Below are 57,671 nucleotides of genomic sequence, written 5' to 3'. Positions count from 1 at the left end.
CACCTTGAATCAGAACAGGGACAACTGGCTATGATAGTTAAAAACAGTTCTGAATTTATTGGTATAATTAATCTGGATTACCAACTAGTATTTCTCAATCATGCTGGTAAGAACATCATCGGTTTTCATGGTCAAAATTCTTTAAAAAAAGAAAATTTCTGGGATTATATTCATCCAGATGACCGCTATTTATTTGAATCCAAGATTTTGCCCACTGTCCTCAAAATAGGTGAGTGGGAAGGAGAAATCAGGCTGCGCCACTTACAAACAGGAGCAGTGATTTATACCTATGCTTATTTTTTCTTAATCCCAGATGAAAAAACCAGACAATCAACTGCTGTAGCATCTGTAATCAGGGATATCACCCCACTCAAGCAAGCCCAAAAGAATATTATTCAAACTTTAGCCAAGGAAAAAGCCATTAGCGAAATGCGATCGCATTTGATCACCATGGCAGCCCATGAAATTCGTACACCTCTAGCCATTATATCCTCATCTACAGGGATTTTGCAAGATTTTGGCGATCGCCTAAATACAGAAAAAACACAAGCACACCTCCAGACCATCCAACAAACCGTTCAGCGGGTGACTCAACTGCTCGATGACTTAATGCTGATTAACCGCGCTGAAGCTCAAAAGATGGAATTTCAACCAGAACCAGCGGATATCATCGCTTTTTGTCGTCGTCTCACAGAAGAAATACAAACCACCACCAGCAAACATAAAATAGATTTCTGTTGTAGTGTAGACCAGCAAATGTCAGACGGTTCTTTGATGGTTGAGTTTGACGAGAAACTGTTACGACACATTCTCAGCAATCTGCTGACCAATGCGATTAAATACTGTCCTGAGCACAATTTAGTTAAATTGAGTTTAACCCAAGAAAATCAGCAACTGATATTTAAAATCAGTGATAGAGGGATTGGTATCCCTGATGCAGATCAAGCTAAGTTATTTACATCTTTTCATCGCGGGTCTAACGTCGGTAAAATTGCTGGTACAGGTTTGGGTTTGTCCATAGTTAAGAAATGTGTAGACTTGCACAAAGGCACAATTTCCCTAGATAGTCAAGTAGGCAAGGGGACAACATTTACCGTCAGTATCCCTGTTTTTTCAGGTCAACTTAAAAATTGCGCCTGAAATAACTGAGCTGTTTAACCTCCACCTCACCAGATTTAACCACCGCATCCCAATGGGTAACCTCACCGTGTCGCCAAAACTGCAAATCTACACGGGAGTTACCAATTTCCACCTGCTGAAGTTCAATTTCTGGTAACCATGGTGGCAAATGTGGGTCAACATAAAGCAACTGATGGGGAGCATCAGCTTGTAAACCCAGTATAGCTTGGATGAGATGAAAAACCGATGCAGCAGCCCAGCCTTGAGGTACATTAGCCTCAATGTAAGGAACTGGAAAAGCTCCTGGTTGACGCTGAGTACCAGCAAATAGTTCTGGGAGGCGATAGCTAGCAAAATACTTGGACGCATCAAAGATACCGTGAGCAATTTGGGCGACCTCCTTAGTAAAACCATAGCGCTTAAACCCCATAGCGATGATGCCATTATCATGAGGCCAAATTGAACCTAAATGATAGGAATAAGGATTATAAGCTGCATTTTTCGTACTTAAAGTGCGAATACCCCAACCACTCCACATATCTGGTTGCATCAACCGCTTCACCACACGGGCCGCACGTTCAGGACTGGCGATACCACTCCATAAACAGTGACCAGCATTGGAAGTGAGCGATCGCACAGGTTGCTTATCTGGGTCTAGAGCAAAAACATAACAGTCTAAATCTTCACTCCAGAAATGCTCCTCAAAGCGTACCTGTAATTGACTAGCTTTAGTGCGTAATTCGTGAGCAAAACTTCCTTCACCCAGGACATCAAACACCTCCGCCATCCGCATCCAAGCATCAAACACATAACCTTGTAACTCACATAATGCTTTTGGTGCCTTTACCTGGCTTCCATCGGGATAAACCACCGCTTGAGCAGAATCTTTCCAACCTTGATTTTCAATTCCCCCGGGTGATTGCATTTGGTACTCTTGAAACCCATCACCATCTAAGTCCCCATAATTATCAATCCACTCCAGACAACGCAGCACTATATCCCGGTTATTCTGCAATAATGAATTATCTCCCAACCACTTCCAGGTTTCATGTAAAGTAATCAGAAATAAAGATGTAGCATCAGCAGTACCGTAATAGGGTGTATGGGGGATTTTAGCAAAATATGCTAATTCACCTTGGCGGATTTCATGGAGAATTTTACCTGGTTGAGCATCCCGCCATTCATCTAACTCAGTAGCTTGTAACTCCCCCAATTTTTGCAGCGTTCCCCGAGCAAAACCGGGATGAACAATCATATTTTGCAAACTGATAATCAAGCTGTCACGGCCAAACAGCGCCACAAACTTAGGTACACCTGCTGCTGGTAGCCAAATATCAGGGCCAGAATCGTAATCATATAATCGTAGTGAACCTAAATCTTCAATTGACTGGCGATACAATCGCACTACATCCTCATTCCCGCAGACAATAGCAGTTACTGAGTCCCGCCATTGACAGTGCAGCCTTTCAATTTCTGTATTTATGCTCTTGGATTCTACCATCTCTTGATAACAGAAATCAACCGCTTCACGCACCCGCTCATGATCAATCAGATTATATTTACAGCAAGTGTGCCAAGTCTGACTCGGTTCTAGTGATATCTCAAAGGTAATGCGACCGTTTGCATAGTAAGGTCGGGAGGTAAAGTTACAAGGTTTGTATATCAAACAACGGGAAAATGAGCCATTTGTATATCTGGTTTCTAGTTGATGTTCTTTTTCACACCATTTAGTTTCAATATGTCCCCGACGCACATATTCCTGTGATTCTACCTCGAAAATATCGGCAAAGTCTGAAGCTAAGGCAATTTCTAGATTAAATGTCACAGGGTGGCATGCATTATTAGTAATATCCAGATCCTCATGAATTCCTTCTTCTACCGTGCGGCTAATAATTAAGGATAAATCACCCTGGGTAACTTTTCCCTGTCTGCAAGTAAATTCAGGATTAATCAGATAAACCCGCGCTGCATAATATGTTGTGGTGGCCGAAGTTAGGCGAATCCAGGGATGACCATCAATGTAACAGCTATAGTTACTTAAAAACCTCGTGTCGTCTGCAAAAATTCCCAGATGACTATGGGGGTTGATTTCTCCACCCAGGTCAGTGGACATGAAGGTACTACCATGATTAATCATCAGAATTGGTGGACCAACAGTTACTCGCATAATTTATTTACTCCTTAATTAGTACCTTGAACGGCTGGGATGACCTGTTTACCAAATACTTCGATGAAATTCCGCTGTTGACGGTTAACGTTGTGGAGATAAATTTCACTAAAACCCAGTTCAATATCTTTGCGCAACCATTCAATGTGTTGTTGTGGGTCTGCTGATATGCGGATGTATTTATACATATCTTCTGGTTTGACAAACTCCGCCATGTCCTCAAATTGCTGGGGATGACGCAAGTCTGCTGATACAGGACTTGAGAAAATATTAGTCCGCCATTGCTCAAAAGCTCCCTCTAAAGCTGTGCTTTCCTCCTGTGCGTAAGAAAGCTGTACTTTGAGATACATGGGCTTACCTTCCCCACCACCCCGGCGGAATGCTTCTACCACTTGCTGTAACATTTGCTCAGGGTGAGAAATAGTGATCAGTCCATCTACCCAACTTCCTAACCATTCCGCAGTTGCTGGGGTGATGGCCGCACCAATAATCAATGGTGGTGTTGCTGGTCTAGTATAAAGTTTGGCCTGTTCTACATTTACTAAACCGTAGTGGGTGATGGTTTCCCCACTCCATAGGGCGCGGATCACCTGCGCGCACTCTTTCAAACGCATATTACGGACGGTTTTCGCCGGCCAAAAGTCCCCTGTAATCTGTTCGTTTAATGCTTGTCCGCTCCCTAATCCTAACCAGAAACGTTGGGGAAACATTTCACTCAGGGTCGCCGCTGCTTGAGCAATAATCGCCGGGTGATAGCGCTGTCCGGGTGCGCAAACTACACCAAAATTTAAGGGTGTAACCTGCATTGCTGCACCTAACCAAGACCAAGCATAACCGCTTTCTCCTTGGCGATCGCTCCACGGATGAAAGTGATCTGAACAAGACACACCACTGAATCCAGCTTGATGAGCGACTTTTACATATTCTAAAAGAGCGCTCGGTTTAAACTGCTCATGAGAGGCGTGATAGCCAAAAAATGCCATAGCCTTAACTCCAGTTTTATTACTCAAGTCTTCAGACAAATAAATTAATTTCAGGAAAATTATTACCTAGGAAATTTTATTTTATCTATGGAATTCATTGACTCATCAAAAGCAAAAAGACAAAAACTCTTGAACTACAAAATTAGCCTAGACTATTTACAACAAATGTTGCATATTGTCAATCATCCAATCATTAAAGACCTTTTTAATAGACAAAATTACCCAGATAGATGTACCCTAATAAAGGCTAATTCTTCAGAATTAGCCCAGATTATTTAACTACTAAAAGTGTGAATTATGGGAAAATTTCAACGCCAAAAAATCTATCTATTAGTCTATATTTTGATCAAAATATGAACCCTGAGAAAGGTGCTGACATTTCTCCTAGTTCTTAATTCCTATTCAAGGGCGCAAGAATAGCTGAGTTATATAGTAGGTGTTGTTAACTCGCCAAACTCCTACCCCAGTTTCTGTAAAAACCGGACGGAGAATATTCTCACGATGTCCGGGACTTTGCATCCAACCATCAACAGCTACTTCTGCAGGTTCGGGAATATTCGTAGTTTGGAAAATATTTTCACCCACCACCGAGTAGATGATACCACCAGCTTTAACTCTATCTTCTAGGGTGCTACCATCAATACCGGTATGACTGAAAAAGTTATTTTCTGCCATTTGTTGGCTGTAATTACGAGCCACCTGTGCTAGTTTTTCATTATGCTCTAAAGGCGGGAGTTGTTGATCTTCACGCCTCTGATTAATGAGTTGTGTAACTAAAATCTCTATTTGGTCATTTGTATCAGACTGGGCTACTTGTGGTAACTGTGGTAAATTAGCTGATGGCATCTCCACCTCAGGTAACGGTGGTAAATACTCAATTACCTGTTTACACCCAGTTAAAAGCAGCGTCATTGCTGTTCCTATAACCCAGAAAACCTGAAATAATTGATTTTTCATCAGCAGTCCGATTTGATTGGTCAGTAGCGGCAATTTATGCGGTAGAGATCACGGATTATGGAAAATATGAAAATAGGCCAATTACTGGGATTTTTGGTACTGGTGATCTCACTTTATATACTCTGGGAAATTCGCCAGTTATTGTTACTTTTATTTACAGCCATTGTCCTAGCAACAGCCATTAGCCAACTAGTGCGGCGCTTTCAAAGGTCGGGGATGCAGCGCATTTGGGCTGTATGGCTGAGTATAGTGATTGTCTTCGCTTTATTGGTTGGTTTTTTCCTGGTCATTGTGCCACCTTTTATCTCCCAGTTTCAGGAATTAGTACAGTTATTTCCTAGTGGAATAGCTCGCATTCAACAGATGAGCAATTGGTTAGAAGGTACAATCATTGGCCCCTATGTGACGAGATTACCAGATATTAATAATTTAATTCAACAACTACAGCCATTAACTGAAAATCTGATCAGACAAGCGATCGCGTTTTTCTCTACTGGAGTGACTGCCGTCTTACAATTTCTACTAGTCATAGTTCTAACTTTGATGCTGTTAGCTAATCCTCAACCCTATCGTAACATATTTGTACGCTGTTTTCCGTCATTTTACCGCCATCGCGTCCAACAAATTTTGACCTTATGCGGTGAAGGCTTGGGAAACTGGACAATTGGCGCTTTAATTGAAATGGTATTTATTGCCTTTTTAAGCGGGTTAGGACTGCTAATTTTACAAGTACCCTTAGCACTGGCTCATGCGGTACTTGCTGGGTTACTCAATTTTATTCCCAATATTGGACCGACTTTAAGCGTAATTTTACCCATGACTATCGCCTTTCTTGATACACCCTGGAAGGCGATCGCTGTTTTAATTCTATACGTGGTTATTCAGAACATAGAAAGCTATTGGTTAACACCCACAGTCATGGCCAAACAGGTAGCGCTCTTACCTGCTTTTACCCTCACAGCACAAATCTTTTTCGCCAGCTTCTTCGGTGCTTTGGGATTAATCATGGCGCTACCCTTGGCGGTAGTTGCGAAAACCTGGATAGAAGAACTGGTATTTAAGGATATTTTAGATAAGTGGCAAAAAACCAGTGGATAAATATATAACCTTTTCTTAGCCCTTACCATTTTCCCAGACATCTGTCAGCATCGGGGCTAGTTCCGTATTTAACCGACCAGCGCGGACAAACTCCGCATAAGTATCAGCCTCAATAGCCAAGAGTTCATCCCGGAACTGTTCAGTAATAAAACTACCAAGATGAGGATACTCCAGCTGTAACTGGTCAATTTTACCTTGTAGATTTTTCATCTCACCTTGAATTAGCGTCTCCTGGTAACGGTAAAACTCAGGGTTAATACCCGGACGGTGGTCTTTTTCCAGGCGTTGCAAAACCCTTTCTAAAGCTACATAACGAGTAGCGAGTTCTGAATATTGCTCACGTAGAGGCGCATCACCCAACAGATTTAACTTTTGCAGCAAAGGTTTAATGGTCAACCCTTGAACCAGTAGAGTAAATAAAACCACTCCAAACACCGTCGCAATAATTTTTTCTCGCTCCGGTAGTCCTATCGGTACACTTAAAGCTAAAGCAATAGCAACAGAACCACGTACCCCACCCCACCATAAAACCGTTTGTTCAGGTAAGGGGATTTGATATTGAGTAATTACAGCACTCAAATTGCTGAGAAGATAAATACTAATAGCCCGCATTAAAATCATAGTTGCGATTGTAATGGCGATGATTTGCAGGTTTTCCCCCAAAATACTAAAGCGAATTTGGTCGCCAATCAACAAGAAAACTATAGAATTCACAAAAAATGCTAAAAAAGCCCAAAATTCCGAAACAATAACCCTAGTGCGGGGGTTCATACCTATACGAGAGCCAAAGTTACCTAAAATTAACCCTGTGGTCACAACTCCAATCACACCGGAACCGCCTAACTCCTCCACAATCAGGTAAGTACCGTAAGCAGAAACCAGAGTTAAAGACTGTTCCACCATGGGTAAATCAAAGCGTTGGGTAAGATAAGAAATAGCAAAGCCAATTAATCCCCCCACTGCTACGCCAGTCCCAATTACTACCCCCAGCTGTAATAAAATCGGCTGGATACCCAATTGAGCATTTCCCAAGGACAGGGCCAGCAAAAAACCAAAGGCTACCACCGCCATGCCATCATTAAATAGGCTTTCCCCTTCCATCATCGTGGTGAGACTTTTACCCACCCCCAACTCCCGGAATAAAGCGGTTACAGAAACCGGGTCAGTGGCGGATAAACTAGCGCCAATCAGTAAGGCTGTGGTTAGGGATATCCCCCCCAGTTGATTTAGTCCCACTGCTACACCTGCAATGGAGATTACCACCCCTAAAACTGCATATAGGCAAATTGTCACCAAATTCCGCTTTAACTCCGGCCAGCGCAAATTCCACGCGGCTTCAAATAATAGGGGCGGTAGAAAAATGAATAAAATTAACTCAGGGGAAAGGGTGACTAGACGGACATCCACAAAGGCTAACCCTAAGCCGACAATCACCAGGAGTAAAGTATATGGTATATGACGAAACCAACCAACTACCTGTGGTAAGGTGGCTACTCCCAAAGATACGGAAAGCACTAACAGAAACTGTTTGAGGTTGGTTGTGATGATTTCTTCACCAATTGCTGTTTCTATGAGCATAAGTGGGAATTAGTAGTATTTTATATAGCAATCCTAAACGATTCATGAACAATTTCTGTTCCCTGTTCCCTGTTCGGTGTGTTCCCTTTCCTCACTGATAATTTCTCAAGTCAAATAGGATGACTATATTGAGCGAGCAAGGTCAAAATACCAGTGAATGTTACGGAATTAGTCAAAGTTTCAATTATTCTTCTGTTGGTGGCTACCTGAAAGTGTCCTATGTCACCGGTTTACGGAATTGTTACCCCGTCGCATTGCTTTAAATGATTGTCTCATATTAAATTTATGTTTACCAATTTTTGTGTTTTAAGTCGCAATTAATACTCATATTAGCCGCCTACGTAGTTATGGCGGAAAAAGCTGCGCTGAAGCAATTTTACGCGATCGCTGCAACAGGTAATTTCTCTGGGGTATTTAGACTGGATAAATTGCCAAAGTCCCGAGCATCTGAGTATGATTTTAATCACTCAGCGCCCAGGACTATCAACTTTGCAGCGACTTCCCCAACTAGGGGTCATCTATTATACTGGATATCTGGAAAAATCGGCGAATTATTTTTTGGGCGAAATCAGCATCATCATATTTCTACCTTCTTTTTTCGGTGCTTGCTGTAGTTCACCCAGTGGCTCTAAATCTTTGGCCATGCGCTTAAGCAAATCTTCTGCTAAATCACTGTGTTGAATTTCTCGACCCCGGAACATTACAGTCGCTTTTACTTTATCTCCATCTTTGAGAAAGCGCTCTGCTTGCTTCACACGTACATTATAGTCGTGTTCTTCAATTTTATAGCGCATCTTTACTTCTTTAACATCTGCTGTGTGCTGTTTTTTCCGGGCTTCCCGTGCCTTCTTCTCCTGCTCAAACTTGTACTTCCCATAATCCATGATTCGACAAACCGGTGGGTCAGCCTTATCACTGATCAATACTAAATCTAGCTCTTTTTCTTCAGCCAGTTTTAGTGCTTCTTGTGGAGGCATAATTCCTAATTGGGCGCCATCAGTGTCAATGACTCGAATCTTGGGGAACCGGATGCGTTCATTGATTTGGGGTAGATCGCGAGTTCGTTTTTTCTCAATCACAGGCATTATGATTATGGAAGCTCTTTTGTAGTTAAGATGTGGTTTGGTCTTGGTTTACTTGGTTTGGTTTGCTCTGCCTTAGCAGCACAATTGCTCAATTTAATTCAGAAATTGAATCTGAGTCTGTTTTTCTAGGATAACTAATTCATCAATTGATCGTCATCATCCTTATCTATTTTACCCATTTTGGGATACTTTCTAGAGCGATCGCTTTATGTCAATATATTAACCCCAGTCTTAAGATAATATTACATTTTTTTGTACCAATATGCACACCTATGTTTTTGTAGGTGTGGATATCTTCACCCCCCCCGAACAGGCATCTTGTGGTAGGCTTATGCTTAATAGTCTAAGATTTAACACGCCCATTCTCCGGGCGGAAAATTTAATCGTAACGAGTAACTCATGAACATATCATCTTCTCTATTTGGCTCCCTATTCTCCGGAGTAGAAGAATTAATCGAAGCAACAGTTGATACTGCATCCGACCAAGTCAAGGTTAGCCAAGATGTTAAGGTCTCCAGCGTCTTAGGACAATTGACCGATACCAGCTTGATATCTTCTATTTTAAACCTAGATGTGGACGCGATCGCCTCCCTGAAAAAACAGACTGGCAATCAAGACAATCCATAGAACTCTATAAAATATACATTACCAATCCCGGTGTATTCGCAACACCGGGATTGTGTTGTTTCACGAAGAATTATACTGGCGATCGCCTCTGGCTTTTGGCGGCTTGTCAAATGCACCTAGTCTGGTGCTATAGATGGGTAAGATTGTTCTTTTTATGGGTAATTAGTGATTCAGTTTTTTTTTAAACGCAAAGGGGCGCAAAGGGAAGCGCAAAGGGGCGCAAAGATAAAAATAAGTTTATGTCTGCGTTGGGTTGGGATTTATGTCTGCGTTGGTTGGCTTTTTTTCTCTCCCCCGGTTGGAGCGTCTCCTAGTCAACTGGAACTTACTCCTTTAAGTCTGGAGTTGTTACAAGAACGATTGCGAACACCGGTCATCCGTGAGGGGAGTCTGACTGTGGATTTACGGCAGATGGTGATTGATTTGCGACCGGAAAATGGCAGGTTTCGGGATGATTTTTACCAGTTGCTGCGCAAGGAGTTACAAAGGTCGGGGACTAAGCCTTTGGGTTTGGATTTGAGTGGTTCTCTAATTCAGGGGAGTTTTTTGGGTAGGGATTTGGGTTTGAGAACTCCTCTTTATGCTGCGCCTGTTTATGCTCCTATTTTGACCCGTGGTGAACAGGAACAATTGCAAAGTTTACGCTCTGTTTGTTTGCAGTCTTTGGGAATAGCTTTACCTAGTTCTCCTGACTGTCGCGCACTTTTGGGAGGTGGCGGAACTGCTAGTGAAATCAATATTTTTCGTGGTTCTTTAAATCTGGTGGGAACCCGTTTTAATGGGGAGGTGCAATTCTCTCATACTTTCTTTTTTCAGCCGGTGAATGCTCAGAATGCTATTTTTATCCAGTCTAGTAACTGGGAAGAAACTAGATTTAGCCGCTCTGTGGGGTTCAGTGGTGCTAGTTTTCGCCAAGGAATTAATTTTAAAGGTAGTGCGTTTTTTGAGCAGGTGAATTTTCAAAGGGCGCAATTCCAGGATCGGGCTGATTTCCAAAATAGCACTTTCTCGGAGTCTACTAAGTTCAATGACGCTAGTTTTAAGCAGTCAGCTAAGTTTAGTCGCTCTCAATGGTTGGGAAATGTTGATTTTTCCGGTGTGCGTTTTGCTGGTACTGTACACTTTGGTCAGGCTGATTTTCATCAGTATGTTTTTTTTACGGAAACTATTTTTGAGCAAGCTGTAATTTTTCGCGCAGCTATTTTTAATCATGCTGTGAATTTACGTGGTGCTAGTATTTTGAATCAGGCGGATTTTAGTGATGCGCGGTTTGCTCAGGAGGCTTTTTTAAATGTCCCTGGTCTGACTTTTAATTCTAATCAAGGTAAAATTTTAGGGAATCCTGGGGAAATTGGCCAAAGGTTCCGGGTTCCTAGTTCCCTGGGTAATCAGAATGTTTTGCGCAATTTGGGCCAGAATTTCCGTCAGCAGCAGCAAATCGCTGACGCTAATCAGTTGGAGTATACAAAACAAAAACTACGTTTGCGGGAGTTAACCCATCGGTTGGTTGATAGGAATATTAATACTGCTAGTCGCCAAAGTTTGCTTGATTTGGGTTTTAGTGCAACTCAGGCAGAGGCGATCGCCCGTCGTCGTATAATTCAACCATTCCGTAATCGTGGTGATCTGTTAAGTTTAGCAGATATCGATTTAGATACTTATCACCTTAGCGATCGCTTGGTGATTGCTCAACCCCTTTCCCCCGGTGCGTGGTTCCTACAAGCAGTCAGATGGTCGGCTTTGAGTCTATTACTGCTCCTGAGTGGCTATGGTACCAGTTTTTGGTTAGTCTTTGGTGTCGGCGGTGTGGCGATCGCTTTTTTTGGCTGGTTATTCTGGCTCATAGACCGCTGTCGTCGCTTACATCCTGTCCCCATTATTCCCACCTATTACGAAACCATCTCTATATGTGCTGGTTTTAGCTTGTTAACACTGTTGAGTTTATTAGCTATTTTCCGCAATGCTGAATACCCTTGGCTAACTCTAGGTTGTCTGGTAATTATTATTGTCCCTCTACCAGTAGCTTTAATTTTCCGCCTTTACCAACAAGGTCGTTATCACGATTTAATGGATGTTTCCTATTTTACAGAAGATGGTACTTTTCGCCAGTTACGATTATTAATTGGTCGATTACCTGTTATACCCAGAAATCAGACATTCCGCGAAAGATATATGCATTTATTATGGAATCGTCGGTGGAACTGGCTAAATTACTATGACTTTAGTTTGAATAACTTAGTTAGGTTAGGTTTTAACGATATTCGCCTGCGGGATGAACATTTACCAGGTATTATCGCCACCCTGGCTTGGTATCAGTGGAGTTTGGGCTTACTATATCTTACCCTGGTTTTATGGACTCTTTCCCGCACTATTCCCGGATTAAACTTACTCATTTATTTGAAGTAATAGCTCTAATTAAAAACTCTAATTAAAAAAATTAATCAGATGTGGAATTTTTTTTAACCGTATTCGCCCTTAGGCTTTCCCTCCAGGTAGAGGCGCGAAGGTAAAATGGGGCTTTGCGGAATCATAATATAAAATGCCAAAATGACCTTCTTTTTTCTTTGCACCTTTGCGCCTGACTAGCAGCCAAAGTCTGCCTTGGGGGGCGAAAATAATTTATACTTTCACTCAGTACCGCCTAAGATTGTAGTTATATCTGCGTTATGATTCTTGATGCTAGGGGCGAATATTATATAGCAATCCTAAATGATTCATGAACAATTTCTGTTCCCTGTTCCCTGTTCCCTGTTCCCTTTCCTCACTGATAATTTCTCAAATCAAATAGGATGACTATAGATATAACTTTTCAATGAAAGTTATCTTGATATCTATCTAAATGATTATCTACAGAAACTAATAATTACTTCTATCTTTTCTATAGTTACACATTTAAATTAATAAAAATAAGTCAACTCAGATTACTAGTCTTTATTAATTTTTTATAGTATTATTGTAATTAAATCAGTACCTATTGAAAAAGGTAAAAACATGGTTATTAATGACTTAGATTATTGTGAAACAACAGAAGACAGCATTATTGGTGGGTTAGATGCTATTACAGATATTCAAACATATGTCGCCCCGGGATATGCGGAAATAACCACAGCAGCTTCCGCAGTTGGAGATGAGTCCAACACTTTTACCCAAGCTCAAAGTATTGTAGATGATACTGGTCGGACAAGAATTAGTAAGGCTATGGGAGAAGCTTTCGCCACAGCTAGGGATAAGAACGGGTTTATGTTGTCCTACCAAAAAAACATAGCGATTTTAATCAGACATAATTCCTAAAAATATCTAGATTGGTAAGCTTTTAACTCCAAAGAAACTTTTTACAGCGCTTTTCATCTGAGTTAGGTACAAAAGGGCGCGATGCCCACCCCACAAGATTTATGATATTAACGTGTGTACTTTATTCACTTGAAAAGTGCTGTAACTGTCTATTTTTGATTTTTTTATTGGCAATTTTTGGTAGTACCCCACTCTGTGGGGTACTACTTGTTAAAAGACTTTATATGGAAAATCCCACGCATCATAAGCATGGGATAACTAGCATTTATCTGAAAAATTATCTCTGTTTCTACTTGATTTTTTTCACCGCACTAATCTAACTTGAGCCGATGTTGCAGAACTACTAGAACTGCTACCAGCAGAAACTTTTACCGCAGTGGTTTGAACAACTTCACTTTCACTATTGGGCGATGCTGAAACCACACTTTTGGCCTCACCAATAATCTGTCCATCCGGTGAGACTAGACGTTTGACTATAACTTGATAACGAGGCATAATCTGATTATCTACTCTCAGTAAATAAATGAGTAAAGACCACAGAAGCAGAAGAGGTGCAAACTAACTTCCATATTTATTGGTAATTCGTTAATTGCTCCTGCTTCTGCGGTCAAATTCTGTCAAAGAAATAATCTATATCTTTGATAATTTGGACTTAGTACTTCTTCTTAGGTCCTCTGAGAGCTGCTGCGGTTGAACGGGAAGCAGCATCAGAAGAAACACCTTCATGTACTTCTGCAAAAGTGATAGTTTCAGCATCGGTGTTGTGACCATATGCTTGAGCTACTGCTTGAGCATCAGCAAAGTTACCGTGAATATCAACTTGTACGTCAAGTCTCTTATGAATATCAACATTTACTTTACTGTCGATTTTCTCCAACTTCTTGTTGTTGATGTAGAAACCGCCACCACCAACAACAGCAGAACCGTCAACAGCTTCTAAAATATTTAAGTCAGAAATAATCATGAGCCTTTCCTAGAATTTTTTCGCTGGGTTTAGAATTGTTTTGTATAACCAAGTTCCGCTTGGCTATATTTAAAATATAGCTAACATTTTCCATAAAAAGAATAGCTTTTTATTTTATTTTTGCTAAAAATAATTCATTTAATTATTAATTGTAACTCAATTGATAGCTATAAGCAACTCTTGCCTATATGCTAATTTGATTGTGGAATAAACACTCATATAATCCCGCTATTTTTACTCTACAAATCAAATATATAGACTTATTTATGAATAGCATTGATAATGCAATTATTGGGTTTTAAACTGTCTGTGATATCCATTGAAATAGGAACATTAAATCAATCAATAAAAAATCGCTGGAATGCTTTTTAAACAATTCCAGCGAGCTTCTCACTACCTGATTTCAATTGGAGAAATACAGGGAAACTAACTAAATTCGGTTGTAAGTATTCTCATATATAGCATCAACGTAATAATCGCTGAGAGCCACTGAGAACATGAATGGATTCTGTTAGTCTTTAGTTAAGGCGATAACTAAGCCTAAGAGTAATACTTAGAATTAGGTTCGCACTTTGTGATATATACTCTAGGCTGTTCCTTTTTACCCTTTTCATCACATTTTTCATAACATACTGTCTCACATGGATCATAAGACTTGGGTGGTTCATAAGATTTGGGCTTTTTATCATACTTGGTTGGCTGATATTTGGGCTTTTTACCATATTCATCCTTGTAGCCACAACCGCCAATCACATTTTCTGCATTAACTGTTTCTAAGATATTTAAATCGGAAATAATCATGGATATTCTCCCAGGATTTCTTGTTTAATAACTAACCGATTTCTTGTCTTCGGTTATGTTTCTAATATAGCGGATTAACCAGATAATGCAATAAGTCATGCAATGCTATTTCATGAACTAAATTGATGTTATTGTTCCTATTAATTAACTATTCACCGCCATGGTTAACGCATAACCCCGACTTCTATAATCATCTGTTCTCAAGTCAGAAGATTGTGGCAGAAGTCGGGGATATTTAGGGAATTTAAATGATAGGACATTACCCGCTCTTCTTGCTAAGGAGCGGGGCTGGGGGTAAGATAAATCAAATATTTTACCAATGAAAAATTAAGGATATTTCAGATTTACAATCAGCAACGCCCATAAATTAAGACTGCTTGAGTAATTCTTTGTGAGGCTGTAAGCTCTGGGAATCCAGATGAGTAATTATTTGCATACACTCCAGTTGTTGCTTTAACCAACCATTGAATAATTCTGTAATAATTTTTTCGCGTAACTGCTCATCTAATTGGGGTTGACTAATTTCTTCTACCCAAATTAAATACACCCCTTTTGCAGTCCCAATGGGCTTAATCACCTGTGGTGGAGTTGCAGCAAATACAGATGCAGCAATCTCCGGGCGAAAATCTTTGCGGTGTCGCCTTCCTTGGTATCCATAAGTGCTGCGAAGCTCTGGCTCTGAGATATATAGGCGAGCAATTTCTGGAAAGCTGATTTCCCCCTCTTCCAGCGCATAAAACATTTCTAACGCCAAGTCTTTATCATCAAAAATGATTTCATAGGTAATGGCCACTACATAATCTAGTTGGTGTTGATAAAAGAACTGTTCAACTTGAGAACTAAATAAATGATCTGCTACCTTCTGAGCCAGAATTTTGTTATATACTGATTCTTCAAACTCATTCACAGAAAGATGGTGTTTCTTTAGCCATGTCAATGTATCTTTAGCTTTGACAAGCTTATTTGCTAAACGGAGATTATCCCCTTGTTGCTGAACTTCTTCCGGTGTCACAGTGATTTGTGCTTTTTGAGCAACCTCCTGAATGATTTTTTGAGAGGCGATCGCCTCTACCAGACCAGGAACTTGAGACGATAATTTGAGTCTGTGAATAATATCTGCGGTGGAAATATTGAGAATTTGAGGCATGACACAATCCCCGAAGTAAACTATTAAAGCTCTAAACCATTTTTGTGTAACTTCTTGAACGGATCTAAAACAAAATCAATCACCCGGCGCTGACGTATAATAACTTCAGCATTTGCTGTTTGACCCGGCGTTAATGGAATACGTTCTCCGTCCCTTTCAATATAGTTCTGTTCTAAAGTGATTTCTAACTCATAGGTTTCTATATTTCCTGCGGCAGTTTGAGTCATTTTAGAATTGGGAGAAATCCGAGAAACTTGACCTTGGATGATGCCATATTCCTGGAATGAATAGGCATCAAACTTGATTTTGACTGGCATTCCCACATTTAAGAAGCCACTATCTTGGACTGGCATATGAGCTTTGAGAATGATGGCAGTATTTTCAGGCGCAATGTCGGCAATTCTCTGACCAACTTGTACTACCTCCCCTGGCTTAGAAACTGGTAACTCAAAAATTACCCCATCCACAGGCGATCGCACCACTCGTTGCTGCATTTGTAGATTCAACGACTTAATTTTGCTGTTAGTTTGAGTAATTTCCAATTGTAAATTTGCAACTTGGGTTTCTAGGTCTTTAAGTTGTTCTTGATATTTCAGCACAGCCAACTTACCAGTTTGTAGTAAACTTTGATAGCTGTTTTCTTCCCCTTGCAGTTGATGTTTTGCTTGCTCGATATCAGACTGTAACTGATTCATCGTCGCCTCATAGCGACTCATTTCTTCAGTCAAGCGTAATTGTGCCTGTTTAACATCAGATTCCGCCCTGGTATAAATGCGTCGGCTTTCCTGTTCTTCTTTTTTAACTTGGTCAACTTGATTGAGGGGAACCGCCCCATCGTTCAAAAGTTGCTCAAAACGCTGGACTTGCCGAGCATCTATACTCAAACGCTCATAAGCTGACTGTTCCTCCTTTTGAGCAGTTTGAACCTGCTGCTTTACCTGACCGAGTAATGCTTGTTTTTCTAACTTTTGCAGGTTATAAATACTTTGTTTGTAACCAAGGTTTTGTTTTGCCTGGTTAACTTGGGACATTTTCTCTAAGGCTTGAAACTGATTTTGTTGTTTCTGAATACTTAGTGTTAACTGCAGTTGATTTCTCAGCACGTCAAACTGCGCTTCTTGGTTTAACAGTGCTGAGAGTTTAGCCTCAGCTTGCTGAAGTTCAGTCTGCAAAATCTCAGAGTCAAGTTCTAATAACACTTGTCCCACCGTTACAGTATCACCTTCTGTCACCTTAACAGCTGTGACATTCCCCACGGATTGGGAGTCTAATTTTTGTGTTGCACCTTGAGGCTCTATACGTCCTCTGGCGCTACCAGTTTCATCTACTTTCGAGAGAGTCGCCCAGGGTAAAGCTAAAGCGCCAAAACCCACCAATACATACAACACACCACGAGTCCACACCTTTGGTAAGGCATCTAGTAACTCCTCAGTACCATAATATAAATCCTGAGTATTACCTTCTGGAATCGGCTCGTGAGATTGAGTGGTTTCTTCTTGGGGTTGAATATAAAGTTTATAGTCATCCTCTTCTTGTTTCAGAAGTGCAGATGAAGAATTGGGAGAAGTGTAAGGCATAGTTTCATAGGAAATTGGGAATTGGGAACTAACTAATGTCTAATGACTCCGCACCTTTTGTATAGTCCAATGCAAAAACCAGATCAACTTAAACTACTTGAGCTAGTTGTTGTTGATTGAGATAGTAGTAATGTCCTTTTTTGGCAATTAATTGATCATGACTACCGCTTTCTACTAACACACCACGGTCTAAAACCAAAATTAAATCTGCATTGCGGACTGTGGACAGGCGATGAGCAATAATCACACTGGTACGCCCTTTGAGTATGGTTTTGAGGTTATTCTGAATAATCCGCTCTGATTCCGAGTCTAGGTGACTGGTGGCTTCATCAAAGAGTAATAACCGGGGGTTACCAAGTAAAGCCCGAGCAATAGCTAGGCGTTGGCGTTGTCCACCGGAAAGCATTCCGCCACTTTCACCAATTTGGGATTCATAGCCCATTGGTAACTTCTGAATAAATTCATCCGCGCCAGCTAATTGTGCCGCTGCGATAATCTCTTCTAAGGTCGCTTCTGGGTGAGCAATACTAATGTTTTCTCGAATCGTACCACCAAATAAAAAGGTATCTTGGTCTACTACACCTATTTGAGAACGGAGCGATCGCATTCCAATATTAGTAATATCACATCCGTCAATCAGAATCTTGCCATCTGTAGGTGGATATAAACCCAAAATTAACTTGCTGAGTGTAGTTTTTCCCGAACCACTGCGCCCCACCAAAGCCACCATTTGCTCTGGCTGAATTTCAAAGTTAATATTTTCTAGGACGTTAGTCTGACTTTCGGCATGGTAACGAAAGGCAACATTCTCAAAGCAAATATGCCCGCGCAGTATCCCTAAAGGCCGGCGGTTTTGAGTTTGCAAGTCCTCTTCTGGTTGTGCATCTAAAACATCGTTAATCCGTTCTGTAGAAATGATAATTTCCTGCAATTCATTCCACAGCATTGATAGCCTTTGAAAAGGACTCAAAACATTACCCACTAACATATTGAAAGCTACTAATTGCCCCATAGTTAGTTCCCCTTGAATAACTTGCCAAGCACCAAACCACATCAAGGAAGCATTCACAAAGGTTTGAATAACGCCACTCATAATTTGCAAGCGGTTACCAACCACTTGAGCATTAAAGCCTTTTTTCACCAAATCATGCAGCAACTCTTCCCAACGCCAGCGTACTGTCTGTTCAATGGCTAGGGATCGCACTGTACGAATACCTGTGAGAGATTCTATAAGATAACTATTTTCTTTGGCTCCCGCATTGAACACTTCTCTGGAAATACGACGCAAAATACTTGTGCTAGCCAGTGCTAAAATGAAAAATGGCGGTACTGTCAATAGTACGAAGACAGTCATACTCCAGCTATACCAGAACATGATGCTTAGATAGATCACTAGTGTCAGCATATCCAGGATGATTGAGAGAGTCTCACCCGTGAGGAAGCGCTGGATTTTTTGGTTTTCTTGAATCCGAGAAATAATATCCCCCACATAACGGGACTCGAAATAAGCCAGGGGTAAGCGGAAGGTATGTTTAATAAAACCTACAACTAGCGAGATGCTCACCCGATTGGCTGTATGGTCTAAAAGATATTGTCGGACTGCATTCATGGCAATACTAAACAAACCAAATACAATCATCCCCACACCCACGGCGTTTAAGGTGGGAATGCTGCGCTGCACCAACACTCTATCTAGTAATAACTGGGTGAATACCGGCGTTACTAGTCCAAATATTTGCATCAGCACACTGGCTATGAACACTTCTACCAGTACCCAAGAGTGAGGTTTAACTAACTCAAAGAACTTCCAGAAGCCCGGGTTTTCATCCTTGGTTTTTTGCAGCAGTTCTGTAGGTTGCAGTAATAACGCATAACCAGTCCAACCAGCGTTAAATTGGCTTCTGGTCAGGGTGCGTTGACCAATGGCAGGGTCACCAACAATTACCTCACTTTTGGTGATTTTATAAACAACTATAAAGTGATTACCTTCCCAATGGGCGATCGCCGGTAAAGATTGTTCGGCAAATTTAGCAAAGGTGGCTTTGACCGGACGAGTGGCAAAACCCAGGTTTTCCCCTACTGCTGCTAAAGCCCGTAAAGATGCACCACTGCGGTTGACATTGGTCATATTCCGCAAGCGATTCACACTCAACTGTTTACCCCAATATTTACCAATCATTACTAAGCAAGCACAGCCACAATCGGAGGCGCTTTGTTGGGCATAGAAGGGATACCGTTGACTCAGCTGTTGCCACCAATGCCCTATTTTCACTTTGGGGCTGGGAAAGTAAGGCAGTGTTTGATTTGGTTTTTTCTGTGACTGTTTTTCTCTGTGGGGAAAGGGAATCACCTTGGCTGTTGGGGATGAGGTCCCTTGCCATTGTGTCTTAACAGTGGTTTCTACTTCACGGTCACTGACAAAGGAAGCTAATTCTGGACAGTGTTCTAGTGCTTTTTCCCACTGTGAACTTTTGAGGATATAAGCAATGGTTGGTTGGATGGCTTGCCATGTACCTTGATTCGGTTGAGTCGAGATTTGCCCTGGTACTAAGGAGTTTCCCTCGGATTCCAGCAGTTGACCTTTATACAACAGCCACAACTGGGAATCTGGAAATTGTGTATTTACACAGCCAATATCTAGGTTGTGTCGCTCAAACACTGTTAAGGCTTTGAGCATGGCCTGAAATTGCCCCGGTTGTGTGGGAAATTCTCCGTTTTGCCGACACCTCATCAGTAAATCCCACATTTGGGCACGACAGAACAGGCGATCGCGCATCTGAGGATATTTGTCTATCAACTCTTGCAATACCTCTTGTCTGACATACCCCAGTTGTAGGTTTTGTGAGCTTCTGGCGGTGTAATGACTCAAGTTTTCCTCTGGAAACAAGGTTATTTCACCAAATGAACATGAGGCTGACAGGGTGGTAATTAAATTATCAGCACTATCTGATAGTCTGACTTTACCGCCCAGAATGATGTAAATACCAGGGTTCATTTCTGCGGATTGCCAAAACTGCTGTGCTACTGGCGGTTCCACAAGTTCCATAGATGCCCAGCACCTTTGCAGTTCTGGTTTTGTCAGCTTCTCTCCTAAAGTATCAGTGAGTTTTTCACCTAGATGTTGTGGCGAAAATACTGTTGTCATTATCTAACCTCCAAAACGGCATTAGTCTCAATGACTAATAAAAACTCGGTGAATAGTAAATGCCTGATTTAGGGTTAAACATTATTTACTGTTTGTGATTTGGCATAGGAATATCAAATATTTTCTCTGTCAGGATTTCCCCATTAAAAATATCCTCGTTTTTTTGTGGGATAGGTATCCTTACATTGCCCATATTCCTGGATGCCCAAGGCTACACAATGGATGATTTATTTATCAATAATCTCTAATTACAACCAGAATATTAGTAGGTAGATAAAAATAAATGCAAGTCTTTTATGGAAGCTGTAATCCTGTGAATATGAGAAATAAGTACTAAAATTACCACTACCAGCAATTAGTAAATTTAAAGTTTAATCTTCCCTACTTAATTCCTTGATCAAATGAGTATCTCATCCCTGTATCAGCCTAAAAAATTAACCTCAGTAATGTTTATTATCATGTTTTTTAGCAACCTTATTTATGATCACTACTGCAGTTAACCATCAACTTTGTACCAGTTTTTTAGTCTTCTTGTCATGCCATTATGGCATATTTTTAGCATATACATTTATTTTTATTTCTCTAAAAAATTTTATGTTTTTAATAATATATAGCAATCCTAAATGATTAATGAACAATTTCTGTTCCCTGTTCCCTGTTCCCTGTTCCCTTTCCTCACTGATAATTTCTCAAGTCAAATAGGATGACTATATTCCGATATAATTCTAGGCAATATGTTAGTAAAGTCCAGTATTTTCAATGCCATAACTATGTGAATATTATCAGACAAATACCCGACTGCTCAGAGGATGTCTGATAAGTCGGGGATCTACTGATGACATCAAACTTAATAGAAATGTTTGCTGGTAGTCAGAACTCAAGTCCCGACTAGCAACTGGCGCGGGTAAAATCAAACCTTAACTTCCAAAGACTTCAGCAACTCAGTATTGACACCAGACTCACGAGTCAGGGAAATTTTACCAGTGCGGGCGATTTCCCTCAGACCAAATTTTTGTAATACTTGGACGATGGCCACCATTTTCCCAGGGTCTCCCACAACTTCGAGAGTTAAAGAATCCTCAGCGACATCTACCACTCGCGCCCGAAAAATATGAGCTAATTCCACTACTTCTGCACGGTTGCTGCTAGTAGCATTCACCTTCAGAAGCATTAACTCTCTCTCTACACAAGGAGTTTCGGTGATGTCTTGTACTTTGAGGACGTTCACTAACTTATACAGTTGCTTGGTGAGTTGCTCAATTACGCGATCGTCTCCAGGTACAGTCATCGTAATCCGAGAAACTCCTCCTTGCTCTGCTGGACCAACGGCGAGGCTTTCTATATTAAAGCCACGACGCGCGAATAAACTGGAGATACGGGAAAGAACACCCGACTCATCTTCTACCAAAACTGAAAGGGTATGTTTCATATTCCGCAAAACAGGCTCAGGCAATCATTTTGCTCACCGTTCTATCTTTTTTGACATTCTCCGGGCTGAAGCCGCGGAGATTCTTGGTTCATAGAACCCCATATCTTCAATTGTCAAGGTATGGCTGACCCCACGCTACGCCATCAGATTGCCATTAGGCAGTTGGGTTTTTATACAGGTTGTTTACCTTTCGGTGTTAATATTAATATATCACAAGTTCCAGTGGCGTAAACGCTTTAAACAGCCTTCTCCCAAGGGGAGACGCTGGGCGAACATCCCCTGCCTGACGTAGGAAATACGGCGCAATGCGCCTCTTCCTCACGGTTTTTCGGCATTTTCGTTAGGGCAAAACAGTAAATATCTTTTCAACGAGAGATGTAGATTATTGTCATGCTTTGATGATGGGAATAGAGTATTTAATCAACAATGGGAGAAAACCGCTTATGGGTTGGTTGAAAAGAATTTTTGGATTAGAGAAACCCCAAAACGCACGAGTAAATCCTCCTTCGCAGCAAGTACAGCCAAGTCCTTCTACTACCACATCAATTCCCCCAGAACGTTTAGGCTTGAATGGAGAATACGACCAGAGTGGTTTAGCCAAGCGTGTTGCATTGGCCTTTGATGAAGATTCCCAACTGGGGGATATTGATACTCTCTGGGTGGCTCAAACCGGTACTACTGTGGTGTTAAAAGGTCGGGTTCCCAGTCAGGATATCCTGAACAAGATGGTTGCTGTGGCCCGTTCGGTTCATGGTGCGACAGCTGTGAAGACTGATGAGGTCACAGTTACGTAATTAGATGTGTCTGTTAACCCAATCTAGAATTACTTGATTGACTGTTTCTGGACATTCATCATGGGGACAATGGCCGACATTTTCTAAGTTGAGTACTTCTAGGTTCTCGTTATACTGAGTAAATCTCTGCGCCAGTATGGGGGGCACAAATCTATCTTTTTGTCCCCAAATTAGCAGCATTGGTGCTGTAATGCTGGGTAATATAGCTTTGACACTAGGACTAAAGTTAATAGCGATCGCAGCTCTAAACAAGGCCATAAAAGCACGAGGTGCGCCCCGGTCTTGGGGAGGGCCTGCTAAAATTTCTATTAGTTCATCGGTGATAGCTTCTGGTTTGGCGTAAGCCAGACTAGCCCAGCGACGTACAAAGCCGGGTTGACGCACCAAGTGAAATATAGGTTTGAGAAGCAAAGGGGAAGCAACTAATTTTTTAACTGCCATGACCACAGGTCGCATAACCGGCGGGATAGCTTCTTGTTCTAAAGATGGGTCAGGTAAACTCATCATGACTATACCTTTAACCATTTCTGGATGGGCTGCCGCTGCAGCTAAGGAAATCAGCGAACCGTTAGAATTACCGATTAATATGACTGGTTGACGGATAAATGCTTGCCAAAATTCATAGACCTGCTCTACCCACAGTTGTATACTATAATTGGCAGCCGCTTTTTTGGATGCACCAAACCCCAGCATATCGAGGGCATAGACTGTATGATGTTGCCCTAATACTTCTAAGTTATGTCGCCAATGACCAATGGAAGCACCAAAACCATGGAGCAGGATTAAGGGTGTAGTCTTTTGGGAATGTTGACTAGGTCGGATGTAAGTATAACGAGTTTGCCAGCCTCGCCACACCCAATCCCTTTGATTGCCAATTCGTTCTTGCCAGTGTACCTTATTGGTCAATTTTTCCTCCCACTCATCAAAGAGTGCTGAAACCTACACCCCTTGAGTATCAAACTTACTTGGGTTCTAAACTCGTCATACCTCTAGCAGCAATTTCTTTACCCAACACTTCCACGGCTTTAGCGAATTGAGGGTCTGCTAGTGTAGCCAGTTTTTCACGTTGTCTCAACCACAATTCCTGACGCTGCTCATCAGATAATTCCACAGTCACATCGGGAACCACCCCATGTTTATTAATATCTTTACCACTGGGAGTATGATATTTAGCAATTGTCACCGCTAAACCTGAGCCATCTTCTAAAGGACGCACTGATTGCACTAAACCTTTACCGAAAGTTTGAGAACCCACCAAAACAGCACGTTTATTGTCCTGCAAGGCTCCTGAGAGAATTTCACTGGCACTGGCCGATCCTTTATCAACTAAAATCACCAAAGGTTTATCAGTTAAAGCACGTCCCCGCGCCACTTCCCGCTCCTGTTCACCCCCACGGTCAATAGTGGAGACAATCGTACCTCTATCTAGCCACATGCGAGCAATTTCTACACTGGAGTAGAGTAAACCGCCGGGGTTGCCACGTAGATCTAAAATATATCCGTTAACCCGTTGCCTTTCTAAATCCCTAATAGCGCTTTGCATTTCCCCGCTAGCATTGGCGCTGAACTGATTCAGTCGAATGTAACCTAAGTTACCTATAGGAGTTTGCTGTCTAGAATATTTAACTGGATGAATTTCAATGCGAGCTCGTGTGATCTCAAACTGTTTGGCTTTACCATCCCGTTCAATTGTCAGATTGACTTTCGTTCCCGGCTCACCACGAATTAGGGATACTGCTTGGTTAGTATCCATACCCTCGGTACTTTGACCATTAATTGTCTTAATCACATCCTTAGCCAAAATGCCGGCCTTAAATGCGGGTGTATCATCAATGGGGGAAATTACCACAATCTGCTTAGTTTCTTCATCTTGACTAATTGTGATCCCAATACCTGTCAGTTCCCCTGAAGTGTCCACTTGCATATTCTTGAACTCTTGAGGATCCATAAACCGGGTGTAGGGATCATCTAGCCGTTTGAGCATTTCCCGGATGGATGTATAGGCATCTTCCTGACTACTGTACTCTTTGCTCAAGTACTCCTGCCGCACAGCCAGCCAATCAACTTGATTAAAAGTCTCGTCTACATATTGGCGTTGGACAATTTGCCAAACCTCGTCTACCAATTCTTTGGGACTTGCTTTAAATAAAGCCTGACCTCGCGAGTGAATGCCAAGGCTAGTAACAGCAATGGTGGAAAGCGTCACCGCCGTAGCACCCAAAACAAGTCTACTTTTTGTAATCACCATAATGACAGCTGCGTCAGAGGGAGGAATGTATAGTCAGTATGCCCAATCTAACACAGGGTTGCAGTGTAGAGACCAGACATGTGTTACTAATTTCATTAAATTACTTGACAATCCGGGGCGACTCGGCATTGAGGAGGGGAGAAATTTTCCCCAATACCCACCTGTTCAAGGTTCTACCCAACGTCCATCTGCCTTAATCAGGTTAATCAATTCCTCTACACCTTGTGTTTCTGGGACTTTTTTAATTTCTTCTCGACCACGATATAAAGAAATGTAACCGGGTGTTTTACCAACATAACCATAGTCGGCATCTGCCATTTCTCCAGGACCGTTGACAATGCAACCCATAACTGCTATGTCCAACCCAGTTAAATGTTTGGTAGCTTCCCGGACTTGGTGTAAAACTTCCTCTAAATTAAATAAAGTCCGCCCACAAGAAGGACAAGCAACATACTCCACCATTGTTTTGCGCAATCCTAAAGCTTGCAGAATGCTGTAACAAACCGGAATTTCCTTTTCTGGTGCTTCTGTGAGTGATACGCGAATTGTATCGCCAATACCATCACTTAGTAATGTAGCAATGCCCGCGGTGGATTTAATCCGTCCATATTCGCCATCCCCTGCTTCTGTCACACCCAAATGTAGGGGGTAATCCATACCTAGGTCATCCATGCGCTTGGCCATGAGACGATAGGCGGCTAGCATCACCGGAACCCGTGAGGCTTTCATGGAAATTACTAGGTTACGGAAATCTAAGGATTCACAAATGCGAATAAATTCTAAGGCAGATTCTACCATGCCTTCTGGGGTGTCCCCGTAGGTAAATAGCATCCTTTCCGCCAGCGAACCATGATTTACCCCAATTCGCATGGCTTTACCTTGATCTCGCAGGGAAACTACTAAAGGTTCTAGAGTTTCACGGATTTTTTCGCCAATTTCTTCAAATTCGCTGTTGGTATATTCGGTTCTATTGGAGTTTGGTTTCTCAAACACATATAATCCCGGATTTATCCGTACTTTTTCAATGTGCTTGGCGACTTCCAAGGCAATTTTCATGCCATTGTGATGCACATCGGCCACAATTGGCACGTCTTGGTAAGTTTGAATTAATCTTTTTTTGATCTCCGCCATCACTTTGGCATGAGCCATACTGGGTACTGTGACCCGGACAATTTCACAACCAATTTGGTGTAAACGACGAATAGCTGCTACGGAACCATCTATATCGAGGGTATCCTCGTTAATCATCGACTGCACTACTACTGGGTAGTTACCCCCAATGGTGACATTTCCCACCTTGACGGGACGAGTTTTACGCCGCTTAATGTTAGTATCAAAAATGGCTGGATTTGCTTTATTGTCAACGGTTGTAAGATTTGGCAGAGTTTGCATAACCTAATGAGGTAAATTGACTGTAGTTAAAATATCAGATTAAAGGTCTCTGTATCTCAGATTGCCACAGTTAGACCCTTTCTGGACAGTAAAATTGATTTGTCTGACGATGAACAACAGGTTCATGGCCTGTTGTTCAAATAACCTTGGGGGTCTTTCGCTACCCAACCTAAATCGGAATTAGAACGGATTTCAAAATGCAGGTGTGGTTGCCTGACAGTCGGCTCCCCAGTCGTGCCTACGGTTCCCAATAAGTCGCCTTGATTAACTTTTTGACCTAAAGAAACCTGAATATCACCAAGATGACCGTAACGGCTTTGGATACCGCCGGCATGGTTAATGATCACTAATTGGCCATAAGTACCCTGTGGTTGAGCAAATACTATAGTTCCCGGAGCGATCGCTTGTACAGGAGTACCTACAGCAGCTAACAAGTCCACGCCACTATGAAAAAACACTTCACCAGTGGTAGGATGAATCTGCCAGCCATAAGGAAACATCACAGTTGTGACTGACTGCAAAGGATAGCCACTAATAGATATAGGCTCTGTAGACCCATTAGAGTCAGTTATGGGGCGGGGTGCTGACCCATTTACCCCGGGAACAAATACAATTCTGGGGTCTTGTTGGCAACCATTGATTTCAAACAGGGTATCAGCGCGAACCTCATATTTTTCCGCCACCTGTCGCCAATTTTGACCCCTAGGTACTTGTACAACAATGCCATTGTAGGGAGGAATTTGCAAATTGCTCCCTACATTGGGCTTTGCGGTTCTCAGATCCGGATTCATTTCGATGAGTGTTGCCGATGTGAGATTGTACCGCTGTGCTATGCTCTCCACAGTTTCACCACGATTAACTTGATGGCGCACGAAGCGAGATAATGCCGGAGTTGGGCAACTGGGGGCTGCATGAGCAGTGTTTGAGCTTACAGGGGTGGATGTTAAACCCATAGCACTAAGTAGGCTATACAGCAAAACTAGACGATAAGGAAAAGTCATAAGATCAAAGTCAAGCGATCGCTCAGTTTAGATTTTAGTGGGGGAATGGGGCTGTGGACAGGTACAGCAAAACTCAAAAGTCAAATCCTGACTATGAGAATTTTGTCATGTCCCAATTGCCCTGTAGCTTATTGTCGTTTTATTTGTGAAATTATCTGTTAACTTGTCCATTGCTTGACTACACTGAGAAGTTAGCAACTGCAACGTTTTGTTGAAACCTATTGACAATCTCAGGTCTAAAGACGCGCTCGTTTCCACACATCTGACAAGGTTTTATGAAGTTATCCTTAAAACAGCTAAGTATTTATCTATCTTTACTGACAATTGGTACCGGTGCTGGGGTGTTCGGTAGTCGTTATCTTGTACCACATAACCGCCATTTTCAAGAGTTACGGAATGTAACCGCACCCTTACCTTCAGAGTCTGTGGTTCCTCATCGGTTGGGGGGACCCATGGGCACTACTGGGGGTGATAACCTGAATTTTATTGCTACGGCAGTACAAAAAGTCGGACCTGCGGTAGTACGTATTAATGCTACCCGCAAAGTGGCTAACCCCATCTCAGATGTTTTGAAAAATCCCCTCTTACGTCGATTTTTTGGCGAAGATGAGCAACCAATTCCCAAAGAACGCATTGAGCGCGGTACAGGTTCGGGATTTATTTTAAGCGAAAATGGCCTATTGCTGACTAATGCTCATGTGGTGGCAGATACAGATACTGTGCAGGTCACTCTCAAAGATGGTCGAACTTTTCAGGGGCGGGTAGTGGGAGTTGATCTGACTACAGATCTGGCAGTGGTGAAAATTGCCGAAAATAAATTGCCTACGGTTAAGTTAGGCAATTCACAAAAATTAATCCCCGGACAATGGGCGATCGCTATTGGCAACCCTTTGGGGTTAGATAATACTGTCACTATTGGCATTATCAGCGCTACGGGGCGCACCAGCGCTCAAGTTGGCGTCCCAGATAAGCAAGTCAGCTTTATCCAAACTGATGCAGCCATTAACCCCGGTAACTCTGGCGGTCCTTTGTTAAATGCCCACGGTGAGGTTATTGGTGTTAACACTGCTATCCGCGCCGATGCTCAAGGTTTGGGCTTTGCTATCCCCATTGAAACTGCTACGCGTATTGCTAATCAACTATACAATCAAGCCACATCAAGTGATAGTCTGCAAAAATTGCCCGATTGACAATTAAGTATTAGACAAATTCTCTAACTGCATCCTTTGCTCCATCTGGCGGAGAAAGTATCCTGTCATCATGGCCGATGAGAGAAGCCCCGCTAAGTTCTCCTTATCTGTGGTAATTTGCACGTTAAAGTTTTCCAGGGGGAGCATTCCCACTAGTCCTTGGACGTTTTGGGAGATTATGTGTTTAATTTCCGGGCTGACGGACTGAGCGACACGGGCTAGAACTTCAGGAGGCTGATGTTGTAAATATTTGAGTAACTGATTCGGATTTTCGTCGAAGTGGTCATTGAGAAGCTGATTGGAGTTTTCCTCGGAATTGTCATTCAAAAAGTCAGGGTCAAACACCATTGGCAAATTTAAGCTTAGTTGCTGATTCTAGTGTGACATACTTCTACAGTTTGACATAGCTCACAATCATAAATTAGGGTGATCCCTTGACGGTTCTTCACAACTGGCTACACACAGATATCAATCAGCCGCACGGCTCTCTTGTTTGGGTTTGCTGGTTTAGTTCTAGTTGTTCTTCCGGGGGCTGCTGTTCTAAGATTTGGGGCAAGTTTTCAATTTGGAAATACTGATAAAATTTCGGTGTGACTTGCAGTGAGTAGGAGCGAGAATCATTGTCTCGCCGTTTCCTCACAAATCCGAGTTCCACCAGTTCCGGTACGTGTTGATATACTCCTGAACCTCGTAGTTCAATTAAATCAGTTTGGAGTATGGGGTTATTCAAAGCGATGGCGGCTAAAGTCCGCAATGCACCTAATCCTAATTCTACAGGAATCAGCCTTTGTACTAAGTCATGAAAATCAGAGCGCAGTTGCAAACTGTAACCATTGGGGGTTTCTAGGATTTCTAAGGCGCTATCTCTGTGAGCATAATTATCCATTAGTTCCATGATTCCCTCTTCGACTGTAGCGCGATCGCACCCTGCATACTCAGCGATTTCACCCAGGGATAAAGGCTTACCTTTTAAATACAGAATCGCTTCTATCTTAGTTGCTGTAGTCATTGGTCATTAGTCGTTGGTCATTGAATCAAAAATCCCCGCACCTTGACACTGGGGAATGTTCACCCCATTATCGTTGGCTGAGGATAAATTCAGCCATGGCCAAATCTTGGGGAGTTGTCACTTTCAAGTTTGTCTCTTCTCCCGGGACAATTCGGACTTCAATACCGCATCTTTCAAATAAAGCAGCATCATCGGTGACTTCCCAACCTTGACGAAGGCCTTGAGCGTGGCACTGTTTTAATAAGTTAACATTAAAGCCTTGGGGGGTTTGTGCTGCCCATAATTGCTGACGGTCGGGGGTAGTTTGAATGATGCCATGCTTATCTACGACTTTGATTGTATCTTTCACGGGAACCGCAGCAATTAAACCAGAACATTCTTGGATGGCTTGGGCGCATGAGTTGAGTAAGTCTGGTGTCACCAGACATCTGGCCCCATCGTGAATTAATACGTGTTCTGCGGTGTCTGGAAGCGCCTGCAAGCCATTATAAACTGATTCTTGCCGGGAGGATCCGCCAGGAATAAATTCCACTGGTTTAGTCACGTTTAGATCGGCGACAATTGCCTTGAAGTCCGGCCAGTCAACCGGTTGAGAAATAATCCCTATCCATTTGATTGCACTGGCTGCTGCGGCAGCTTTGAGAGTCCAAGCAATAATTGGTTGCGATCGCACTTGCAGGAGGAGTTTATTGCGGGTTCCTCCCATTCTTTTGCCGGTTCCAGCGGCTGGAATAAGTAAATGCACAGAAAACCTCAATCAATTAATAACTGATCATCAATGACTAATGACTAATAATCAATAACTAATGACTATATTCACCTAAAATAAGAGCGAGTACGCGTGAATAAATATTATGCGAGTAGTAGCCCTTGTTCCTGGCGGAATTGGCGACCAAATTCTTTTCTTCCCGACTCTAGATGACTTGAGGCGTTATTACCCTAAGGCTCAGTTAGATGTCGTTGTGGAACCCCGGTCAAAGGCTGCCTACCGGGTGAGCAAGTCAGTTAATGATGTCCTGACTTTTGATTACACAGACCGCAATAGTCTGGCTGATTGGAGTAATTTCGTGGGGATGATTCGCGATCGCGAGTATGATGCGGTGATCACTCCGGGAGAAAGTTGGTTAATGGGTCTTTTGCTGTGGCTAACTGGAATCCCTACCCGCGTTGGCTACAAAGGCAAAGGAGCAGGTTTTCTGACTGATTCTGTGCCATACCAACCCAACCAGTACAAGGCGGCAGTTTACCACGATTTGCTGCAACCCTTTGGGATTAAAACCCCTTGCCCAGAGTTAGCAGTGAGTCTGCCTAAACCGGATATTGACTGGTCACAAAATGAACAAAAACGCTTGGGAATCAATGACACAGGCTACATATTAGTTCATGCTGGTTCTAGTGATATCTCTCACACAGGTTCAGATCAACTCTACCCTCTAAAACACTGGGAGCAAATCATTCAAGAATGCCAACACAAGCAACCGGATTTGCCTGTGGTGGTGATTCGCGGCTCTGAAAATGAGCAGGTTTGGCGATCGCTCCTGGAAAGAACCACCGGGATTAAGCTGACTGCTCCTGATAACATTGGCAAATTAACCGCCATGATTGGGGGAGCAAGTTTGATGTTATCTACTGATGATCCACTACTTCATTTAAGTGTAGCAGTGCAAACTTATACTATTGCCCTGTTTGGCTCTACAGATCCAGAATCGGTGTTGCCCAAAAATGATAAGTTTCTGGCGATTAAATCACCAACGTCACAATTAGCAGATATTTCACCCCAAATAGTTTTGCAGAAAATTTGGGGCGGCTAAAATCCTCCTACACCTCTTGAGAGGTGTAGGCTTTTCAAAGCATCTCAAACAACCCATCATCTAGGTCATAACCCAGCATTTGCGCCATAGACTTTAACCGGGGATAGCTGGGGATACCTTGTTCCTTGAGCCAATCACCTAATATAAAAATTTTGTGCATGAGAAATATTTCTAAGGCTTCTGGGTTATATTGAATACCTTCTTTTGCACTGAATTGGTGTGGTACAAGCATGGCAGTATAACGGGCTAATTCCCCGGATTTCCAATCTAGTAAAAATGGTAGCCAGGGATATTTAGCATCTAAACGGACAAACCATAGACGCAACTCTGGGATTTCTGAAAGTTCCCGGGGATCTCCGGGTGATAAGGCATATTGGATATTAAAGCTTAACTGCTGTTCCCAGGATGCCATCCCTTTGTCTTCGAGTAGTTGCGTAATCACCTTCAAGACAGGTGAGATATCTAGATTGTTAACGTGGTCGGTATCGACTTGAATTGTAATCGTCATGCTCAAAAGTAGGATCGAGAATCACCAGCTTTGCTGGGTGTGATGGCACATTATTTGCACCCAGTTATTTTTTTACCTGTGTATGTCTAACTTGGCAAACTTGACACCTGCCTAGGGTTGGACATTTGCTATAATTGTAAGTTAAAGTTGTAATGAGTTTGTTTAAGAGCAGAGTGTAATCAAACAAACCCTAATCACCAACGGACAATCACCAGATTAAATTGTAAATTCCCAGAGCCAGACAAAATCGGGAAAATACCCTTATAGTTAACCAACTTAACTATGCAAAATCACTCGATATCTCCCAAACCAATTCGTTCCCTAGAGGAAGCCCTGGATAGGTGTCAACTCTTGGGGATGCGCGTCAGTCGCCAGCGCCGCTTTATTTTAGAATTGCTGTGGCAGGCTAATGAACACCTTTCTGCTAGAGAAATTTATGCTCGTCTCAGCCAGCAGGGTAAAGATATTGGTCACACTTCTGTTTATCAAAATTTAGAAGCCCTATCAAGTCAGGGCATCATTGAGTGTGTTGAACGCTGTGACGGGCGTTTATACGGTAATATCAGTGATTCCCATAGTCATGTCAACTGTATTGATACTAATCAACTGCTGGATGTGCATATAGAACTACCCGCAGAATTAATCCGTGAGGTGGAAAAACAAACAGGAGTCAGGATTACTGAATACAGTATTAACTTTTATGGTTACCGCCATCCCCAAAAACCAGAATAATTTTTAACGTGATTTTCACCAATATTCCCACAAAATTGGCGTGACAATTAACCCACGAGAATGTCATACTCAGGAGGACTGCAATAGTTAAAGCTAAACTTGGGGGTTTTGATCATCAGCCGATCTCAGCGCGGTTTGTGACTGAGTTTCCCGCGTACTATATCTTATGAATAATAAACCCCTAAAATTATTGTTAATTGACAAAGATGCCATATTCCGGTTAGGACTACGGGTAGCTTTGTCAACAGTGCCTGACATCGAAGTAATATCGGAAGCAGAAACAGATACAAGGGCCTTGCAGATACTAGCAGAACTGGCTCAAAAAGACCCCAACCAAGTGAACTTGGTAGTTTTAGAATTAGGTAATGGTCGCTCTATTTCCAGTCAGCAGCAAGGATTACAACTGTGTCAACAAATCAAAAACCAATACCCCAAACTACCAATTTTCCTACTGAGTTCTGTTCAAGAACCAGGATTGCTGTTAGCCGTGCGTGCTACTGGCGTTAATGGCTACTGTCCTAAAGGTACTCCTATTTCTGAATTAGTCGCTGCTATGGAAGCAGTAGTAGATGGTGGTTGTTATTGGTTTCCTCCACAGGGAAGCCTTGATTCCACTGCGGATTATTCCATCACGCCATCACCTACTCTTCCCCTGGCTGGGGTGCGAAAAAAATGGTATTTGTCGGGGGTTGCTTACATTGAAGCAGATTTAGGCGCAGTGATGACGCAATTACAAATCCCTGGGATCCCGTTAATAGATCGAGCTGTTCTGGCTGGAAAAAGACGAGAACTATTAGCCGCGCGTTGGTTACTCAGTCGGTTATTAGTTTCGCCACAGGAAAGAGAACCCGAACAGCAGAAACCGGCTGTAATTCCAGTATTCAGTAGTGAGAATGTGAGATTGAAGGTAAAAGAAGAACCTACTTTAGCGCCTCTACTTAGCCCGCGATCGCTACAATCTGATCTATTTGCAGTATGTGTGAATAAATTACAATTTTCTTTACAAAATGTCACAGATGTGGCTTTAGAAATTGATATTTTTCGGGAAGATAAAAGACGGGAACTACTGTATTTAATTCTGCAAAAACTGGCGCAAAACCTAGATGAATTGCGTGTTCCTCAAGTAAGCGGCGCTCAATTAGAAAGCTTAAAAGACACAATATTATATGATTTATGGCAAGGAGTAATTACAGATTTCTTTGGCAAATTTTATCGCGTACAAGTAGGTAACCAAGATATAGAAGTTGTCAATTTATTGCTGCAAAATTATCGGGTGGTACAAACAGAGATCATCAATAAAATACCCCTAGTACTAGAGTTATTTTCTTATTTAGTATTTCAGACAGACTTGCACATTGATAATACCACCTACCCTGGGGGTACACCTGAAGCGAAATCCCAAGCATTAATAATTTTAGAAAATTTATTGATTTCCGTAGCCAATAGTGTAGTGCAACCATTGCTCAACTCTTTAGCAGACGTAGAAGACATTAAACAGAATTATTATGATCGCCGCTTAATTTCCACAAGAGAAATAGAACGCTTCCGCAATGAGTTATCATGGAAATACCGTTTAAACAAGTATATCAATGAGCCTAAAAGCATATTTGAAAGTACCTATGAGCTATTTGTATTAGCACCGCGTGGGATTGCCAAAACTGCAATTTATGCCCCCCGTGGTCAGGAATTAGCCCAGCTTTCTGGTATTCCCCTATTAGTGACACTGGTACTAGAATTTCGAGATGCGATCGCGCCGCGGTTAAAATCATTATTATCTATTGTAGGTAGCGGTATTGTTTTTTTGCTCACTAAAATAGTGGGACGGGGTTTAGGTTTAATCGGTCGTGGTATCCTCCAAGGAATTGGTAGCGTATCTTTAACAGAAAAGAACTTTAAGCGTCATAGTGAGCGAACGAAATAAGCCGATTACCAATTCCAATCGCGGCGGAAATGAAAAAAGCCTTCGAGAAAATCTTGTAAAGCATGATTGGTATTTAACCTTTGCTGACCCCACTGTGTGGCTGTATCTTCAATAATTTGGGAAAAGCTAGGATAGACACAAGACAAGGAAGCTAAATGTTTAACGGGAATTTTTCGGGACATAGCCAAAGCAATTATATTAATTAACTCCGACGCTTCCTCCCCCAATATGGAGGCTCCCAAAATTTCCCCATTGCGGTGTACAATCAACTTACATATACCTGTAGTTTGATCTCGGAGTTGGGCAGCTGGGATTGATTTATAATACTGCCGTAAAACTAAAACCTCATCGGGTCGAAATTGGCGTTTTACCTGGACTGGTGTTAAACCGACTTCCGCTAACCGGGGATGAGAATTGAGACCCCAGGGAATGCAGCGATAATTGATTGTAAATCTGGGAAAAAACAAGGCATTTTTGACAGCGATTCTCGCTTCATAATTAGCAACATTGGGAAAATCATAACCCCCAATCACATCGCCACAGGCGTAAATCCGGGGATTAGTAGTTTGTAATTTATCATTGAGCAGTAAGCGACGTTGCCGCCATTTCACACCTACAGCACCTAAATTCAGGTACTCTAGGTTTGGTTGCTGTGCAGTTGCTACTAGGATTTGGTCGGTTTGAATAGCTTTATTTCCTACCTGAACCCACTTTTTACCCTCAATTAGTTTGACTTGAGTTACTGGTTTTTGAGTCAGGACACGCACACCATCAACTTCTAACTGTGCTTGCAGCAGGTGGGCTATTTCTGGGTCGGCGGAGGGGAGAATAGATGCAGATTTCACGGCTAAGGTGACACTACAACCCAACCGCGCCAGAGTTTGGGCTACTTCAATACTTTGGGGAATACCGCCAATAATTACCCAATTTTGCGGTAAGGTTGGTTGCTTGAGAGTTTGCCAAATATTAGATAATGTCAAGTAACCAGTGGGTTGTAATCCCTGAATTTCTGGATGGTACAAAACAGAACCAGTGGCTAGTAAGTAGGTACGCCCCCGCAATAGGCGTTGATTTACGGTAAAGCCTAAATGGGGTAAGGATTGAAATTGACCAGTACCCAGGATGACATCTACACCCAGAGCTGCTAGGTTAGCCAGAGAAGTTTGTGCTTGGATGTGGTCGATCACACCGTGACTATACAACCTGGTTTCTGTCCAGGTGAGTGATGGTTGTGTGGTGTGAATTCCCCGGCCAGCAACATCATTGAGGTTATGGAGGATTTTAGCAACTTCGCTGATGGCTTGATGTTGACTAAAGCCATAATTTACTTGAGACTCCACTAAAGCCACGGTGGCTTTGAGTTGGGTTGCAACTAGGGCTGCATAGCGTCCGGCAACAGTACCACCAATAATTACTAAGTCATAATCAATTGTCATTGGTTATTGGTCAACAGTCAAGGAATATAAGGCTGTGAGCAGACGTTGGTTATCAGACTCCGAACGGACAGCAACCCGGAAAAAGCGATCGCCTAATTCTTTAAAGCTGAGGCAATCACGAATTAAAATTTGGTGATGCTGGAGTAATTGTTGTTGTAATTGAGAACTTGATGATTGTGATCCTACTAGTAGGAAGTTAGCACTGCCTTCTAGAGGCTGCAAACCTGGAATTGAGGTTAAACCTTGAAAAAGTTGGTTTCTTGCCTGTGGTAGCCATTTCCAGGTGCGCTCTTGAAACTCTTGATCTTGGATAGCGGCAATGGCGGCGGCGGCGGCTAGGGTGTTTACAGGCCAGGGATCTCGCCATGATTGCCATTGAGCCAGACGGTCAGGGTGGGCGATCGCATAGCCTAATCTCAGTCCGGGGAGACTGTAAAATTTCGTTAGCGATCGCAATACTACGAGATTTGGATATTCTTGCACCATTCCAATGAGACTTTGTTCCTCATCGGGGGGGAGAAAATCCATAAATGCCTCATCCAGCACCACCAAGGAATATTGCTCTAAATAAGGCAAAATCGCCCCCCTGTAGAATAACCTCCCTGTGGGGTTATGAGGATTATTTAGCAATAATCCATAACTTCCTGGTGAAGATAAAGGATATGAACCAGAATTTATTCCTATTTCCCATTGTCCAGTTGTCAAAGAAAGGGGAAACTCCAGGATATTAGCATTATATGCCGTTAGTGTTCGGTAATAATCGCCAAAGGCTGGAGTAACTAAGGATGTTGCGGATAAATTCGCTAACTCTCTCCCGGCTAAAGTCAGTAATTCCGCTGAACCATTCCCTGGCAGAATCCACTCAGAAGGTAATTTATGAAAGCCTCCTAAAGCAACTCTAAGTTCACTGTAATCTGGTTGTGGATAGTGCCTAAGATTACTAATTTGGGAATAAATAGCCGCGATCGCGCTATTTGGTGGTCCCAAAGGACTGATGCTGGCAGAAAAATCCAGAATACCTTCAGGTGGACAGCCAGCTAGTGCTGCCGCCCAGGCTAAATTTCCACCGTGAACTGGTTGCTGCATCAATAAGAGGTTCCCTAAAACGTTATCTATTCTTTGGGTTCTTTTGGGGGTGCAACCTTTTCTCTAAACAGCTTACCAGCCGAGAAAGCAGGAACCCTAGTGGCAGGAATTTCCATCTTTTCGTTAGTTTTGGGGTTGCGACCTTCACGAGCCTTGCGTTCTCGTGATTCAAAGGAGCCAAATCCTACTAATGTTACTTTATCCCCAGAAGAGACAGCTTCAATAATAGTCTCCAAAGCAGCAGTTAACACAGCATCGGCTTGTTTTTTAGTAACACTAGCCTTTTCAGACACTGCATCAACTAATTCACCCTTGTTCATATCAAACTCCTTGATCTTTACTTGAGATTCTCGACAGTTGCACTGTGTGGCATCTTTGATTAATTCTCCCTAGAGAGAATTAGAAAAGTCGCTCTTTGGGATTATTGATGTTAGAAATACCTGTATATCCCATCAGATCGACTTTTCAATGAATCATTCTAAGGTGTTGTAGCCTGAACTGGATAGATGAAACCATTAATTTATATAGATTTCGGGTTTTTTTGTGCTTTTTCAGTAAATTTAAACCACAAAATATACAGATAAATTACCGCAATACTGAAAAATGCCCCAGATTTTTTTAGCTTTTGCTCTCAACCTGGTCATGGGTTAAGAGCAGATTAACATGATCAACTGACTGATACTTGACAATTTTTGATAGACTAAGCAACTGATTTTGACAACTTTTCACCCCTTGCAAATGTAATCATCAGGCTAAAATGATCCGATTGCGAAAATTCAAACAACTAGTTATTTGGGCATTGGTAGGCTTACTTACTAGTTGGTTAGTAAGTTGTAATACTGCTAATAATACAGTATCTCCTGCGGGTACACAAGCAACTGTTGAGTTTTGGACGATGCAACTCCAACCTCAATTTACTGACTATTTCCAAGGTTTGATTGCTAATTTTGAAACGGAAAATCCCGGTATCAAGGTCAACTGGGTTGATGTGCCCTGGGCGGCAATGGAGAACAAAATTTTAACATCTGTCTCAGCAAATACACCACCTGATGTCGTCAATCTCAATCCAGTTTTTGCTTCCCAACTGGCGGGAAGAAATGCTTGGTTAGACTTAGATCCCAAAATTTCTGACCCAGAACGTTCTTCTTATCTACCGAATATTTGGAAAGCTAGCACCCTGAATGGTAAAAGTTTTGGTATCCCCTGGTACTTGACTACCAGGCTAAATATTTATAACACTGATTTATTACAACAGGCAGGTATTAATAAAGTACCGTCAACCTATGCAGAATTGGCAGATGTCGCCCAGAAAATTAAAGACCAGACGGGTAAATATGCCTTTTTTGTCACTTTTGTACCCCAAGATTCCGGTGAGGTGTTGGAGTCATTTGTACAAATGGGCGTTACCCTAGTCAATGAGCAGGGTAAGGCGGCTTTTAATTCTCCCGAAGGTAAAGCAGCTTTTCAATATTGGGTGAATTTATATCAACAGGGGTTACTTCCCAGGGAGGCTTTAACCCAAGGACATCGCCATGGCATTGATTTATACCAGTCTGGACAAACGGCTTTTTTAGCTTCCGGACCTGAGTTTCTCAATACCATTGCTAGGAATGCTCCCCAAATTGCCAAGGCCTCCGCGATCGCACCCCAGATTACCGGTGATACTGGTAAAAAGAATGTGGCTGTGATGAATTTAGTTGTCCCCCGTGCTAGTCAACATCCCGATGCGGCCGTTAAGTTTGCTTTATTTGTCACCAATGACAAGAATCAGCTAGCCTTTGCTAAAGCTGCTAATGTTTTACCATCCACAAAACAAGCACTGGCAGATAGTTACTTTCAAAATGTCCCTGATACTGCTTCTACAGTGGAACGGGCGAGGGTGATTAGTGCGAAACAATTGCAACAAGCAGAGATTTTAACGCCAACTTTGAAAGATTCTAAACGTCTGCAAAAGGCGATTTATGAAAATTTACAAGCAGCGATGTTAGGTCAAAAAACTGTAGATCAAGCTGTGGAAGATGCGGCTCAAGAATGGAATAATAGGCTATAGTCTGAGATTTTAACCACATCCCCGACTGGTTCAACAGCCGGGGATCTATCCCCCCTGTCTGAAAAAATGACCGATTAAGTAGAGAGAACCACACAAAACAAGTTGATTATTTTTCTCATTAATAGCTGCGTCTAAGGCGGATGTTAAATCTGGATAGGTTTCACATCTGGACAATTCTGGACAAATTTTTACAGCTATTTGGGCTAGTTCTCTGGGGTCGGCTGAACTATGATCTGGGACTGGAACTAGATATAATTGGTCTTGCGATCGCAGTAAGGCTTGAAAAATATCTCCATGTTCTTTAGTAGAAAGCATTCCCATCACCCAAGTTAACCCAGGGGTGTGTAAACTGTCTACATAATCTCTTAATGCTTGAGCAGCTGCGGGGTTATGAGCGCCATCAATTAATAATTTGCGGTTTTTCCAACTCACCCATTGCATTCGTCCGGGCCATTGAGTTTTACTCATCCCGTTAACAATCGCTTCTGGGGAAATCTTCCAACCCTGGTTTTGCAGAATTTCTACACCAGCTAAAGCTAAGGCTGAGTTATTTAGTTGAATTTGCCCCTGTAATGGGAGAGGATATTTAATAACCCAGGAGTTTACCTGAGTTTCATATTCAGCCCATCCGGGGGAGATTTCATGAGCAGATCTTGGTGCAATATACGGGGATTGTAATTCTGCGGCACGCGATCGCACAACTTTTTGGGCATCTGGGGGCAATTTCCCCACCACAACCGGACACCCCGGTTTAATAATACCTGCTTTTTCCCTAGCAATATCCGCCACAGTCGGACCTAATTGCTGCCAATGTTCCCGGCTAATAGATGTAATTATAGTTACTAATGGATCTGAGCAAACATTGGTCGCATCCAACCGCCCCCCCAAACCCACTTCTATCACGGCCACATCAACTTGAGCTTGAGCAAAATACAACCAAGCAGCGGCGGTAATCACTTCAAACTGGGTTGGGTACTCATCATCAGCTTGAATAGCATCTTGGACTTGTAAGATTAATTGGCTGAACTTCTCACTAGTAATTGGCTGTTTATTAATACAAATGCGTTCAGTCCAATCAACTAAATGAGGAGAGATATAACAGCCAGTCTGATAACCAGCTTCAGTGAGTATAGAGTTAAGATAAGCACAAACAGAACCTTTACCATTAGTACCAGCAACGTGAATTACCGGAACTTGCAGATGGGGGTTACCCAGGTTAGCCAATAGTTTGATAATGCGGGAGAGTCCCAGATTAACGCCAAAATGCTGAAACGGTTTTAGTAAAGAATTTATATCCACAAACAGATGAGAAAGACAAGGTATATGAGGGAATAGGGCGAAAATACCCCATTTCCCCCCCAAAAAACGACTGTCCTGAATTAAGGAAACAGCCGATTTTATCGATAATTTTGTTTAAACTTAGGCTTCTCTGTTCAAAAAGTTTTGTACTTGTCTTAAAGCTGCAGCACCAATGTTAAATGCAGCCCAACTACCAGCAATGACAATGGGTGCAAGAACGATGACTATACGGTAATCGATATCCATATCTAGAACTCCTCTTTTAAGTGAAAATTAAAGTTTTATGAACTGTTCTCATGTTTATTTTTAACCTAATTGGCAAATTTTGCTAGTCCCATGGGATTACAAGTTTCAGCGGGGATTGCAATCATGTTAAGCATTGCTGCCTTCAGGCTAATTACCAATATATAGTTATATTACAATCTTTGGCACTATTTCTGGTGAGCAAAACCAAGATCATTTCCCGTTCCCCCATGAACTAAAGCTAACTTTTTGTAACGTTCTGCGTGTTCTATCAGTTCTGCGGCTTCGTTTTCTGGAACTGGGCGCAATACCTTACCAGGAACACCGACCACTAGAGACCGAGGGGGGACATTCTTAGTTACCACCGCGCCAGCACCAACGATGCTACCATGACCCACTCTCACCCCATCTAAAATAATTGCACCAATGCCAATCAAGCAGCCATATTCAATGTGGGCAGAATGTACCACGGCGCGATGGCCGATAGTGACATGATGTTCTAGAATTGTTGGTAAACCAGGGTCACCATGTAAAATTGCCCCATCTTGAATGTTTGTACATTCCCCAATATCAATGCGTTCTACATCTCCCCTAACTACTGCACCATACCAAATGCTGACCCCGGCTTGAATGTTTACCGAACCTATAACCACAGCATTGGCGGCGATGAAAGCTGCTTGAGAAAAATCGGGAGATGGCCAGTAAGAAGTTGTAGACACGATAGAATATGAATATGGTACCCACCGAACACTGGAGAAGCTCTAAAGTTTGAGGCTTGCTGCACAACCAGAATATCACAGTGTCACCTCTCTCATCTGAGTCAGATGCTAGTGAAGATTGTTTACGCTGAAACTCGGTTTCTTTGCAGCAATGAGCAAGCCTCGACAATAGAGGAGCCGAAGTGTCAAATCCAACTCGCTGGTGCTGGTGAAAACGACAATATGTTTTTATGCACTTCATGATGAATCCAGGCTTGCAGTACCCTATATTTGGCCCTGACATTCAGTGTCCCCACTGTCGTCAGTCTATTCCGGCTCTGACACTCACAGATACTTATTTGTGTCCCCGTCATGGTGCTTTTGAGGCCAACCCTAAAAATGGAGAGTTAGTTCACCTCCAGTCGGGTCGTCATTGGCGACGCTGGAATAATGAATGGTATAGACAGCATACCCATCCCGATGGCATTCGCTTTGAAATCCACGAGGCATTGGATAAGCTGTATACTCAAGGTTACAGGGCAACACGGGTAATTATTGCTCAACGTTATCAGGAGTTGATGAGTGGCTATCTAGAACGTAGCACCCCTTGGCGTTCTGGAGACCCGGAAGCTACCTCAGCACGATTATATGGCTTACCCGTGGATTTTAGCCCCGATGCTTCCCAAGATCCCAGTTGGGATGTGATTAATTTTGATCTGGAAAAGGAACCTGGTGTACCTGTACGCTATCCCTATTTCCGATTATTTGAGTAACAGATGTAGAGACAATCGATCAATTGTCTCTACCAGGGGGTGACTAAATTATTATGCATCACGCTTCGATTCGCACTGCTAATATTCATCGGGCGATCGCATTCTATGAACTGTTAGGGTTTACAGTTTGTGAGCGCTTCACCACAGGCTATACTCTGGCTTGTTGGATGGAAGGTTTAGGGGGAAGAATCGAATTAATCCAAATTCCTCAACCTAAACCCGCACCAGATGCTTTTACCGATGAGCATTATGTGGGTTATTATCATCTGTCTTTTGATTTAACTACAATTACATCCGATTTACCCGGATGGTTGACAAATTTACAATCACGTGTTAATTGTGCAGAGAATTTACCACCCCTGAAAGTACTTTTAGAACCCACTCAGCAGCAAATAGGCGATCGCATTTGGGAGGTGGCTTTTATTGCTGATACTGATGGCTTACCCCTAGAATTTATTCGCTGTCTGGCTCAACTTGATTAGTTACAGGGTGTATTAAACCATGCTACAATTATTCTGGTTTTTTTGTAACATTGTCAAAATTAGTTAATATATTATCCCCTTGGCAAAATTTGGTTTAACTACTCAATGACTCGGTTATTTACAGAATTTTATCAAAATATATTCTACCCAATTCTACCTAATGTACTGCGTTTAATTCGCCAGTTCACTTTCCTATGTTTGCTGCTGTGCTTAGTTTTTGCGCTTCAGAGCCAGGCGATCGCCGCTGATTTTACAGATAATTTACTTAAACAGCCACCTAGAGAAATTACGATTAGTTTAGGTAATTCCGCTAATGAACTCAAATTTGAACCAGATCATTTAGAATTTGTCCCTGGTAAACGCTATCTATTACACCTAAATAATCCCAGCCAACTAAAACATTATTTCACAGCCAAAGATTTTGCTGATAGTATCTGGACGCAAAAAGTCGAAGCTGGCAAAGTAGAAGTCAAAGGCGCAATTCATGAACTAGAACTCAAACCCGGTGCAGAAGCGCAATGGTTCTTTGTGCCCATCAAACCCGGGAAATATAGCTTAAACTGTTCTATAGCCGGACATACAGCAGCAGGAATGACAGGAGAAATTGCTATACAGTAACTGATGACAGCAATCGCAAACCAGGCTTGGTAAAAATAAGCTAACTTAAATTTATAGCCATATCAGTCAGTCATCAGTAATTATTAAACTCTCCATGAACATTCTCAGTAACCTGCTCTCCCAAAAAACTCAGCCCCAAACCACACCAAAACAACACCGGGGAATTGAAATTAAATCCCCCCGGGAAATTGAAACCATGCGGCAATCAGCTAAAATTGTAGCTACCGTACTCAAAGAAATTTCTGAGATGGTCAAGCCGGGTATGACTACAGCTGATTTGGACGCTTACGCTGAAAACCGCATCCGGGAAATGGGCGCTACACCCAGCTTTAAAGGCTATCATGGCTTTACCGGTTCCATTTGTGCCAGTATTAATCATGAAGTTGTCCATGGTATCCCCAGCACTAAGAAAGTAATTCAAACCGGGGATGTGTTAAAAGTAGATACCGGTGCTTATTACGAAGGTTTTCATGGTGATTCTTGTATTACCATCGCCGTGGGAGATGTCACCCCAGATGCTGCTAAACTCATCCGCGTTGCAGAAGAAGCACTTTATAAAGGTATTGAACAGGTAAAGGCGGGTGCTTATTTACTTGACTTAGCCGGAGCCATAGAAGACCATGTAAAAAGTAATGGTTTTAGTGTGGTGGAAGGATTTACAGGGCATGGTGTAGGTCGGAATTTACACGAAGAACCTTCAGTTTTTAACTACCGCACCCGGGAAATGCCAAATGTGAAACTCCGCGCAGGAATGACTTTAGCAATTGAACCAATTTTAAATGCAGGTTCTAAGCATACTAGAATATTGTCTGACAGATGGACCGCTGTAACTGTAGATAATTCTCTATCAGCCCAGTTTGAACATACGGTTTTAGTGACAGAAACAGGTTACGAGATTTTAACAGACCGCACCCAAGTTTAATATACATAGTTTTGGGGACTCCGGTCCCTAATACAAACTTGGAGGTTATATAACTCCAGCCATAAGTAAATATACCCTGATAAATAGATATTTTAATTAATCAACATATGAATAACAATGATTTAGCTTTTACCCCAGCCCTAGAATTAGCCAAGCTGATTCGTGGTCGGGAACTATCACCCCTGGAATTAGTAGAATTATATTTAAACCGCATTGAGCAGTTTAACCCCCAACTAGGAAGTTATTTTACAGTCACAGCAGAACAAGCGATCGCAGATGCTCAGGCTAAAACAGAAATATTAACAACCACCTCAGAACTACCGCCATTTTTCGGTGTCCCCATTTCCATTAAAGACCTCAACGCCGTGGCTGGTGTACCCTGTACCTATGGGAGTCCAGCCTTATTACAAAACATCCCTAACTACGATGATGGCGTAGTCACTCGCATTAAACAAGCTGGATTTATTATCCTGGGTAAAACCGCCACCTCAGAACTAGGTTCATTTCCTTACACCGAACCTACAGGATTTCCCCCAGCGAGAAACCCTTGGAATTTAGAATACACCCCCGGCGGTTCCAGTGGCGGTGCTGCTGCAGCGGTAGCAGCGGGGTTGTGTGCCATAGCCCAAGGTTCCGACGGTGGCGGCTCTATTCGCGGTCCCGCCGCTTGCTGTGGTTTAGTGGGTATAAAACCATCAAGGGGTAGAGTCACCCATGCACCCGTAGGAAGTCCCGTAGCTGGACTTGGTACTAATGGACCGATCGCCCGGACGGTAGCAGATGCAGCCGCCCTTTTAGATGTCATGTCCGGTTATGTCACAGGTGATCCTTACTGGTTACCAGATCCTCAAACTTCCTTCCTCGCCGCTACCACAGAGAAACTCGGTAATTTACGCATCGCCTTTAGTACCAGTATCCACCCCCTGGGGCTAGCTGATGCTAACTGTCAGCAAGGGGTAATGCAAACAGTAGAATTATTAGCACAATTAGGTCATACTATAGAAGAGAAGTCCCTTGATTTGAGTGGGTTAGTAGAACCATTTCAAACTGTGTGGCAAGGTGCTGTCGCTGCATCAGGAATACCACCAGAAGCATTACAGCCGGTGAATCGCTTTCTCTTCTCCCGCATAGGTTCTGTGGGTGAGTATCTCCGGGCGGTTTCCCAAATGCAAATCCTAGCCAGGCAAATTGTGGCGTTTTTCGATACCGTAGATGTACTAGTATTGCCTGTATATTTACGTTCACCCATTCGGGTGGGGGAATGGGCTGATTTAACTCCAGAAGAGACATTCCAAAAAATTATCCACTGGGTAGCACCTTGTCCCGCTGCTAACGCCACGGGACAACCGGCTATAGCCATTCCTGTGGGTTTTGATGCTAACGGGTTACCTATGAGTGTACAGCTAGTGGGCAAACCCGCGGCGGAATCCACTTTAATTACTCTAGCAGCGCAATTAGAAGCCGCCAACCCTTGGATTCAACATCGACCCAACTTGGTATAGAAACACCAAGGACATCATAATATTGCGTAATTCCCCATGGGGAATTACGCAAGCTTAATTACACTTTCTTTAACCAGCTAAACATGGCGCGTAAATCTTTACCAACTTCCTCAATGGGGTGTTCAGCTTCTTGGCGGCGCATAGCAGTAAATCCTGGTTTACCAGCTTGGTTTTCTAAGACAAATTCCCGCGCAAATTGCCCAGATTGAATTTCGCTGAGGATTTTCTTCATTTCCGCTTTGGTAGCTTCGTTCACTACCCTAGGGCCACGGGTGTAGTCGCCATACTCAGCAGTGTTAGAAATACTATCGCGCATTTGGGCTAGTCCCCCTTCCACAACTAAGTCAACAATTAGTTTCACTTCGTGGAGACATTCAAAATAAGCTAACTCTGGTTGATAACCAGCTTCTACTAAGGTTTCAAATCCAGCTTTAATTAAGGCGCTTAAACCACCACATAATACCGCTTGTTCACCAAACAAATCTGTTTCGGTTTCTTCCCGGAATGTGGTCTCTAAAATACCAGCCCTTGTACCACCAATACCTCTAGCATAAGCCATGGCGCGATCGCGTGCCTGACCGCTAGCATTTTGATAAACTGCAAACAGCGCCGGTACCCCTTGTCCTTGCTCATAAGTCCGGCGTACTAAATGTCCCGGTCCTTTGGGTGCAACCATCACCACATCTACATTAGCAGGTGGGACGACTTGGCTAAAGTGAATATTAAAGCCATGGGCGAAGGCCAGAACCTTACCAGCTTCTAGATTTGGTTCAATTTCGTTTTTGTAAACTGTCTTTTGGACTTCATCCGGTAATAAAATCATGATGAAATCAGCAGCTTTCGCAGCATCGGCTACAGATTTCACAGTTAAACCAGATGCTTCCGCTTTGACTGCTGACTTACTACCCGGATATAGTCCCACAATCACATTTAAACCACTATCTTTTAGATTAAGGGCGTGGGCATGACCTTGGGAACCATAGCCAATAATGGCAATAGTTTTTCCAGCCAAAAGGTCTAAATTGGCATCTTCGTCATAATACATCCGGGCCATATGCATCTCCTGTCAGCAGCATTGTCATTAATTAGCAGGCTTTTGATCATACCTTAAATTGAGTAACTACAGACAGATCAATTTATAGACCTGGATTATACGTTTATTTTCTAGGCTCACTCAGAGGATGTTTGATAAGTTTTCCACAGGTAATTTTTATCTTAGGGAACAGGGAACAGGGAACAGGGAACACCGAAGGATTGGGGAAAACACAAAAAACAATCAAATCCAGTCCCCTCCCCTTACAAGGGGCTAGGGTGGGGTCAAGCAATAGTTGATACACTAATCATGACTTGACAAACATCCCCTGAGCGATCGCCCCACTATCCCTGAAATTTCCATCACAATGCATTTCACCCCAGGGACACCCAAAATGGTTGATAGCCAAAAACTGTTGAGAAACTAAACCTACTCCGTAAAACTCCTACCCACCTAGTTATTCGCGAATAATTCCTATATGGATCTAATTGCTTTTAGAGCAAAATTCTGATTTAATAGAAATTAATCTCAAGTATATCTAGAAGCATAATTAAAAGGTATTGTCAATAATATCAACTAAAAAAAACAGCATTACCGCAAAATCAGTCATCTTTGCATCCAATTGGTAGGAGGAGCACAATTGTTCTCTCAAGTAGCCATAGCAGTTGATTGTTTGATCAAAATCTGTAACAGTTCCGATTTAGGGAAAGCATGAAACGTCGCCAATTTATTTATTTAGGAATAGCAACTGCTAGCGCTGGATTAGTAGTTTCCTGCAATGGGAATTCTGATCAAACCGCCACACAGTTAGAATCAGAACTAGTAATTTACTCAGGACGCAACGAAAAACTCATCGGTGAATTAATCAAGCAGTTTGAACAACAAACTAACGCTAAAATTCAAGTCCGTTATGGTGATACGGCTGAATTAGCATCAGCAATTTTGGAAGAAGGTACAAATAGTCCCGCAGATGTATTTTTTGGTCAAGATGCAGGCGCTCTCGGAGCGCTACAGAAAGCCGGTAGAGCCGTAAAATTACCCGACTCCCTCCTGAATCAGGTCGATAGTGCTTACCGTTCTCCAGAGGGTAAATGGGTAGGTGTTACGGGTCGAGTCCGTACAGTAGATTACAATACTAAATTAGTCAAACCAGAGGAATTACCATCCTCAATTTTTGGCTTTACTGACCCGAAATGGAAAGGGAAAATCGCCTGGGCACCTACCAATGGTTCGTTTCAATCCTTTGTCACTGGGTTACGGGTTGCCGAGGGTGACGAGAAAGCAAAAGAATGGTTAAAAGGTATTAAAGCTAACCAGCCAAAAGTGTATCCTAACAACACATCAATAGTTGAAGCTTTAAGTCGTGGTGAAATAGCTGTAGGACTTGTTAACCATTACTATTTGGAACGAATTAAACAAGATAATCCTCAAGTTCCTGTCGCACATCATTTCACTCAAGATGTTGGGTCTTTAGTCAATGTCGCCGGCGTAGCGATTGTCAATACTGCCAAGCATCCTAATATAGCTCAAAGGTTTACAGAATTTTTGCTCAGTCAAGATGCTCAAAACTATTTTGCTAATCAAACTTATGAGTATCCTCTGGTTTCGGGAATTTCTCCCCAAGGGAATTTGAAATCACTCACTGAAATTCGCCAACAAAATAAAAAAATTGATTTGAGTAACCTCAATGATTTGGAGAAAACACTACAAATCATGCAGGAAGTAGCAGTCATTTAAGCCGATCTGGCTCTTGGTTAGCTCACACCAGCAGAACCTGCTGAGAAAAAAGTTGAGAATTGTTCTTGCTTACTAGGACTACTTAATGATAATACTTATAAGTAGTCAACTCTATTGAAAAATATTTCTGTTAAGGAAAAATCGAGGGTAAAAAATTGAAAACTTTCTCATTAAAGCAAGTTTCAGCCGGAGCTTTAGCTTTCATGCTCACTTGGGGAATTGGTCTGAGTGTAAATGCACAGACAAAAACTATCACTATCTATTCAGGTAGAGGAGAAAAACTGATTTCGCCCTTACTCGAACAAGCCGAAAAAGACCTGGGTATGAATATCCAAGTGCGTTATGGTGATACTGCGGAGTTGGCTATTGCTCTTGTAGAAGAGGGTAAAAATACCCGTGCTGACTTATTTTTTGCTCAAGATGCAGGTGCTTTAGGCGCGTTAGAAAGACGCAAGCTAACTACAACCATTTCGCCTGACCTACTCAACCAAGTAGATCCGCGCTTTCGTTCTCCCCGGGGAAATTGGATGGGTATTTCTGGACGGGCGCGGGTATTAAACTATAATACGAATCGCGTCCGACAAAGTGAACTACCAAAGTCTATCTGGGAGTTAACCAGACCACAATGGCGCGGTAAGGTAGGATGGGCTCCAACTAACGGTTCATTCCAATCATTTGTTACCGCCATGCGCACCCTGGAAGGAGAAACCAGAACTCTGGAATGGCTACGAGCTATGAGAGCTAATGGCACAAAAGTTTACCGCAACAATACTACAATTGTCGAAGCCATAGGACGCGGAGAAGCTGATATCGGTCTCACGAATCATTACTACTTAGCTAACTTCAAAAAAACTAATCCTAATTTCCCTGTGGCGACTCACTACACTAATAAAGACCCAGGATCGATGATTAACATCGCAGGTGTCGCAATTATGGGATCCACCAAGCAAAAATCAGACGTAGAAAGATTTATTGGCTACCTACTCAAACCAAGTTCACAAACATACTTTGCTACACAAACAAATGAATATCCTTTAGTCAAAGGAGTAGCAGGGCCAGCAAATCAAGTACCATTAAGTCAGATTCAGGGGCCAAATATTAACCTCACTAATTTACAAGATTTAGAAGGAACCTTAGAATTGCTACAAGAGGCAGGAGTTTTGTAAAAATTGAAATCATCGGTTCGCCCTCCATTATTTCTCATATTAGCGGCGGGGGTGGTAGCTGTGGCTATTACCCTACCGTTAGTATATTTAGTGATTCGCGCAGTTGGTATTGGTGGGGATGAGTTTTGGGCATTAATCACTCGTCCCCGTAATATTGATGTATTCTTACAGAGTGCTGCTATGGCGGCAACAGTGACTGTATTTTCTGCAGTGATTGCCGTCCCATTAGCTTTTTTAACAGTGCGGACAGATTTACCAGGACGGAAATTTTGGGTAGTGGCCACCACATTACCCTTAGCAGTTCCTAGCTATGTGGGCAGTTTTGCTTTGATTGCCACCTTAGCACCCAGAGGCAGTTTTTTACAAATATTACTAGAACCTTTGGGAGTAGAAGAGTTACCTTCTATTTATGGTTTTCCCGGTGCGGTTTTAGCAATTACTTTGTTTACTTACCCTTACTTACTCCTGAGTGTACGTTCAGGACTACAAGGTATAGACCCTTCTATAGAAGAAGCCGGGCGCAGTCTGGGTTATGGTAGTCACGAAACCTTTTTTAAGGTGGTTCTACCTCAACTGAAACCATCAATAATTGCCGGGGGGTTATTAGTAGCTTTGTATGCGCTGCGAGATTTCGGTACACCCTCTTTAATGCAGTTTGACTCCTTTACAAGGGTAATTTTCATGCAATACAAAGCTAGCTTTAACCGCAACACAGCCGCAGTGTTATCTTTAATGTTGGTAACACTGGTACTGTTGATTTTATGGCTAGAGTATCGCATGCGATCGCGCGCTGCATATTACACTCGCGGATCCGCCTCCCTGCGTCCCCCCAAAATTGTCAAATTAGGAATTTGGAAATGGCCAGCTCTGGGCTTTTGCCTACTGATCACTAGCTTCGGTGTAGTGTTACCAGTAGGTATCACCTTATTTTGGCTAATTCGCGGGATCAACAGCGGTTACAACTTCCCCAACTTGTTACCCAGTATCCTCAACTCAGTTTCAGCAGCTGGATTAGGTGCGATCGCTGCTACAATATTTGCCTTACCTGTAGCCATCCTATCAGTCAGATTCCCCACCAAAATCAGCGCCATCATTGAACGCTGCTCATACATCAGTTTTGGCATACCAGGAATTGTCATCGCTTTATCATTAGTCTTTTTTGGGGCTAACTACTTACCCTGGCTATATCAAACATTACCAATGCTGGTATTTGCCTATTTAGTCTTATTTCTGCCCCAATCAATGGGAGGAATACGCACTAGTCTTTTACAAATAAATCCCCAGCTAGAAGAATCAGCACGCAGCCTAGGTAGAACTCCTTGGGAAACCCTAAAAGAAATCACCCTTCCCCTAGTCAAACCAGGTTTAATCAGTGGTGCAGTACTAGTATTTCTCACAGCCATCAAAGAATTACCCGCCACAATGTTACTAGCACCCATAGGCTTTAACACCCTAGCCACAGAAATTTGGCAAGCCACAGAAAACGTAGCTTTTGCCGATGCGGCCGCCGCCTCCCTCACCATGCTGCTAGTTTCCATGGGTTCAACCTTATTAGTACTATCTCAAGAAAACGTTAAAGAAGACAAAGTAATACCTAACCCCAAAACACAACCCAAATTTTAATTTCCTCATCGCTTTATTTCTTATCTACCATGCAACAAGCAATTGTCCAATTAGAAAATATCACCAAGCAGTTTTCCCCAAATGTCCCTCCCGCCGTCAATAACGTCTCCTTAACCCTCCAACAAGGAGATATATTAGGATTACTCGGCCCCTCTGGTTGCGGTAAAACTACCCTGTTGCGCATGATTGCCGGCTTTGAGAAGCTGCAATCGGGAACAATTAAAATTGGCGGTAAAATAGTTGGTAACGGTTCTGTTTCTGTTCCCCCCGAACACCGCGACATCGGTATTGTCTTTCAAGACTACGCACTGTTTCCCCACTTAACCGTCGCCGAAAATGTCGCCTTTGGCTTAAAACATTCCACACCACAGCAAATACAAAAACGTATCAGCCAAGTCATTGAACTAGTCAACCTGCAAGGCTTAGAAAAACGTTACCCTTACGAACTCTCAGGCGGACAGCAGCAACGAGTCGCCCTCGCCCGCGCCTTAGCACCCCAACCTCAACTCATGCTGTTAGATGAACCCTTAAGCAACCTAGATATACAAGTGCGGTTGCGCTTGCGCGAAGAAATCCGAGACATCCTCAAAGCCGCAGGTACTTCAGCCATATTTGTTACCCATGACCAAGAAGAAGCGCTAGCAATTTCCGATTTAGTCGGTGTCATGAGACAAGGAAACTTAGAACAAATAGGCACACCAGAAGAAATTTACACTCATCCTGCATCCAGGTTTGTCGCTGAATTTGTCACCCAGGCTAACTTCCTTCCCGCCCGCCGTCAAGGTAATATTTGGGAAACCGAAGTAGGTAATTTTGAATTACCAGTTAACCTCAGCAACGATACCGGCGAAATCATGATCCGTCAGGAAGGCTTAAGATTAGAACCAGCCACTGATTCGGCTGTATTTATTCACAGCCGCAGATTTTTAGGCCGAGAGTATCTCTATTGTTTAAAAACCGCCTCCGGGAAAGAAATTCATGCTCGCACCATCGCTGATATTCCCCTACCCATCGGCGCACGGGTGCAATTATCTGTCCCAAATGATACTGTTCAGGTGTTCACACCATAGATTTTCACCCCTTAAAGATTTATAGTTAGGGTTACTGCCCTACTTTTATCTAATTAGTTCTTTAAGATTTGATTTCAAACCTTGACATTCAGACCGCCTTACCTGAACTTTCTAGAAACAGAACTACAACTACCTCAAACAAATAAAACTCAACATTTAGTCATTGATTTATTTGCCGGTTGTGGTGGGTTAGCCCTGGGCTTTGAAGCTACAGGTTTTCCAACAATTGGTTACGAAATTTTAGCAGATGCCTGCGCGACATATCAACATAATCTGCCGAGTGTCTGTCATCAGGTTAATTTAACACCATTATCTGATTTAATTGAGAAAGCTACAGTTATAATTGGCGGTCCCCCTTGTCAACCCTTTAGCGTCAGTGGTCATCAATTAGGCTTAAAAGATAGTCGTGATGGCTTCCCAACTTTTCTTGCTGCTGTTGAGCGTTATCGTCCTCAACTAGCTTTGTTTGAAAATGTCAGGGGAATGCTATTTCGTAATCAGAAATATTTTGCAGAAATTGTTTTAGCCTTAAAAAAACTTGATTACATAGTTGAATGGGAAATTTTAAACGCCGCCCACTATGGTGTACCTCAAAAACGAGAGAGACTGTTTTGTGTAGCACATAAAGGCGGGTGGGAGTGGCCGGAAAAAACACATTTATATTCACCTTACACTGCTGGAGAAGCCTTGGGAGAATTAGCATATTTAGCACCACCTAATTCTAAATTTCTGACTCCTAGCATGGATGAATATATTAAAAAGTATGAGATAGCTTCTAAATGCATCAATCCTAGAGATATTCATTTGGATTCCCCTGTCAGAACAGTCACTTGTAGAAATTTATCCAGTCCAACCGGTGATATGTTACGCATCCGTTTACCAGATGGACGCAGAAGAAGGCTGACAGTTCGTGAGGGCGCGCGTCTACAAAGTTTCCCTGATTGGTTTCAATTTCAAGGTTCCCAAAACAATCAGTTTAACCAGATTGGTAATGCTGTACCTCCTTTATTAGCAAAGGCTTTAGCGAATTCTGTACAAACTTATTTGCACAGTCATCAATACTCTTATCATCTTCACAGCTTCATTTATTAAATTCTAAAACCTTGCTTTTACCAGGATTCATTAACCCATAAGGATCAACCATTTCCTTAAACTTTAACTGCTCAGGGTCAATCACCTTTCTCCCCCCATCTTCAATAATATATGTGTGGGGATTAGCAATAGATACCCCCTTGGCTTCGTGATAGCGAATAATTTCATTTAGGCGTTCTTCTGTGGTGTAACGCACCAGCTGTAAAGCACCTGGAATGACCCTCCCATTCACTCGGAAAAATTCTAAATGCATCATCACTTCATCACCAAAGTAATGATACATATGCTCTACCAGTTCCAAATTAGGATCTGGCGGAAACATACTTTGTAAGTAGGTAATTGAATGATCTATACTCCGGGCGTGAAGGGTGGTGTGATTCCAAGTAAATTCCCCCAAGTTCAGACTTTTTTCTGCAACTGGTTTTTTATAGGTAATCTGTCCACCATATTGCTGCACTAAACCGGGTAATAATTCTAAACTTGGTTCCGCCAACATTAACAAGACTGAGTGACTACCTTGGGAAATATACTCTTGTAGTGAGTGAAAGTATTCGGGAATGGGCGCTGCAAACACCGCAATTAATTTTTTAATCATCCCATCCGCATTACCCAAGGCTTGCCCAAACCTCCCAGCTGCCATAAAATCGTTAAAAGTAACAATCACTTCCGCCCAAGGGTAAGCAGGCCCTAAGGGAATTTCCGCCTCAGTAATAATGCCATTGATACCCCAGACATGAGTTACTTTACTGACATCATCACCTCGTAATTCCATGACACGGGGCTGGTCTTCTAAGGTTACCACTCGCAGAGCTAAAATATTACCGCGATCGCCTAACAACCCATATTGTATTGACCCAATCCCCCCACTTCCACCAGCAATAAACCCAGCAATAGTCGCTGTGCGGTATGTCGAGGGTGCCATCCGGATTTCCCAGCCTATTTCCCTAGCTTTTTTATCTATAGCCGCCAACTTTACCCCAGCTTCTACCCGTGCTACCCCCGGTTTTACCCAAGGTATCCCCTGCATCTGCGACATATCTAAAATTACGCCCCCATGTAAAGGCACACATTGCCCATAATTACCAGTTCCCGCACCTCTCACAGTTATAGGTATTTGGTATTCTACACAAGCCTGGGCAACTTTTATTACCTCTTTTTCATTGCTGGGACGGACAACCATATCCCCAACTTTTCCTTGCAGCTTTGGTATTAGAACTGGGCTAAAGGTGTGATAATCCTGAGATAATTTGGCCACGTGGCTAGGTTCGGTAATAATTTCTAGACCTGAGAGAGAGTTAACCAGAGTATCTAATATTTTTGTCATAGTTTATATATCCTTTTGCCTTGTCGTATTTTTGACACACTTAACCCCCAATGCTATATTAACCCTGCGTCCCTTTGTCTTTTAACCTACTTATTTTACGCATCACCACTGATAAACTCACAGCAACTCAGGGGATGAATTGCTGTTCATATCTACCAAACACAGAATTGACTCTTGTGGCAGATGGTTGATATGCCAAGAATGGGTTACCATGCCGACCAGAACCGGCTAACCGTCCGCGCTAGCATCTCCACAAAAAAAGGTAAATTATACTTATAGATTTGTAATAATTATAACTCAAAAATAGAAACATTGAAAAAAAAGTTCAACACTTTTGAAATCACTCTGCATAATCTGAGTAAATTTCCTTAAAATCTATCAAGTGAGAGCGCGAGGCTACTAAGATTGGACGACAACTATCAAACTTACCTAAACCGAGTAGCAAGAATGACGCTACCAGAAGCTTACAGATCCCAAATTCAGCATATTCAGGAATCTGGTAAGTTTCATTTACATTCTGGACTCAGACAACCTACACCTTTTCCTGGGTATTCACTCATTACCCCACCGGGTGACGAAGATGCGAAAAACTCTACCTTCTATACAAAATTACAATCTTACCAGCAGGAACTTTTACAGCTACCTGTCAATAGTGATTTGATTGTCCCCGTACCCCCTACTAGCTTTCATTTGACTTTAGCTGACTTGATTTGGGACAGTGCTTATCTTCATACCTGCGAAAAAAACCCGGAATTTGAACAAGAGTTACGTTCCTGTTGTGCTGAAATCTTGCAGCAATATCAACAATCCATCACAAACCGAACCCCTCCGATTCAATGGCAAATGCTCGGGCTGATAGTCATGCCGAGAGCCATAGGTGTTTGTTTAGTCCCTCAAGACCAACGTTGTTATGAGCAGATTATTCAATTTCGCCGCCAAATCTATCAAAATCCCAACTTAATGGCTTTGGGTGTTGAACAGCATTATCACCTGACAGCCCACATTACATTGGGCTATTTTGGCGACATTTCCTCAGATTTAGACCGTACAAATTTCACCACTATGCTGTCTGAATTGAATCAGCAATGGCTGGAAAGTTCTCCAGAATTTTTCATCCACTCTGTGGAACTACGAAAATTCGATGACATGACCCACTATTATCGTCAACCAGACTGGCCGAGCTTAAATTTTTAGATTTAACCAAGACCTGGACGGCTAAAAGCCGTCCGTTGGTCTTCCCCATTCCCCGCCTCAACCAATCAATTCATCAATCAAACCACACCAGACATCCTCTGAGACTTCCCTTGAGCTCAATTGCAGATAATTGGGCTGAACATTACTTCAAGCCTAATTTCACACCCTATCTGAAATCTTGCTGGTTCAGCTTGTATTTAATTATGTTCATACTCAATTGAGATAGCTAAAGCCCATTTATACTTACGACTTGAGTTGTTTAAATTACAGTCTTACTAATTGATTGTTCCCAAAGTAAGTACGTAAAATATCCAGACCAGGAATGTAAAATTAATGGCTCTCAACTGCTTTCTGACGCTATCTTTATTAGACTATAAAGGGGATATCAAGTGATCAGAATTTTATTGGATGCTGATTTAATACTAGAAGCTTTGATGAATCGCCAAGAATTTACAGAAGATATTAGACAATTATTAGACCAAGTAAATCCAGCTATTCAGATGTACCTGACAAATCTCGGCGCGCAAAAAATTTCTGCCTATGCCAGATGCTTAAACGGTAGTAATATTGCTGAGATGATATTATATTGGTTACAGGAAAAAATTGCACTCTCTCAGGTTAACCCCCACATTCTCCAAAAGGCACGTTCATTACCCCTGAGGGATTTTGAATCTGCTGTAGAGTTATGCTGTGCTAAGTATTGGCAATTAGATGCAATTGTCACTCATAAACAAGAAGATTTTATATTGTCTACAAATAACTTGTGGGTTTGGTCAATAGCAGACTTGCGCTTACGTGCAAACCTAGAAAATCAGCTACAAGCCACTAGATTTAACATCTCCCATCCTTGAGAGAGAGTCGATTCTCAACAGTTGTAATCTTCCTCAGTAAACCCGGCTTTAAGTGGTATCGTTCTCTATAACTTGTTGTCATATCTTGTTTATATAGCATTTCCCATGCTCGTGAGGTACAATTTTTTTTAGTTTGAGGGAACACACCGAACACGGTATGGCTAACGCCACGCTATCGCTATCGACTTCGCTCACCGACCCCACAAAAAACAATCAAATCCATTCCCCTCCCCTTACAAGGGGATGGCTAGGGAGGGGTAAAACAATAGTTGATACACTAATCATGACTTGACAAACATCCTCTCGCGTTTCCCCGGCTACCTCAAAGCTCAGGTCTGTCACCCTGCCGTATTATATTGATAGTTAACTTACCTCCCCCGTGGGAAAATCAAACCCGATTCCCATAGGACGTTTACAAATGCTAAACTACTTCCATAGCGGTAAAGCTCATATATAAAAGGCGAAGTAGGTAAGCGTGGACAACTCCTGTAAGCCAGGCTTTGCCACTGCCTTTCAAAGACATCTAGAAACCCGGTGGCAAAAATCCTAAATCCTATACAAATGTGGGAGTCTTAGCACCAGTTTCCTTAAATGTCGCATCAAACGCTGTCCGGCGGTCGGTGTACCCTTTTAGATGCGGTAAGTTCTACCATGTCAGCCTCTGGAGTGGACGTGTAACTAATTGTAACTTATTTGCTTAAAACAAGCAAATCTCATTAACTCACGCTACACTAAAAGTAGTTGATTTAATGAGGTTTTGATGCAACATATCACTCCCAAGGAAGCAGCTAAAATCCTTGGTGTCCATGTCTCCAGTCTCAGGAGATGGGAAAACGAAGGTAAGCTTAAAGCAATCCGTACACCAGGCGGTCAAAGGCGGTTCATCCTCGAAGAAGTC

Annotated in this window: 51 protein-coding genes and 1 pseudogene (1 of these 52 running past the window's edge); 24 read left to right on the top strand and 28 right to left on the bottom strand. The window is 42.4% G+C overall.

Going from position 1 to position 57,671, the window contains the following annotated elements:
* Positions 1 to 1,140 carry the 3' portion of a PAS domain-containing sensor histidine kinase gene (locus tag NWP22_RS09520; RefSeq protein WP_271732887.1) on the top strand. Its footprint begins 357 nt before the window's first position, so only the last 1,140 of its 1,497 coding nucleotides appear in the window; the start codon falls outside the window, past its left edge; the stop codon is at positions 1,138 to 1,140.
* Here NWP22_RS09520 and NWP22_RS09515 read toward each other — a convergent pair.
* The 3 genes from NWP22_RS09515 to NWP22_RS09505 all read right to left on the bottom strand — a co-directional run bounded on the left by NWP22_RS09515 (position 1,124) and on the right by NWP22_RS09505 (position 5,226).
* A complete protein-coding gene (locus NWP22_RS09515) occupies positions 1,124 to 3,286 on the bottom strand; it encodes an amylo-alpha-1,6-glucosidase (RefSeq protein ID WP_280801778.1) in 2,163 nt (720 codons plus the stop codon). The genes NWP22_RS09520 and NWP22_RS09515 overlap by 17 nt on opposite strands.
* A 14-nt stretch (positions 3,287 to 3,300) precedes the next feature.
* Entirely contained in the window at positions 3,301 to 4,269 is a 969-nt protein-coding gene (locus NWP22_RS09510; RefSeq protein WP_271732902.1) for a TIGR03885 family FMN-dependent LLM class oxidoreductase, read from the bottom strand.
* Between the two features lie 402 nt (positions 4,270 to 4,671).
* Positions 4,672 to 5,226, bottom strand: a complete 555-nt coding sequence (locus NWP22_RS09505) for a CAP domain-containing protein (RefSeq protein ID WP_271733913.1) — start codon at positions 5,224 to 5,226, stop codon at positions 4,672 to 4,674.
* Between the two features lie 66 nt (positions 5,227 to 5,292).
* On the opposite strand from NWP22_RS09505, the gene NWP22_RS09500 reads away from it, so the two are divergent.
* Complete coding sequence (locus tag NWP22_RS09500; protein WP_271733912.1) at positions 5,293 to 6,324, top strand: AI-2E family transporter; 1,032 nt, start codon at positions 5,293 to 5,295, stop codon at positions 6,322 to 6,324.
* 15 nt (positions 6,325 to 6,339) lie between these two features.
* Here NWP22_RS09500 and NWP22_RS09495 read toward each other — a convergent pair whose 3' ends face one another.
* Complete coding sequence (locus tag NWP22_RS09495) at positions 6,340 to 7,902, bottom strand: cation:proton antiporter (RefSeq protein ID WP_280801777.1); 1,563 nt, start codon at positions 7,900 to 7,902, stop codon at positions 6,340 to 6,342.
* Positions 7,903 to 8,453: 551 nt separating this feature from the next.
* A complete protein-coding gene (gene infC / locus NWP22_RS09490; RefSeq protein WP_271733910.1) occupies positions 8,454 to 8,987 on the bottom strand; it encodes a translation initiation factor IF-3 in 534 nt (177 codons plus the stop codon).
* Positions 8,988 to 9,386: 399 nt separating this feature from the next.
* Here infC and NWP22_RS09485 point away from each other — a divergent pair, with 399 nt between their 5' ends.
* The 3 genes from NWP22_RS09485 (at position 9,387) to NWP22_RS09475 (ending at position 12,905) form a co-directional block, all read left to right on the top strand.
* Positions 9,387 to 9,614 (top strand): hypothetical protein, encoded by a 228-nt coding sequence (locus tag NWP22_RS09485; protein WP_271733909.1) that lies wholly within the window; start codon positions 9,387 to 9,389, stop codon positions 9,612 to 9,614.
* Between the two features lie 165 nt (positions 9,615 to 9,779).
* Positions 9,780 to 12,020, top strand: a complete 2,241-nt coding sequence (locus NWP22_RS09480; RefSeq protein WP_271733908.1) for a pentapeptide repeat-containing protein — start codon at positions 9,780 to 9,782, stop codon at positions 12,018 to 12,020.
* Positions 12,021 to 12,605: 585 nt separating this feature from the next.
* Positions 12,606 to 12,905 carry a hypothetical protein gene (locus tag NWP22_RS09475; protein WP_271733907.1) on the top strand — a complete coding sequence of 100 codons (300 nt, stop codon included), beginning with the start codon at positions 12,606 to 12,608 and terminating at the stop codon, positions 12,903 to 12,905.
* A gap of 303 nt (positions 12,906 to 13,208) precedes the next feature.
* On the opposite strand, the gene NWP22_RS09470 is transcribed toward NWP22_RS09475, so the two are convergent.
* From NWP22_RS09470 to ilvN, 7 genes are all read right to left on the bottom strand, one after another.
* Positions 13,209 to 13,400 carry a hypothetical protein gene (locus NWP22_RS09470; RefSeq protein WP_271733905.1) on the bottom strand — a complete coding sequence of 64 codons (192 nt, stop codon included), beginning with the start codon at positions 13,398 to 13,400 and terminating at the stop codon, positions 13,209 to 13,211.
* A gap of 157 nt (positions 13,401 to 13,557) precedes the next feature.
* Positions 13,558 to 13,869, bottom strand: coding sequence for a hypothetical protein (locus tag NWP22_RS09465; protein WP_271733902.1), 312 nt, complete (start codon positions 13,867 to 13,869; stop codon positions 13,558 to 13,560).
* A 540-nt stretch (positions 13,870 to 14,409) separates the two neighbouring features.
* Positions 14,410 to 14,670 (bottom strand): hypothetical protein, encoded by a 261-nt coding sequence (locus tag NWP22_RS09460; RefSeq protein WP_271733901.1) that lies wholly within the window; start codon positions 14,668 to 14,670, stop codon positions 14,410 to 14,412.
* A gap of 367 nt (positions 14,671 to 15,037) precedes the next feature.
* On the bottom strand, positions 15,038 to 15,817 hold the full coding sequence (locus NWP22_RS09455) for a peptidylprolyl isomerase (RefSeq protein ID WP_271733900.1): 780 nt from the start codon (positions 15,815 to 15,817) through the stop codon (positions 15,038 to 15,040).
* Between the two features lie 23 nt (positions 15,818 to 15,840).
* Positions 15,841 to 17,394, bottom strand: a complete 1,554-nt coding sequence (locus tag NWP22_RS09450; RefSeq protein WP_271733899.1) for a beta-barrel domain-containing protein — start codon at positions 17,392 to 17,394, stop codon at positions 15,841 to 15,843.
* A gap of 88 nt (positions 17,395 to 17,482) precedes the next feature.
* Complete coding sequence (locus tag NWP22_RS09445) at positions 17,483 to 20,539, bottom strand: peptidase domain-containing ABC transporter (RefSeq protein WP_271733898.1); 3,057 nt, start codon at positions 20,537 to 20,539, stop codon at positions 17,483 to 17,485.
* A 910-nt stretch (positions 20,540 to 21,449) separates the two neighbouring features.
* A complete protein-coding gene (ilvN, locus tag NWP22_RS09440; RefSeq protein WP_271733897.1) occupies positions 21,450 to 21,968 on the bottom strand; it encodes an acetolactate synthase small subunit in 519 nt (172 codons plus the stop codon).
* A 443-nt stretch (positions 21,969 to 22,411) separates the two neighbouring features.
* Here ilvN and NWP22_RS09435 point away from each other — a divergent pair, with 443 nt between their 5' ends.
* Positions 22,412 to 22,762, top strand: a complete 351-nt coding sequence (locus NWP22_RS09435) for a BON domain-containing protein (RefSeq protein ID WP_271733896.1) — start codon at positions 22,412 to 22,414, stop codon at positions 22,760 to 22,762.
* Here NWP22_RS09435 and NWP22_RS09430 read toward each other — a convergent pair whose 3' ends face one another.
* The 4 genes from NWP22_RS09430 to NWP22_RS09415 form a co-directional block, all read right to left on the bottom strand.
* Positions 22,763 to 23,668, bottom strand: coding sequence for an alpha/beta fold hydrolase (locus tag NWP22_RS09430; RefSeq protein ID WP_271733895.1), 906 nt, complete (start codon positions 23,666 to 23,668; stop codon positions 22,763 to 22,765).
* Positions 23,669 to 23,723: 55 nt separating this feature from the next.
* The gene (ctpC, locus tag NWP22_RS09425; RefSeq protein ID WP_271733894.1) at positions 23,724 to 25,010 is read right to left on the bottom strand and encodes a carboxyl-terminal processing protease CtpC; all 1,287 of its coding nucleotides are present in this window, start codon (positions 25,008 to 25,010) and stop codon (positions 23,724 to 23,726) included.
* Between the two features lie 165 nt (positions 25,011 to 25,175).
* Entirely contained in the window at positions 25,176 to 26,402 is a 1,227-nt protein-coding gene (gene ispG / locus NWP22_RS09420; protein ID WP_271733892.1) for a (E)-4-hydroxy-3-methylbut-2-enyl-diphosphate synthase, read from the bottom strand.
* A 122-nt stretch (positions 26,403 to 26,524) separates the two neighbouring features.
* The gene (locus tag NWP22_RS09415) at positions 26,525 to 27,403 is read right to left on the bottom strand and encodes a peptidoglycan DD-metalloendopeptidase family protein (protein ID WP_271733891.1); all 879 of its coding nucleotides are present in this window, start codon (positions 27,401 to 27,403) and stop codon (positions 26,525 to 26,527) included.
* Between the two features lie 275 nt (positions 27,404 to 27,678).
* Between NWP22_RS09415 and NWP22_RS09410 the strand changes: the two are divergent.
* Positions 27,679 to 28,554: pseudogene (locus tag NWP22_RS09410) on the top strand (trypsin-like peptidase domain-containing protein); the annotation flags it as partial.
* A 42-nt stretch (positions 28,555 to 28,596) separates the two neighbouring features.
* Here the strand turns inward: NWP22_RS09410 and NWP22_RS09405 are convergent.
* From NWP22_RS09405 to ispD, 3 genes are all read right to left on the bottom strand, one after another.
* Positions 28,597 to 28,941, bottom strand: a complete 345-nt coding sequence (locus tag NWP22_RS09405; RefSeq protein ID WP_271733890.1) for a DUF760 domain-containing protein — start codon at positions 28,939 to 28,941, stop codon at positions 28,597 to 28,599.
* Positions 28,942 to 29,065: 124 nt separating this feature from the next.
* Entirely contained in the window at positions 29,066 to 29,602 is a 537-nt protein-coding gene (gene scpB / locus NWP22_RS09400) for an SMC-Scp complex subunit ScpB (protein ID WP_280791550.1), read from the bottom strand.
* Between the two features lie 67 nt (positions 29,603 to 29,669).
* Positions 29,670 to 30,347 (bottom strand): 2-C-methyl-D-erythritol 4-phosphate cytidylyltransferase, encoded by a 678-nt coding sequence (gene ispD, locus NWP22_RS09395; protein ID WP_271732488.1) that lies wholly within the window; start codon positions 30,345 to 30,347, stop codon positions 29,670 to 29,672.
* A 109-nt stretch (positions 30,348 to 30,456) separates the two neighbouring features.
* On the opposite strand from ispD, the gene NWP22_RS09390 reads away from it, so the two are divergent.
* Positions 30,457 to 31,413 carry a glycosyltransferase family 9 protein gene (locus tag NWP22_RS09390; protein ID WP_271732489.1) on the top strand — a complete coding sequence of 319 codons (957 nt, stop codon included), beginning with the start codon at positions 30,457 to 30,459 and terminating at the stop codon, positions 31,411 to 31,413.
* Positions 31,414 to 31,447: 34 nt separating this feature from the next.
* Here the strand turns inward: NWP22_RS09390 and NWP22_RS09385 are convergent, their stop codons facing one another.
* Positions 31,448 to 31,921, bottom strand: a complete 474-nt coding sequence (locus tag NWP22_RS09385; RefSeq protein WP_271732490.1) for a CRR6 family NdhI maturation factor — start codon at positions 31,919 to 31,921, stop codon at positions 31,448 to 31,450.
* A gap of 282 nt (positions 31,922 to 32,203) precedes the next feature.
* On the opposite strand from NWP22_RS09385, the gene NWP22_RS09380 reads away from it, so the two are divergent.
* Together NWP22_RS09380 and NWP22_RS09375 are read left to right on the top strand one after the other, a co-directional pair.
* On the top strand, positions 32,204 to 32,653 hold the full coding sequence (locus NWP22_RS09380) for a Fur family transcriptional regulator (protein WP_271732491.1): 450 nt from the start codon (positions 32,204 to 32,206) through the stop codon (positions 32,651 to 32,653).
* 166 nt (positions 32,654 to 32,819) lie between these two features.
* The gene (locus tag NWP22_RS09375; protein WP_280801776.1) at positions 32,820 to 34,574 is read left to right on the top strand and encodes a DUF3685 domain-containing protein; all 1,755 of its coding nucleotides are present in this window, start codon (positions 32,820 to 32,822) and stop codon (positions 34,572 to 34,574) included.
* Positions 34,575 to 34,579: 5 nt separating this feature from the next.
* Here the strand turns inward: NWP22_RS09375 and NWP22_RS09370 are convergent, their stop codons facing one another.
* Genes NWP22_RS09370 through NWP22_RS09360 form a run of 3 tightly spaced genes read right to left on the bottom strand, consistent with a single transcriptional unit; the run spans position 34,580 to position 37,416 of the window.
* Positions 34,580 to 36,010 (bottom strand): dihydrolipoyl dehydrogenase family protein, encoded by a 1,431-nt coding sequence (locus NWP22_RS09370; RefSeq protein ID WP_271732493.1) that lies wholly within the window; start codon positions 36,008 to 36,010, stop codon positions 34,580 to 34,582.
* Between the two features lie 3 nt (positions 36,011 to 36,013).
* Positions 36,014 to 37,096 (bottom strand): threonine-phosphate decarboxylase CobD, encoded by a 1,083-nt coding sequence (gene cobD / locus NWP22_RS09365; RefSeq protein ID WP_271732495.1) that lies wholly within the window; start codon positions 37,094 to 37,096, stop codon positions 36,014 to 36,016.
* A 26-nt stretch (positions 37,097 to 37,122) separates the two neighbouring features.
* Positions 37,123 to 37,416: an HU family DNA-binding protein gene (locus NWP22_RS09360; protein ID WP_200989291.1), complete on the bottom strand. Its 294-nt coding sequence runs from the start codon at positions 37,414 to 37,416 to the stop codon at positions 37,123 to 37,125.
* A gap of 437 nt (positions 37,417 to 37,853) precedes the next feature.
* Between NWP22_RS09360 and NWP22_RS09355 the strand changes: the two genes are divergently transcribed.
* Positions 37,854 to 39,146: an ABC transporter substrate-binding protein gene (locus NWP22_RS09355; protein ID WP_271732499.1), complete on the top strand. Its 1,293-nt coding sequence runs from the start codon at positions 37,854 to 37,856 to the stop codon at positions 39,144 to 39,146.
* A 45-nt stretch (positions 39,147 to 39,191) separates the two neighbouring features.
* On the opposite strand, the gene NWP22_RS09350 is transcribed toward NWP22_RS09355, so the two are convergent.
* From NWP22_RS09350 to NWP22_RS09340, 3 genes are all read right to left on the bottom strand, one after another.
* Positions 39,192 to 40,445 (bottom strand): bifunctional folylpolyglutamate synthase/dihydrofolate synthase, encoded by a 1,254-nt coding sequence (locus NWP22_RS09350; RefSeq protein ID WP_271732500.1) that lies wholly within the window; start codon positions 40,443 to 40,445, stop codon positions 39,192 to 39,194.
* Positions 40,446 to 40,565: 120 nt separating this feature from the next.
* Complete coding sequence (locus tag NWP22_RS09345; RefSeq protein ID WP_271732501.1) at positions 40,566 to 40,691, bottom strand: photosystem II protein Y; 126 nt, start codon at positions 40,689 to 40,691, stop codon at positions 40,566 to 40,568.
* A 185-nt stretch (positions 40,692 to 40,876) separates the two neighbouring features.
* A complete protein-coding gene (locus NWP22_RS09340; protein ID WP_271732502.1) occupies positions 40,877 to 41,407 on the bottom strand; it encodes a gamma carbonic anhydrase family protein in 531 nt (176 codons plus the stop codon).
* Positions 41,408 to 41,649: 242 nt separating this feature from the next.
* On the opposite strand from NWP22_RS09340, the gene NWP22_RS09335 reads away from it, so the two are divergent.
* The 5 genes from NWP22_RS09335 (at position 41,650) to NWP22_RS09315 (ending at position 45,683) form a co-directional block, all read left to right on the top strand.
* The gene (locus NWP22_RS09335) at positions 41,650 to 42,159 is read left to right on the top strand and encodes a TIGR02652 family protein (RefSeq protein ID WP_425332610.1); all 510 of its coding nucleotides are present in this window, start codon (positions 41,650 to 41,652) and stop codon (positions 42,157 to 42,159) included.
* A 53-nt stretch (positions 42,160 to 42,212) separates the two neighbouring features.
* Entirely contained in the window at positions 42,213 to 42,641 is a 429-nt protein-coding gene (locus NWP22_RS09330) for a VOC family protein (RefSeq protein ID WP_271732504.1), read from the top strand.
* A 105-nt stretch (positions 42,642 to 42,746) separates the two neighbouring features.
* Entirely contained in the window at positions 42,747 to 43,259 is a 513-nt protein-coding gene (locus tag NWP22_RS09325) for a plastocyanin/azurin family copper-binding protein (protein WP_271732505.1), read from the top strand.
* 94 nt (positions 43,260 to 43,353) lie between these two features.
* Positions 43,354 to 44,181 carry a type I methionyl aminopeptidase gene (map, locus tag NWP22_RS09320; protein WP_271732506.1) on the top strand — a complete coding sequence of 276 codons (828 nt, stop codon included), beginning with the start codon at positions 43,354 to 43,356 and terminating at the stop codon, positions 44,179 to 44,181.
* A 107-nt stretch (positions 44,182 to 44,288) separates the two neighbouring features.
* Positions 44,289 to 45,683, top strand: coding sequence for an amidase (locus tag NWP22_RS09315; protein WP_280801775.1), 1,395 nt, complete (start codon positions 44,289 to 44,291; stop codon positions 45,681 to 45,683).
* 58 nt (positions 45,684 to 45,741) lie between these two features.
* Here NWP22_RS09315 and ilvC read toward each other — a convergent pair whose 3' ends face one another.
* Positions 45,742 to 46,737: a ketol-acid reductoisomerase gene (gene ilvC / locus NWP22_RS09310; RefSeq protein WP_271732508.1), complete on the bottom strand. Its 996-nt coding sequence runs from the start codon at positions 46,735 to 46,737 to the stop codon at positions 45,742 to 45,744.
* A 690-nt stretch (positions 46,738 to 47,427) separates the two neighbouring features.
* Between ilvC and NWP22_RS09305 the strand changes: the two genes are divergently transcribed.
* The 5 genes from NWP22_RS09305 (at position 47,428) to NWP22_RS09285 (ending at position 53,404) form a co-directional block, all read left to right on the top strand.
* A complete protein-coding gene (locus tag NWP22_RS09305) occupies positions 47,428 to 48,453 on the top strand; it encodes an iron ABC transporter substrate-binding protein (RefSeq protein WP_271732509.1) in 1,026 nt (341 codons plus the stop codon).
* Positions 48,454 to 48,608: 155 nt separating this feature from the next.
* Positions 48,609 to 49,619, top strand: a complete 1,011-nt coding sequence (locus NWP22_RS09300; RefSeq protein ID WP_334310753.1) for an iron ABC transporter substrate-binding protein — start codon at positions 48,609 to 48,611, stop codon at positions 49,617 to 49,619.
* 3 nt (positions 49,620 to 49,622) lie between these two features.
* Complete coding sequence (locus NWP22_RS09295) at positions 49,623 to 51,242, top strand: ABC transporter permease (RefSeq protein ID WP_271732510.1); 1,620 nt, start codon at positions 49,623 to 49,625, stop codon at positions 51,240 to 51,242.
* 29 nt (positions 51,243 to 51,271) lie between these two features.
* Positions 51,272 to 52,312 carry an ABC transporter ATP-binding protein gene (locus tag NWP22_RS09290; protein WP_271732511.1) on the top strand — a complete coding sequence of 347 codons (1,041 nt, stop codon included), beginning with the start codon at positions 51,272 to 51,274 and terminating at the stop codon, positions 52,310 to 52,312.
* Between the two features lie 81 nt (positions 52,313 to 52,393).
* The gene (locus NWP22_RS09285) at positions 52,394 to 53,404 is read left to right on the top strand and encodes a DNA cytosine methyltransferase (protein WP_280801774.1); all 1,011 of its coding nucleotides are present in this window, start codon (positions 52,394 to 52,396) and stop codon (positions 53,402 to 53,404) included.
* Here NWP22_RS09285 and NWP22_RS09280 read toward each other — a convergent pair.
* Positions 53,394 to 54,728 carry an FAD-binding oxidoreductase gene (locus NWP22_RS09280; RefSeq protein ID WP_271732514.1) on the bottom strand — a complete coding sequence of 445 codons (1,335 nt, stop codon included), beginning with the start codon at positions 54,726 to 54,728 and terminating at the stop codon, positions 53,394 to 53,396. The genes NWP22_RS09285 and NWP22_RS09280 overlap by 11 nt on opposite strands.
* Before the next feature lie 405 nt (positions 54,729 to 55,133).
* Between NWP22_RS09280 and NWP22_RS09275 the strand changes: the two genes are divergently transcribed.
* From NWP22_RS09275 to NWP22_RS09265, 3 genes are all read left to right on the top strand, one after another.
* Positions 55,134 to 55,922: a DUF1868 domain-containing protein gene (locus NWP22_RS09275; protein ID WP_271732515.1), complete on the top strand. Its 789-nt coding sequence runs from the start codon at positions 55,134 to 55,136 to the stop codon at positions 55,920 to 55,922.
* Between the two features lie 389 nt (positions 55,923 to 56,311).
* Positions 56,312 to 56,773 carry a PIN domain-containing protein gene (locus NWP22_RS09270; RefSeq protein WP_271732517.1) on the top strand — a complete coding sequence of 154 codons (462 nt, stop codon included), beginning with the start codon at positions 56,312 to 56,314 and terminating at the stop codon, positions 56,771 to 56,773.
* 760 nt (positions 56,774 to 57,533) lie between these two features.
* Positions 57,534 to 57,671: MerR family DNA-binding transcriptional regulator (locus tag NWP22_RS09265; protein ID WP_280801784.1), on the top strand; the 138-nt coding region annotated here is incomplete at its 3' end.

The sequence above is a fragment of the Anabaenopsis tanganyikae CS-531 genome, from assembly GCF_029891675.1.
Classification (GTDB): domain Bacteria; phylum Cyanobacteriota; class Cyanobacteriia; order Cyanobacteriales; family Nostocaceae; genus Anabaenopsis; species Anabaenopsis arnoldii.
Note: the sequence above shows the minus strand (reverse complement) of the source record. Positions and strands in the feature narration are given on the sequence as shown.

Excerpts from the sequence above, each read along its gene's own strand:
- NWP22_RS09515 (WP_280801778.1), bottom strand. The coding sequence starts at position 3,286 with ATGCGAGTAACTGTTGGTCCACCAATTCTGATGATTAATCATGGTAGT.
- NWP22_RS09510 (WP_271732902.1), bottom strand. The coding sequence starts at position 4,269 with ATGGCATTTTTTGGCTATCACGCCTCTCATGAGCAGTTTAAACCGAGC.
- NWP22_RS09505 (WP_271733913.1), bottom strand. The coding sequence starts at position 5,226 with ATGAAAAATCAATTATTTCAGGTTTTCTGGGTTATAGGAACAGCAATG.
- NWP22_RS09500 (WP_271733912.1), top strand. The coding sequence starts at position 5,293 with ATGAAAATAGGCCAATTACTGGGATTTTTGGTACTGGTGATCTCACTT.
- NWP22_RS09495 (WP_280801777.1), bottom strand. The coding sequence starts at position 7,902 with ATGCTCATAGAAACAGCAATTGGTGAAGAAATCATCACAACCAACCTC.
- infC (WP_271733910.1), bottom strand. The coding sequence starts at position 8,987 with ATGCCTGTGATTGAGAAAAAACGAACTCGCGATCTACCCCAAATCAAT.
- NWP22_RS09485 (WP_271733909.1), top strand. The coding sequence starts at position 9,387 with ATGAACATATCATCTTCTCTATTTGGCTCCCTATTCTCCGGAGTAGAA.
- NWP22_RS09475 (WP_271733907.1), top strand. The coding sequence starts at position 12,606 with ATGGTTATTAATGACTTAGATTATTGTGAAACAACAGAAGACAGCATT.
- NWP22_RS09470 (WP_271733905.1), bottom strand. The coding sequence starts at position 13,400 with ATGCCTCGTTATCAAGTTATAGTCAAACGTCTAGTCTCACCGGATGGA.
- NWP22_RS09465 (WP_271733902.1), bottom strand. The coding sequence starts at position 13,869 with ATGATTATTTCTGACTTAAATATTTTAGAAGCTGTTGACGGTTCTGCT.
- NWP22_RS09460 (WP_271733901.1), bottom strand. The coding sequence starts at position 14,670 with ATGATTATTTCCGATTTAAATATCTTAGAAACAGTTAATGCAGAAAAT.
- NWP22_RS09455 (WP_271733900.1), bottom strand. The coding sequence starts at position 15,817 with ATGCCTCAAATTCTCAATATTTCCACCGCAGATATTATTCACAGACTC.
- NWP22_RS09450 (WP_271733899.1), bottom strand. The coding sequence starts at position 17,394 with ATGCCTTACACTTCTCCCAATTCTTCATCTGCACTTCTGAAACAAGAA.
- NWP22_RS09445 (WP_271733898.1), bottom strand. The coding sequence starts at position 20,539 with ATGACAACAGTATTTTCGCCACAACATCTAGGTGAAAAACTCACTGAT.
- ilvN (WP_271733897.1), bottom strand. The coding sequence starts at position 21,968 with ATGAAACATACCCTTTCAGTTTTGGTAGAAGATGAGTCGGGTGTTCTT.
- NWP22_RS09435 (WP_271733896.1), top strand. The coding sequence starts at position 22,412 with ATGGGTTGGTTGAAAAGAATTTTTGGATTAGAGAAACCCCAAAACGCA.
- ctpC (WP_271733894.1), bottom strand. The coding sequence starts at position 25,010 with ATGGTGATTACAAAAAGTAGACTTGTTTTGGGTGCTACGGCGGTGACG.
- ispG (WP_271733892.1), bottom strand. The coding sequence starts at position 26,402 with ATGCAAACTCTGCCAAATCTTACAACCGTTGACAATAAAGCAAATCCA.
- NWP22_RS09415 (WP_271733891.1), bottom strand. The coding sequence starts at position 27,403 with ATGACTTTTCCTTATCGTCTAGTTTTGCTGTATAGCCTACTTAGTGCT.
- NWP22_RS09405 (WP_271733890.1), bottom strand. The coding sequence starts at position 28,941 with ATGGTGTTTGACCCTGACTTTTTGAATGACAATTCCGAGGAAAACTCC.
- scpB (WP_280791550.1), bottom strand. The coding sequence starts at position 29,602 with ATGACTACAGCAACTAAGATAGAAGCGATTCTGTATTTAAAAGGTAAG.
- NWP22_RS09390 (WP_271732489.1), top strand. The coding sequence starts at position 30,457 with ATGCGAGTAGTAGCCCTTGTTCCTGGCGGAATTGGCGACCAAATTCTT.
- NWP22_RS09385 (WP_271732490.1), bottom strand. The coding sequence starts at position 31,921 with ATGACGATTACAATTCAAGTCGATACCGACCACGTTAACAATCTAGAT.
- NWP22_RS09380 (WP_271732491.1), top strand. The coding sequence starts at position 32,204 with ATGCAAAATCACTCGATATCTCCCAAACCAATTCGTTCCCTAGAGGAA.
- NWP22_RS09375 (WP_280801776.1), top strand. The coding sequence starts at position 32,820 with ATGAATAATAAACCCCTAAAATTATTGTTAATTGACAAAGATGCCATA.
- NWP22_RS09370 (WP_271732493.1), bottom strand. The coding sequence starts at position 36,010 with ATGACAATTGATTATGACTTAGTAATTATTGGTGGTACTGTTGCCGGA.
- cobD (WP_271732495.1), bottom strand. The coding sequence starts at position 37,096 with ATGCAGCAACCAGTTCACGGTGGAAATTTAGCCTGGGCGGCAGCACTA.
- NWP22_RS09360 (WP_200989291.1), bottom strand. The coding sequence starts at position 37,416 with ATGAACAAGGGTGAATTAGTTGATGCAGTGTCTGAAAAGGCTAGTGTT.
- NWP22_RS09355 (WP_271732499.1), top strand. The coding sequence starts at position 37,854 with ATGATCCGATTGCGAAAATTCAAACAACTAGTTATTTGGGCATTGGTA.
- NWP22_RS09345 (WP_271732501.1), bottom strand. The coding sequence starts at position 40,691 with ATGGATATCGATTACCGTATAGTCATCGTTCTTGCACCCATTGTCATT.
- NWP22_RS09335 (WP_425332610.1), top strand. The coding sequence starts at position 41,650 with ATGAATCCAGGCTTGCAGTACCCTATATTTGGCCCTGACATTCAGTGT.
- NWP22_RS09330 (WP_271732504.1), top strand. The coding sequence starts at position 42,213 with ATGCATCACGCTTCGATTCGCACTGCTAATATTCATCGGGCGATCGCA.
- NWP22_RS09325 (WP_271732505.1), top strand. The coding sequence starts at position 42,747 with ATGACTCGGTTATTTACAGAATTTTATCAAAATATATTCTACCCAATT.
- map (WP_271732506.1), top strand. The coding sequence starts at position 43,354 with ATGAACATTCTCAGTAACCTGCTCTCCCAAAAAACTCAGCCCCAAACC.
- NWP22_RS09315 (WP_280801775.1), top strand. The coding sequence starts at position 44,289 with ATGAATAACAATGATTTAGCTTTTACCCCAGCCCTAGAATTAGCCAAG.
- ilvC (WP_271732508.1), bottom strand. The coding sequence starts at position 46,737 with ATGGCCCGGATGTATTATGACGAAGATGCCAATTTAGACCTTTTGGCT.
- NWP22_RS09305 (WP_271732509.1), top strand. The coding sequence starts at position 47,428 with ATGAAACGTCGCCAATTTATTTATTTAGGAATAGCAACTGCTAGCGCT.
- NWP22_RS09290 (WP_271732511.1), top strand. The coding sequence starts at position 51,272 with ATGCAACAAGCAATTGTCCAATTAGAAAATATCACCAAGCAGTTTTCC.
- NWP22_RS09280 (WP_271732514.1), bottom strand. The coding sequence starts at position 54,728 with ATGACAAAAATATTAGATACTCTGGTTAACTCTCTCTCAGGTCTAGAA.